Genomic DNA, 55,601 nt, shown 5'->3' with positions numbered 1-55,601 from the left:
CCCCCACCTGCATTCCTGGCAGAGCAAAGGCGGCCGACAACTACGGCTAACAGGCTATGGCTTGAATGTGCCCTTGCTCCGCGTAGTCGAGGAGAATTCGATCTCTTGTGACAAGCTGTAATCGCAGTGCTCGTGCAGTCGCAGCAATGATGCGGTCGGCGGGGTCGCGGGGTGGATCGCCAGGTAGGAAAGATGAGGCGATCAGGATTTTGGGGGGCAGTTCGGCGAGCGCCATGCCCGGCACCTGCATCAAAGACGCGAACCAGTCCTCCGGCGACATCGCCATGGCAAGCCGTCCGCGTGCATTGAGCAGCCCGATTTCCCAGGCCGTCATCGGCGAAACGTAAATGGGATCGCCGTCGCGCGCGGCTTTGTCGATGGCCTCTAGCGCTTCCGCCGCAATGGGCTCGTTCTGGCTGATCCAGATCGTGGCGCAGGTGTCGAGCAGTAGCGCTGTCATTCCGTGCCCCAATCCGGATCGGCCGGAGCCGTGAGGTCGAAATCGACCGCGACGCGGATCGTGCCTTTCAGAGCGCCAAGAACCGGGTGGTGCGCGGCATGAGGTGCCGAGAACGGGCGGGCGACATCCGACATTCCTGCTGCGCGAAAAGTTGCTTCAATAGGAGGGTTGGGTGGCAAAATTTTGCGAAAGAACACTGAGTGTTCTTCAATGTTCACATTCATGGTTTCGAACCCTGCCGCAAGCCAAGCCTTGGTCATGACATTATTATCGGGGTTATTTGACCACCAGGCGCGGTGCTGGTAGGCCGAGGGCGGCAATTTGAACCCTAGAGCGTCCTCTATTTCACTGAAAGAGCAGGAGAAAATTACGGAGCCTTGAGCCTTTAGGAATTCGGCGAGTGGGGCATATTTGGACATGGGGCGCGCTCCTTCCATTGACCTCGGAAAGAACATAAACACACAGTGTTTAATAGTGCAAGTTAAATCTACCAGATCGCTTTTCCGTCGCCGGGCAGGCCGAGGCGGGACCACATCTCATCCACCCGCTTCACGACCTCTTCATCCATCGCGATCTTGGTGCCCCATTCGCGCTTGGTCTCCGGCGGCCATTTGTTCGTCGCGTCGAGGCCGATCTTGGAGCCGAGGCCGCTGTCGGGGCTGGCGAAGTCGAGGTAGTCGATCGGGGTGTGTTCGATCAGCGTGATATCCCGCGCGGGGTCCATGCGGGTGGCGATCGCCCACATCACGTCTTTCCAATTACGCGCGTCGATGTCGTCGTCCACCACGATCACCCACTTGGTGTACATGAACTGGCGCAGATACGACCACACGCCCATCATCACGCGCTTGGCGTGGCCGGGATACGCCTTCTTCATCCGCACCACGGCGATGCGATAGGAGCAGCCTTCGGGCGGCAGCCAGAAATCGAGGATCTCGGGGAACTGCTGCCGCAGCAGCGGAATGAACACCTCGTTCAGCGCTTCGCCGAGCACCGACGGCTCATCGGGCGGGCGGCCGGTGAAGGTGGAGAGGTAAATCGGGTCCTTCCGCATCGTGATCGCGGTGACGGTGAAGACCGGGAACTGCTCGACTGAATTGTAGTAGCCGGTGTGGTCGCCATACGGGCCTTCGTCGCGATAGTCCTGCAGCGACACGGTGCCTTCCAACACGATCTCGGCTTCGGCGGGCACTTTCAGCGGTTGGGTCACGCAATCGGCGAGTTCGACGCGCGCGCCGCGCATCAGGCCGGCGAAGGCGTATTCCGACAGCGTGTCGGGCACCGGCGTCACCGCGGCGAGAATGGTCCCAGGATCGGCGCCAAGCACGATGGCGCAGGGCAGGGGCTCTTTATGCTCCTCGGCCCAGCGGGCGTGATGCTGCGCCCCGCCGCGATGCTTCAGCCAGCGCATGATGGTCTGGCGCTTGTTCAGCACCTGATTGCGATAGATGCCGAGATTGAAATCGTCTTCTCTGGCTTCGCCCGGTCCTTTGGTGACGACGAGAGGCCAGGTGATCAGCGGCGCCGGTTCGCCCGGCCAGCAGGTCTGGATCGGCAGCGCATTGAGGTCGATGTCGTCGCCTTGCAGCACAACCTCTTGGCAGGCAGGACGCGACACCGATTTCGGCCGCATCGCCAGCGCCGCTTTGGCCAGCGGCAGCATGTCCATGGCATCGCCGAAGGTCTTCGGCGGCATCGGCTGGCGCATCTCGGCCAACAGTTCGCCGACTTCACGCAACTCGCCTGCGGTGGTGCGCTCCTTGCCGTCGAGCGTCACGCCCATGGCGACGCGCTTCACGGTGCCGAACAGATTGACCAGCACCGGCATGTCGGATGGCTGATTGTCGGCTTTGATCGGGCGCTCGAACAGCACCGCGGGGCCGCCTTGGGCCAAGAGCCGCGTCTGGATTTCGGTCATTTCAAGAACGGTCGAGACGGGCGCGCGCACGCGCACCAGTTCTCCCGCGGCTTCAAGTTTGGCGATGAAGTCGCGAAGGGAGCGGTAGGACAAAGCAATTCCCCTTGGGGTCAATCCTCGTTGGTGACCTTCCACTTGGAAGGCGCGGCGTGCCAGACGCCGTAGACCAAATATATCGCAACGCCGATGGCGGTCCAAATCACCAGCCGCCAGCCGGTATCGGGCGAGGAGAAGAACAGGCTGACCATCATCCCGGCGCAGACGATCACGCCCGCGGGCGCGATCAGCCAGACCGCCGGAATGCGGAAGCGGCGCGTGGCGCGCGGCGCGGTGATGCGCAGGATCAGAACACCGACGCAGACCGCGATGAAGGCGAGGAGGGTGCCGACCGAGACCAGCTCCGCCAGGATGTCGAGCGGGAAGACCGCGGCGAGCAGGGCGGCGAAGGCGCTGGTGATGATGGTGCCGATATAGGGCGTGCGCGAGCGCGGATGCACCTTGGCGAAGGCGGGCGGCAAAAAGCCGTCGCGGGCCATCGAATAGAAAATGCGCGATTGGCCGTAGAGCGAAACGAAGGTCACCGAGGCGAGGCCGACGATGGCGCCGATGTCGATCGGCAGGGTCAGCCAGCCGAGGCCGGGGATCTTGCTCATCGCGAACGACACCGGATTGGCGACGTCGAGAGTGCGCCAGTCGGTGACGCCGGTCAGCACCAGCGCCATCAGCATATAGAGACCGGTGCAGATCGCGAGCGAGCCGAGAATGCCGATCGGCAGATCGCGACGCGGATTTCTCGCTTCCTGGGCGGCGACCGAGACGGATTCGAAGCCGACGAAGGAGAAGAAGATGATGCCCGAGGCGGCGAGCACGCCGGACACGCCGAAGTGGCCCCAATGGCCGGTGTTGGCGGGGATGAAGGGTGTCAGGTGTTCGAGCCGGACGTAGCCGAGGCCGAAGCCGATCACCAAGAGCACCACGCCGCATTTGATGAGAACCATCACGTCGTTGAACTTGGCGGTCTCGCGCACGCCGGCGAGGAGGAAGAAGGTCAGGATGAAGATCAACACCACGGCGGGCAGATTGAGCAGCGCGCCCGTGAGGTGCAGCGACTCCAATCCGGTGCCCGCCAGCGGCGCATTGGTCAGCGCCGGCGCGATGACGACGCCGAAATGCTGCAGGAAGCTGACGAAATAGCCCGACCAGCCGACCGCGACCGTCGATCCGGCGGCGAGGTATTCCAGCACCATGTTCCAGCCGATGAACCACGCCATGAAGCGGCCCATGGTGGCGTAGGCGTAAGTGTAGCTCGATCCCGATTCCGGGATCATCGACGCGAATTCGGCGTAGCAGAGGCCTGCGAACAAGCAGCCGAGCGCGGCGATCACGAACGACAACAGCACGGCCGGTCCGGCGTGAGTGGCGGCGGCGGTGCCGGCGACAACGAATATCCCGGCGCCCAGGACCGATCCGATGCCGATCATGATGAGGCTCACCGGACCCAGCGCCCGCTTCAGTTGATGTTCGCTCGCGACGACGGGTTCGGGCTGTGTCAGGTCGGAGTCGTCGATGTCTGCCATGGGGTTCACTCAGCCGCTTCGCGGATGTGCCAGCGCACCGGTACGGCATGCCGGATGCTGTAACCGAAATAGATGACGACGCCGATCGCCGTCCAGATGCCCAGCCGCGCCCAGGTGTCGGGCGGCAGCCAATACATCATCGCACCGCACACCACCATGCCTGCGGGCGCCACCAGCCACACGAACGGCGTGCGGAACGGGCGGATCGCGTTCGGCTTGGTGACGCGCAGGATCAGAACGCCGAGGCAGACGATGACGAATGCCAGCAGGGTGCCGATGGACACCAGTTCGCCGAGGACATCGAGCGGCAGCAGGCCGCTCATGATGCACGACACCACGCCGGTGACGATCGAGCCCTTCCACGGCGTCTTGAACTTGGGATGGATGGCGCTGAACAGCGGCGGGATCATGCCGTCTTTCGCCATGGCGTAGAAAATGCGCGACTGGCCGAGCAAGAGCACCAGCACCACCGACGACAGGCCGACGATCGCGGCGACGTTGATGTAGGGCGCCAGCCAGGCGGTGGCGGGCAAGGCCTCGGCGGCCATCGACACCGGATGCGGCACGTTGAGGGTTTTGTAGTTGGCCAATCCGGTCAGCACGTAGCTCATCAGCATATAGAGCGCGGTGCAGACGGCGAGCGAGCCGAGGATGCCGATCGGGACGTCGCGCTTGGGATTCTTGGCTTCCTGCGCCGCCACCGACACCGCATCGAAACCGAGATAGGCAAAGAAGATCACGCCCGAGGCCCTGAGAACGCCCCACCAGCCGAAGTTCCAGCCGCCGGTGTTGGCGGGGATGAAGGGCTCGTGATTGGCCGGCACCACATGCGGCAGGCCGAGGACGATGACCAAAAGAACGATGGTCAGCTTGATCACCACCATGGCGTTGTTGAACTTGGCCGAGGCGTGGATGCCGCCGACCAGAATGGCGGTGATGGCGATCACCAAGGCGATGGCCGGAAGATTCACCCACGCGCCGGTGGTGCCGATATGGGCCATGGCATCGAGCGCGGACGCGGAGGCGCTGTAGGTCGAGCAATGCGGATCGGTTGCCACGCACAGCGGGGCGCTGGTGAACGCGTGCGGCAAGGCAATGCCGAGGGAGCGCACGAAGTCGGTGAAGTAGCCCGACCAGCCCGATGCGACCGTGGCCGACGACGCGAGATATTCGAGCACCAGATTCCAGCCGATGAACCAGCCCATGAAGCGGCCCATGGTCGCGCGCGTGTAGGTATAGGCGCTGCCGGCAACCGGAATCATCGAGGCGAATTCGGCGTAGCACAGCCCGGCGAACAGGCAGCCGAGGCCGGCAATTGCAAACGAAATGACCACCGCCGGTCCGGCATAGGATGCAGCGGCGTGACCGGTGATGACGAAAATGCCGGCGCCGATGATGCCGCCGATACCGAGTGCGATGAGATGAAGACGGCCCAGCGTGGGCTTCAAATCGACTTCGTGTTGTTCATCGAGCGGTTGTTCGAGTGCGGCGGCCATGTCCGTTCCAGGCGTGCGACAGGAAATTTCAATGCAAAGGGAACGCCACGGCGACGCCCGGCGCACCGTAACGGCCCGCCGGACGGAGAGTCCAGACAATGTGACGCTTCCGCGACGCTATAGAGCAAAGAACGTTCCTCCCCCGCGGTTACTCAAGCCGTGCATACGCACGAACGTCGAGTGGCGGGGAAGGTGACGCCGAAGACGACGGATGGCTTACTCCGCGTCCTTGATGTGCCAGCGTTGCGCCCCGGCAACTTGGCGGATGCCGTACGCGAAGTAGATCACCACGCCGATGGCGGTCCAGACGATCAGCCGCTCCCAGGTCTCTTTCGGCAGGAACACCATCATCAGGGCGCACATGAAAATGCCGATGGGCGCGACGATCCAGAGATAGGGCGTGCGGAACGGGCGGATTGCTTTCGGCCGCTTGACGCGCAGGATCATGGTGCCGATGCAGACCACCACGAACGCGAGCAGCGTGCCGATGGAGACCAGCGGATTGAGGATGTCGATCGGCAACAGACCGGCGAGAAGAATCGCAAAGGCGCCGGTGATGAGCTGTCCCTTCCACGGCGTCTTGAAGCGCGGATGGACCTCGCCGAACACCTTGAAGAACAGGCCGTCTTTCGCCATGGCGTAGAAAATGCGCGACTGGCCGAGCAGGAACACCAGCACCACCGAGGCGAGACCGACGATGGCGCCGACGCTGACGAACGGCGCCAGCCACTTGAGCGAAGCGGATTGTTCCAGTGCCATCGACACCGGATGCGGCACGTTGAGATTGCGGTAGTCGGCGATGCCGGTCAGCACGTACGCCATCAGGATGTAGAGCACGGTGCAGATGGCGAGCGAGCCGAGGATGCCGAGCGGCACGTCGCGGCGGGGATTCTTGGCTTCCTGCGAGGCGACCGACACCGCGTCGAAGCCGATATAGGCGAAGAAGATGAGGCCGGTGGCGCGCAACACGCCCGACCAGCCGAACTGGCCGAAAACGCCGGTGGTGTTGGCCGGGATGAGCGGCACCACGGAATCGTGCTGGGCCGGAATGTGCAGCGCCGACACCACATGCGGCAGGCCGACGGCGATCACGATGATGACGATGGTGGTCTTGATCAGCACCATCGCGTTGTTGAAGTTCGCCGACATGTTGACGCCGACGATGAGAACGGCGGTGACGAGGCAGATCAGCGCCACGGCGGGAAGATTGAAATAGGCGCCGGTGACCACCAGATGCTGCTGCACGCCTTCGAGCGCGATCGGCGCCTGGGCGAACGCGGCGGGGATGTGAACCCCGATATAGGTCATGAAGTCGTTGAAATAGCCCGACCAGCCGACCGCGACGGTGGAGGAGGCGGCGAGGTATTCGAGCACCAAATTCCAGCCGATGAACCAGGCCATGAAACGGCCCATGGTGGCGTAGGTGTAGGTATAGGCGCTGCCCGCGACCGGGATCATCGAGGCGAATTCGGCGTAGCACAGACCGGTGAAGGCGCACCCGAAACCGGCAATGGCGAACGAGATGATGACGCCCGGACCGGCGTAGATCGCCGCCGCATGTCCGGTGATGACGAAGATGCCGGCGCCGATAATGCCGCCGATGCCAAGCGCAATAAGATGAAACGGCCCCAGCGTCGGCTTGAGATCGACCGGTTGTTGTTCGGTTACGCCCGCCATTACGTGCCCCCTTATTAATCTCGCACAAGAAGGGGGCACCCTAGCGGCACGTTATCGCTTGGTCCAGACGGCGAGCTCGTTTCCATTCGGATCGCGGAAGGTGAATCGTCGCCCTCCGGGGAACTTTTCGTGCGCGACGATCTCGCCGCCGGCCTCTTTGACCTTGGCTTCGGTGGCTTCGAGGTTGTTGGAGTAGAGCACCAGGAGTGGTCCGCCGTTCTGCACAACCTTGCGTTTGGCATTGAAGCCGCCATCGCGCCCCTGGGCTTCGAAGGCGACGTAGTCGGGGCCGTAATCCTTGAACGCACCCCAATCGAAAACTTTTTTGTAGAAGACCTGCAGCGACGCCAGGTCGGAGGCTGGCAGCTCGATATAGTCGATGGTTCCGTCGGTCGGCATGGCAATGTTCCTCTTTTGTTCTTTTCTACCGCCGCCGCCCGAGACGAGTCAAGCGGTGAGTCGGAACACGCCGGTTTCGCGCATATCGCGGTCTTCGAGGTCTCGCGACGTAGGCACGTTATAACTCGCAAGTTTCTCGACGCCGGTTTTGGGAAAATAGGTGCGGCCCGGATCGCCGACCAGCACGGTGGCTCCGGCGCGGGCGTGGTCGCGCAGCCACTGTGTCAGGCGTTCGGCGAGCGGGCGCTCGTAGCACATGTCGCCGACCAGGATGAGCGTCCAGGGATCGGTGCGCCCGATCACGTCGTCGGTGGTGACGTCGAGCACGACATCGTTGTCGATCGCGTTCTGGCGGATGGCGGCGGCGGAAAACGGATCGATGTCGGCCGCCAGCACCGAGGCTGCGCCTGCTTTCGCGGCGGCAATCGCGACCAAACCCGAGCCCGATCCGAAATCGAGCACGGTCTCGCCAAGAACGCCCCGATCGAGAACGTAGCGCGCCAGCGCCTGTCCGCCCGCCCAGGCGAACGCCCAGTACGGCGGCGGCACGCCTTCGCGGCCGAGTTCTTCTTCCGTCTTGGACCACAGCGGCAGCACTTCGCTGGCGAGATGCAAACGCACCTCGGGCACGAGCGGCGGGCTTTGCAGCACCGAATTGGCGCGGACGAAGGCGAGAGGATCGGTCATCTTGGGTGTGCCGTGTACGCCAAGATGCCTTAGGACGCCAGTTTCCGGCTCGGCAGGGCGGCGATTAACGGTTTGCCGCGCTTTGGTGTAAGCTCCACGCCGGGCAAGGGGTTGGGGGACTATCATGCCGAGGCGCTTTACCGGCATCAGGCTGCTGCTCGTTTTCGTGGGCATCAACCTTCTGATGTTCTTGATGCTTGTCACTTCGATGACCGGCGCTCATCCCTGGATCGCCCATATCCTGCCCGGCCATTTCGAGAGCGGCACGGATTCCTCCGGCTACTGGGTGTTCTTCGCGCTGGTGCTCTTGGTCGACGCGGTGACGGTGTTCATTGCGGGATTGGCAGTGATGCTGCCCGCGATGATCGACGGCGCGCCGCTGGCCGAACGCCGCCTGACGCGCCTGTTTGTCGACCGCGCCGGCATGAGCGAAGAGGCCAAGGAAGCGATCTTCGTCGGCTTGCGCGAAGACGCGGTGAACGCGCACGTGCAACTGATCGTCGGCCGTTCGATCTTGCTGGCGGGCGCGATTTTCCTGGCGGCGGCGTTTTTCGCGGTGGTCTTCACCTTCACGCGCGCGGCGCCATCGGGAGAATTATTCGCCCAGCCGGGCCTCATCGCCTCCCACGAGGAACGCTCCCTCGGCCTCGGTCTGATCCCGGTCGAGAACAAGTCCGTCCGTACCCGCCAGATCGTCGAATACACTGCCGATCAGGTGCTGGCGGCAGCGGCTCTGAATGCGCCGGCCATCTATGGCGTGCAGTTCGCGCCGGTGGTGCACAATCCGCGCGTGCCACTTTTCACCCACTTTGTTTTCGCATTTCGGACTATTCTCGGGTTCACGCTGGTGTTGCTGGTCATCAGTTTCCTGCGCCGCCCGCAACGTCCGGTGCGGCAGAAGAAAACCATCGCCAGCGTCGAAGCCAAGCTGGAAGACGCGAAGAAATAGCTACTCCGCCGCCTCCGGCAGGGCGCCGAAACGGCGTTCGCGGGTGTGGAAGGTGCGGACGGCTTCGGCGAGATCGTCGGGGCCGAAATCGGGCCACAGCTTTTCGCTGAACAGGAATTCGGCGTAGGCGCATTCCCACAACAGGAAATCCGACAGCCTTTGTTCGCCGCTGGTGCGGATGAGAAGATCGACGTCGGGGCCGGGCACCGTATTGGCCTTCACCGCTTCGACGATCGCCGCACGGGCGGAGTAATCGAGCCCGACGCGCAAGTTGAGGGCATCGCCCCATTCGGTGGCGGCTTCGGCGCGCTCCATTTCCGCAACCAGATCGGGCGGCAGGCGGTCGCGGCGGCCGATGAAATTGAGCTTCACCCCGTCGATCACCAGCGTCTCGGTCTCGCTGTCGAGATATTGCCGGAACAGCATCAACAGGTCCGCCACTTCCTCGGCCGGGCGCTTCCAGTTGTCGGCGGAGAAGGCGTGCACCGTCAGCGTGCCGATGCCGAGATCCGGCGCGGCTTTGACGATGTTGCGCAGAGACTCGATGCCGGCGCGGTGGCCTTCACGGCGGGGAAGTCCGCGTGCCTGCGCCCAGCGGCCGTTGCCGTCCATGATGGCGCCAACATGAATCTTGTCTTTGCGTAAGCAATTACTTGGCATTGCAAAGAATCCTCTTAAAAAAGGGCCGTTCAGGTCGGCAGGATTTTCAACCGGGCATTACCGAAATCCTCGCCGGCGGTCTTGGCGGCGTCGCGCACCACCTGTTCGAGCAAAGCGAGATATTCGAGGAACCGCTTGCGGCCGTTGCGGGTCAGCTTGACGGTGGTCTGCGGCCGGTTGTTCTCGAAGCTCTTGGTGATTTCGATGAGGCCGGCTTCCTGCAAGGTCTGCAGGTGGCGCGAGAGATTGCCGTCGGTCAGGCCGCACAGCGTCTTCAGGTCGCCGAACGCGAGACCCTTGGGGTGGGCGATCAGCGACGACAGCACGCCGAGGCGCGCTTTTTCGTGCATCACGCGGTCGAGGCCGTCGAACGCGAAGGGGGCTTCAGTCTTCGCCATCACACTCTCCGGCGGCGAAATAGAGAATGACGGCCATCAGCGTCTGGCCGATCAGGAACGGAACGCCCATCAGCCACGGCGACAAGACGTGCGTCTGGCTGGCGTAGAGCAGGGTGGCGAATCCGGACACGAGATAGAACGCGCCGGCATAGAACATGCTGCGCGGCAGGTTATGCAGCGAGGCGTAAATGCCGAGGCTGACGAACAACTGCCACAGGCCGGGCATCATCCAGGCGCCCTCGGGCGCGAATTGCAGCAGCAACAGCGGCATGAAGGCGCTGGCGGCGGTGGCCGGCAGGAACTGCTCGATCGCCTGATGGATCATGACGTCGGCGAGGCCGGAATGGAGCCGCTTGGAACGGCCCTGCATCTCGATCCGCACCACGGCGCCGCACACCGCGGCGGTCACCATCCACTCGGAGATGTAGAGCAGCGGCGTGCCGGCGACCGGCAGCAGGCTCTGCGCCGCCGCGGTCATCAGAGCGAGCAGGCCGGTGATGGAAATCGCCAGCGGGCCGTAGCCGCGGAACGCCGTATGCGAGGCGATCTGGCTGCGGATCTCGCCGATCTCCGCCAAGGCCCTGTCGATGTCGCGCACCTTACCCCGCACCTGAGTAACTTTGCACCGCAAAGTATAAAGCGCCGATAGGGAAATGCAAGGGGCGGGGAACGTGATAATGTTGTGCCATTGGGGGGAGGGACATGCGCAAAACCTTAATGGTGATCGCGGCCGTTGTGACGGTTGCTCCAGCTTCGGCCGACGACGGGGCGGCGGCGTTGGCTGCAGGCGGGATCGTCTTCACCCACGGAACGCCGGTGCAGATGCGGTCCGAGGAGCTTTACGTCAGTCCGCAGAAGGTGCGGGTGCGGTTTGAATTCTTCAATCCCACCAAGCACGACATCACGACTTTGGTGGCGTTTCCGCTGCCGGATCTCGAATGGGACCCGGCCGTCGGCTATGGTCCGATGACCAGGGATCCCGTGAACTTTGTCGGTTTTACTGTCACGGTCGATGGCAGGTGGATAAAGTTTCAAGCTGAACAGCGTGCAATACTGAAGGGCCGCGACGTCACTAAGCTGGTGAATGATGGCGGGCTGCCGGTGAACGCCGTCAGTGCCGGCAGGCGCGCTTTGTCCGAGAAGAGCAAGCCGATTGCGCGGAACAAGAAGGCAGAAATGGTCAAGCTCGGCATTCTGGAAGATGATACCGAGTATCCCAACTGGACCACGAGGACGCGGTTCTACTGGACGCAAGTCTTTGCGGCCGGAAAGACGACGGTGATCGAACACGAATACCAGCCGGTCTCGGGAAACTGGAACACGAGCCGCAATCTGTTCGATGATCCTAAGCTCGCCAGGCAGTACTGCGCCAAACCCGAAATCGCGCGCGCGGCAGCGCTTACGGGTCCGGCATACCAGACTCAATACGTCCTCAGCACCGCCAAGACCTGGAGCGGTCCGATCCGGCAGTTTCACTTGACACTCGATAAGCTGAAACCCGGAAACGTGCTGTCGCTGTGCTGGGACGGCGTTCTGAAAAGGACCGGCCCGACGACTTTTACTTTCGATGCGAATGATTATGTGCCGACGCGAGACATCGACATGGTCGTGCTGGAATAGCGTCTACCGGCTCGCGACGGCGTGGGCGGCGGCGAGGATGGTGTCGATGCGGTGTTCCCAGCGGTCCTGGTGCAGCGCCTTTTGCTGGCCGGCCTTGGCCATCGCGAACAGGGCGTCGCCGTCGGCGAGCAGGTCCTTGACCTTGGCGAGGTCTTCTTCGAGGTGCTGCCAGCGGAACAGGGCGATCTCGCGGCCGGGTTCGTAATGCTCGACATAATACTTGCTGGTGTCGGTCGCTACCGCCGCGCCCGCCAGCATGCCCGACGGCACGCGGTCGTGCAGGCCTTCGCCGAAATTGGAATTGTGATTGATGACCAGGCGCGCCTGGCGCATCCGCTCCGGCGTACCCGCGGTGTCGCCGAGACCCTGGTAGCTGATGTTCTTGTAGCGCTCCAGCACGTCGGCATAGCCGTCGCCGTAGCAGGTCAGCGGCAGTCCGACCTTGGCGGCGGCCTCGAAGAACTTCGCCCGGCGCGTGCCGCGCACCCATTCGTTGATGACGACCGACTGCGCCCGGACGACATCGAGTTCCTTCTTGACGGACGGATGGTTGAAATCGATGCCGCGCACGATGAACCAGCGGTCCAGCGCATCCTGCGCCGACATCCATTCCTGGCTCAGCGCCAGCTCGGCGGCTTCGGCGAACACGCTTTTGGACGGTTCGGGGAAATCGTGCCACGGCGGCAGGCCGGGCGCGAAATAGCTCATGGCGCACAGGACATCGACCGGACGCGAAGCGAGATAGGCCTCGGCGGTCTCCGGCAACGCTACCGGTTCGCCCATCGCCGCCACCGGGCAGAAGCCGACATAGGCATAGCGATTGGGACCGAAATAGCTGTTGATGATCCGCACGTGACTGGCGTCGATGGTCAGGATGGCGGCCTTGGGCGACAGATGTTCGAGCCGCGCCGTGTGGCAGAACGGGAAATCGACGAATAGAACGACGTGCGGCGCGCCGACGATGTCGCCGATCCAGCGGCCGCGCTCGTCGGCATATTCGCCGAGAATGGAGAACGAGAACACCAGGTCGGCGGGGCGTTCGCTTTCGAGGATGCGGGGAAAGTTCTGCATCACCTCCGGCAGCTTCATGTCGATGATCGACACCGTGTCGCCGCGGCTTTCGAACGTCCTGGCGAGTTCGTCGACGTAGCAGCGCAGCGCGTCGTATTTCGACTGGCCCTTCAGCAATATGACTTTCATCGGATCCTCGCGGCGGCCGCGCGCAATCGCCGGCCAGCAGGCCACGGTAGGAAGAACAGGGTAAAGGGATGGTTAATTATAATCCCTCTCCTACAAGGGGAGAGGGATATCTTAGTAATAAAGGTCCCGTTTGCCGGCTTCGATTTCCTTGAGGCGGTCCTCGGTCACCTTGCGCAGCTTGTCGTTGTGAATCTGGGCGAGGTGTTCGGCGATGACCTTTTCGCCCAGCTCTTTGGTTTGCGGCGAGGCGAAGTCGGTCAGGTATTCCTTCAAGGTGAGCAGCGCGTTGGGCTGGCAGAGGTCCTGGATCTTGCCGCTCTTGGCGTATTCCATGAAGCGGTCGCCGGTACGGCCGTTGCGGTAGCAGGCGGTGCAGAACGAGGGCAGGTGGCCGGCTTCGGCGATGTCGTACATCACCTGATCGAGCGGCCGCTCGTCGTTGACCTTGAACTGGGTCGGCTGGCGCACGCCTTTGGCGTTCTCTTCGCAATAGCCGCCGACGCCGGTGCACGAACCGCCGGAAAGCTGCGAGATGCCGAGTTCGAGGCATTCGTTGCGCAGATGGGCGTCTTCGCGGGTCGAGATGATCATGCCGGTGTAGGGCACGGCCATGCGGATGATGGCGATCAGTTTCTTGAACTCGTCATCGGAGACGATGTGCGGGAAGCTTTCGAGATTGATGCCGCCCGCCGGACGGATGCGCGGCACCGAAATGGTGTGCGGGCCGCAGTTGAACTCGGCTTCCAGATGCTCGGCATGCTGCATCAGCGCCAGCACTTCGAACTTGTGGTCGTAGAGCCCGAACAGGACGCCGGCGCCGTTGTCGTCGATCTCGGCGGCATTGGAGCGGTCGAAGGCGGTGGTGTGCCAGTCGTAATCGCTCTTGGGACCGCGCGGGTGCATCTTGGCGTAGGTTTCGCGGTGATAGGTTTCCTGGAACAGGATGTAGGTGCCGATCTCGGCCGCCTTCAGCTTCTTGAAGTTCTCGACCGTGGTCGCCGCGATGTTCACGTTGATGCGGCGGATGTTGGCGTTCTTGGTCTCGACCGAATAGACCGCCTCGATGGCGTCGAGTACATAATCGATCGGGCAGTTCTCGGGGTCTTCGCCCGCTTCCATGGCGAGGCGCTTGTGGCCCATGTTGAGCAGCACCAGCGTCTCGTTCTTGATTTCCTGCATCGTCAGCTTGCGGCGGGGGAACTTGTGGCCCTGGCCGTAGCCGCAATAGACGCAGTTGTTGATGCAGTAGTCGGACACGTAGAGCGGCGCGAACAGCACCAGGCGGCGGCCGTAGATGCGCTGCTTGATGCCACGGGCGCACTTGTAGATTTCTTCGACCAGTTCCGGATCGTGCACGTTGAGCAGGATCGCCACTTCCGGAAGCGTCAGGCCGTGCGCTGCGCTCGCCTTCTTGATGATCGTTTCGACGGCATCGCGGCTGACCGCACGCTTGCCTTCTTCGAGCGCGGCATAGATGGCGGCTTCATCGATGAATGTGGCTTTGTCGAACACTGCGAACTCCCTCGCCGGCCGGTCCGGTCCTGCTTCTTCCTTGGTCGCGGCGAAAATTACGGCGCGACCGACGTGAAGTAACCCGTTTAGTGTAGTTCAACGCAGCAAAATGGTCGCATGCGGAAAATCGCGTATTCCCGTACGGAAATTGCGTCTATTCCTCATAGATCATCTTGACCGTCATGCCGCCGTCGATGGTGATGTTCTGGCCGGTCATAAAGTCAGCGTTTTCCGCAAGAAACTGAACCGCCTTGGCGATGTCCACCGGTGTACCGACGCGCCCGACAGGATGTTGCTCGCGATCGATCCGCGAATGATGCGGCTTCACGGATTGCGACGCTTTCTTCCAATCGCCGACTTCGATCCAGCCGGGGCTGATCGCGTTCACGCGGATGCGATAGCGCGCCAGACTGATCGCCAGCGCATGGGTGAGGGCGACGATGCCGCCCTTGGATGCGGAATAACCCTCGGTGTCGGGCTCCGACATGAAGGCGCGGGTCGAGGCGATATTGACGATCGCGCCGCCCTTGCCGCGTTTGGCCATCGCCTTCGCCGCCGCTTGCGAGGCGAGGAAGGCGCCGCCGAGATTGGTCGCGATCACCTTGTCGAACTCGGCCGGCTTCAGCTTGAGGACGTCCTTGCGGATCATGATGCCGGCGTTGTTGACCAGCACGTCCGGCACGCCGAGTTCTTTGACGGTCTTCGTCATCCAACCGGCCACGTCGGCGGGTTTGGCGACATCGCCTTTGACGAACAGTCCCATCGCCTTGCGCGCGCCGATGGCCTCGAGCGCTTCACGCCCGGCCGCTGCATCCGTATCGGTGATCGACACGGCGTAACCGAGGTCGGCGAAGTGATACGCGATCGCGCGCCCAATCCCCTGCGCGCCGCCGGTGATGGCAATGACGGTCATGGCGAATCCAAATTCAAAACACGTAGCTAGAATGTCATCCCGGACGGGCGGTGCAAATGATCCCGCACTGCGTCAGCTAAACAAATCTGTCATCCCCGGCCGAGGGAAGCGAACGGCAGTGAGCAGAACGAGGGGAAGGGGACCCAGGTGCAAACAGAATGACGATGCCGACGAAAAAACAAAGTCGCTGAGCGCTGCTTCCGCCGGTGATCATAGGCCGAGACCTGGGTCCCCTTCCCCTCACTGCGCTATGCTGGCTCGGCCGGGGATGACATGAGGTGCAAGCTTACCCCGTCTTCTCCTCGAACGCCTTCATCAACGCCGCCCCGTCGGGGCTGCCGAGGCCGGTGCAGGCGTCCCAACCGGGGCCGGCGCTGTAGCCGTAGCCGTTCTCCACATTGTCGCCGTCCGTCACGTCGCGGAACGCGGCGGGATGGGCATAAAGGGTGGCATGCGGGGCGCCGATCGGCTTCGACCGGGTTTCGTTGAGTAGCGCAAACAGCCCCGCCCAAAGCGGTGCGGCGGCGCTGGTGCCGCCGATGGTTTCGACCGAACCTGCGACCACGATGCGATAGCCGGTGTTGGGATCGGCGTCGGCGGCAACGTCGGGTACGCCGCGTCCGGACGCGGGCAGAGAGACGCCGCTTTGATAGTCGGGAGCGGAGAACCGCGTGCTGACGCCGCCGCCGGTACCGGCGCCGTTGCTGTTCCACACCAGCTCGTCCGCGATCCTGCCGGCGCCCGCCGACAGACGCGTGCCGCCGCAGCCGACCACGCCGGGGCTCGAGGCGGGAAAATCGACGTGCGGCTTGCCGTCGTTGACGCCGTCGCTCGCCAGCCGGTCGCCCGACGCCGCAAACACGCTGACGCCGAACCCGGCGGCATCGGCAAAGGCTCCGTTCATCGCCGCGATGGCCTGATCGGTCCAATCGCTTTCCGGCGCGCCCCAACTGATCGAGATCACCGACGGCTTGTTCTTGGTGTCGTGCACGGCCTTGGTGATGGCATCGACAAAGCCCTGGTCGGTGTTGGGTGCGAAATAGACCGCGATCTTGGCGTGCGGTGCGGCGGCACCTGAAACCTGGATGTCGAGCGCAACTTCGCCGTCGGCGCCCTGATCTTCGCCGGGCGTGTTGGTGCCGCCCGATACGCCTACCGCAACGACATGCGGCGGCGGTAGGTTCATGACATGAAAGGCCGTGTTGGTGTCCGCTTTCTTGAAACCGCCGCCGAGTTCGATCAGCGCGATGCATTGGCCTTTGCCCAAGCCCGGCGTGGCGGGAAAGCCGTAGAGCTTGGCAACCGCGTTGGGAAAGTACCCCGCCGCCGCCGCATTGCGCGAAAACACGACTTTCGGAGTCGCAGCGGGGCGGTTGTCGAGACCGAGCACGGCTTCGATCTTATCGGCGAGCGTGGCGGGCAAAGAGAGATGCCCGGTGCGGCCGCGGAATTGGCGGCCCTGATGCTCATAACATTTGAGTTCGGTGCCGAACGCCTTTTGCAGATCGGCGACGGTGCCCGACAGTTTCACCAGCCGCCGGCCGGGGTCTTGTTCCTTGATCGTCAGATTGTGCGCTTTGGCGAAATCGGCGAGTTCTTGCATCGCCGGTTGCAGGCGCTGCGCCCGTGCGTCGCGGCAAGCGGCACGGTCGGCACCCGCTTCGGCGGGTGAATCCTTAAGATAAATGCTGACGTCAATCTGCTCATTCGGGTCGGCGGGACCGATGGTCCGGCCGGCGGGAGAGCGTCGTTCGCTGCCCGAAAGATTATGTCGCGCGCTCGGCATGGGAGGTCTCCAGATGGCGCAACTTCCCGAATTGCGCGGTTTTTCTAGGATTTCCGCCGAGCCCGCCGCGATCCTAGCCGCGGCAGCGAAGGCCGGTCCAGAGCGGATCGCTTGTGCCAGATCGGGACGCCGTAAGCGGCGCTAACTTTCCGCTAGCCATTTTGCCTGCATTTCGGAAGTTAACGGCGAGGAGCGAGCATTTTTTTAAAGCCTCGCCCTTAGTCTCCGGCTTCCTGATACGGGCGCGCAGCGGGGGTGCGGCGCGGCTGCGGATCAACCGCGTCAGGGGAGCGGTAGTGACGGATTCTGGTCAGAATACGGGCGGCAAGCGCATCGATCTTGAAAGCGGCCATCGTCGCGGCGGGATCGAGAACATGTGCGCCATCGTTCGCGACGTGATCGGGGGCGACGTCGTTTCCGTCAATCTGATCGAAAGCGGCGATCTGCTGACGATTTGTGCCGGTCACGACGGCGTGGTGCGGACGCAGTTGAAAGGCACGCTGACCGAAGCTGCGCTGACGGCCGGTGCGCTGGTGGAATATTCCGATCTCGACGACGGTCCGTTGCTGCCGGAGGCGGGCGGGTTCATGTCGGCGGCCGGCGTCCCGCTCAAGGCGCGCGATGGCTCGGGTCTCGGCGCGCTCTGCATTTATGGACGGCTGCCGCGCACGCTCGACGACACCGCCCGGCGGCGGCTGGCGAATTTCGCACGAGCCATCGAGGACCACGTCGCCGCTTTTGCTTCGGCCGACAAATTGCGCGAACGCGAGACGGCGCTGCGGCTTGCCCGCGACCAAGCCGATGCGGCCAATCAGGCCAAGTCGATGTTCCTGGCGTCGATGAGCCACGAAATCCGTACGCCGATGAACGGCATCATCGGCATGAATGCGCTTTTGCTGCGCACCAAGCTGGCGCCGGAACAACGCCAGTATGCCGAGGCCATGCGCCTGTCGGCCGATTGCCTGTTGTCGATCATCAACGACATTCTCGACATCTCCAAGCTCGAAGCCGGCAAGGTGGAGCTCGAAGAGGCCGAGTTCGTGCCGCACAGCGTGGTCGAAGACGTTATCGAACTACTTTCGGCGCGCGCCGCGGAGAAGAACATCGAACTGGTCGGCTATGCCGATGCCGGTGCCCATGCCCTGGTGATGGGCGACGCCGCGCGTCTGAGGCAGGTCTTCCTCAATCTTTTGACCAACGCCATCAAGTTCACCGAGAAGGGCCACGTCGCGCTTCTGCTGCATACCGAAACCGGAGCGACGGGACGGACCAAGCTCAAGGTCCGGGTCGAAGACACCGGCATCGGAATTTCCGACGATGCCAAGGGCCGCCTGTTCCACAATTTCCAGCAGGCCGACGCCTCGATATCGCGCCGTTACGGCGGCACCGGGCTCGGGTTGTCGATCTGTCACCAGCTTGTTCAGCTCATGCACGGCGAGATCGGCGTGACCGATCGCGAGGGCGGCGGCAGTGTGTTCTGGTTCGAGGTCGAGCTGTCCAACGCCGGCGCCGCCGCGCCTGCGGACAATTGCCTCGATGGACGGCGTATCCTGGTGGTCGACGATCTCGCCATCAACCGTAAGATTTTCCGCAATCTGCTCGAGGCGCGCGGCGCGTTCGTTGCCGAGGCGTCCGACGGACCTTCGGCGCTCGGCGCGCTGGTGATGGCGGAAGCCGGCGGCACGCCGTACACCGCCGTGCTGCTCGATCAATCCATGCCGGGGTTGTCGGGCGAGACGGTCGCAGCCAAGATTCGCGGGAATGCCTCGCTAATCCGTACGCGGATCGTGTTGGCGTCTTCGATCGGTACGGTGCTGCAGTCCGAGGTCAAGGCGGGCATCGACGCGGTGCTGACCAAGCCGATACGCGAGACGACCCTGATACAGCATCTCGAGCCGGTCGTCCGCGACGACACGGTCGTTCCGTCCGTGCCTGCGCCGGAGCCGGCTGCGGTCGAGCCGGTACCGGCTGCGGCCAGCGATGATGCGTCGGCTTCGGGCGCCGTTCGCGGCCGCGTGCTCCTGGCCGAGGACAACGAGATCAACGTGATGGTGGCGCGTACGCTGCTCGAATCCGCAGGCTATGCGGTCGAGTGCGTCGGCGACGGCGTTGCCGCGGTGGAAGCGGCCAAGACCGGCCGGTTCGACATCATCCTGATGGACATGCAGATGCCGCGCATGGGCGGTATCGAAGCGGCCAAGATCATCAAGGCGTTGCCGCCGCCGGTCGGTCACACGCCGATCGTGGCGATGACCGCCAACGCCATGCGCGAAGACAAGGAAGCCTGCACCGAAGCCGGCATGGTCGAGTTCGTCACCAAGCCGATCAATCCGGACACCTTCCTCGCCGTGATCGCACGGTTCTCCTCGGCCGAACTTTGGTTGGAGGACGACGGCGGCGAAGCCGAGCCCGCGCCCGAGCAGATCGCCGAACTCGACGAGGAAAAGCTCGACGCGCTCGCCAAGGTGCTGCCGCCGGACCGCTATAACGCCATGCTGCTGGCGTTCCTGTCGAACACGCGCGGCACCTTGCAGCGCATCGAAGCGGCGGCCGAGAAGCTCGATTTCACGACCATCCGTCGCGAAGTGCACGATCTCAAGTCGAATTCCGGCACCTTCGGCGCCATGCGGGTGTTCACGCTGTCGGAACAGCTCGAACGCGCCTGCCAGGCCAGCGACGACGCCGAAGTCCCGCGTCTGGTCGAGGGCCTGCACAAGGCCTCGCAATCGGCCTGGCTGGCGATCGGCCAGCGCGTGCACAAGACGGCGGCGGCGTAACTCTCTGCCCCCGCGCTTTCTGCCCCCACGCGCATGAGGATTCTCCCACCGGCACTAGGAGCGTGGGGGAAGCGGCGCGAAGCGCCGAAGGGGGCTTACGTGCGAAAATGCTGGAGCCCCCTTTCCGCTAACGCGGACTTCCCCCACGGTCTTGATTGCACGCTGAGAGAGCTGTGCGCCCGCGGGGGCAGAAAGCGACACCTAGTTCTTCGGGATATTCCCGTCGTCGTCGGCCTGGGGTGACGGCATGGCGCCGAGGTTCACGCTCAACGTATGGACGCCGCGGATTTTGCCGTCGATGAAGCGGAAGGTGTGGGAATCCGGCATGCCGCTCTTGCTGTCGCCGAAGCGGCAATAGACGTTGATCACGCCCGTCTCGCTGTCGATCAGGACATCGCGGTTGACGATGTAGATGATGCCCGGCGGCAAGCCGACCTCGCACGACGCGTGCGGATCGTTCTTGATGTTGGTATAGGCGCCGCCCTCGAGCCGGGCGCACGGCGTGCCCCACGGGATATCGCCGAACTTGTCGGAGAAGGCGTCGAGATAGGCATTGGCGCCGCGGATCATCTCGGCCGCGGGCGTCTTCTGGTACTTGTAGAGTTCCGACCAGTCTTCGCGCTGATTGTATTTGAGATAGGCGTTGGCATTGAACAGCCAGTCGCCCTTGTCGGTGATCAGGCTGTCGACGCGAATGATCTTGCCGGCGTGCAGATAGAGCCGCGTGCCGATCACGTAGGGATGGCCGCCTTGGGTGACGACGAGTTCGGTGAAGGTCTTGCAGCGCTTGTCGTCATGAAAGCTCATGGCGTGGGCGACGGGCAGGGCGGTGTGCCAAAGCCCCGCTTTGGGATCGACCGTTGCCATGTTCTCGAGATAATGGAACTTGGCGTCGAGCGGCAAAGCCGAGATGTCGCCGCGGGTCTGCGCCTTCACATAAGCGTCGGTGGCCGCCTTGAGTTCGGCGCGGGTGCAGCTTGGCGCGTCGGGCAGCGGCGCATAGGGGCTCGGTGCCCCGTTCATCTGCGCCAGCGCAGGCGTGGCGGCAAACAGCAGGGCAATCCCTGCGAACTTCAGGTTCATGGCATGTCCCCCTTGGTTCTCGCCGGAGCGGCGGTCAGCCGATCCAGGTCGAGATGATCATCGCTGCCGCGATCAGCGCGCCGGTTTCGCGGTTGGCGCGGAACAGCTTCAGGCATTTGGCGGAGTTGTCGATCTCGAGTTCGCGCACCTGCCACATCATATGGCCGCCTGCCACGAGCAGCAGGAACACGAACGGCCAGCCGGTGTGTTCGGTGAACCCGGCGGCGAGAATGAGCGTGAACGCCACGGCATAGAAGCCGAGAATCCATTGCCGCGTCTTGTCGCCGAGGAGGCGCGCGGTGGATTTAACGCCGATCAGCGCGTCGTCGTCCTTGTCCTGATGGGCGTAGATGGTGTCGTAGCCGAGGGTCCAGAAGAACAGTCCGGCATAGAGATAGAGATCGCCGATATCGACCGTTCCGGTCACCGCGGCGAAGCCGAGTACCGCGCCCCAGTTGAAGGTCAGTCCCAGCCATGCCTGCGGCCACCAGGTGATCCGCTTCATGAAGGGGTAGGCCGCCACCAGCGCCAGTGAGGCAACGCCAAGCAGGATCGCCATCCGGTTCAGGCAGAGCAGCACGCCCAATCCGACGAGGCACTGGCCGATGGTGAACAGCCACGCATCGCGCACGCTGACCCGGCCTGACGGGATCGGCCGGCCTTTGGTCCGCGCCACGGCGCCGTCGAAATCGCGGTCGACAATGTCGTTATAGGTGCAGCCTGCGCCGCGCATCACGATGGCTCCGATGCCGAGCAGGACGACGTAGAAGATGTCGCGCCAGGTCCCGAACGGGCGGCTTTCGGCGGCGGCGCCCAGCACCAGCCCGAACACGCACGGCCAGTACAAAAGCCACGTGCCGATCGGCCGGTCGAGCCGCATCAACTGCACATAGGGCATGAGTTTTGGCGGCACGCGGTCCAACAGGGCCGCGGCAATGGCATCGGCAGGCTTGACGCGTGGGGCGGCGTTATCTGTCATACTGGCCTTCGGAAGACGCGGGAGTCGTTATGCCACAAATCCGGCAGGCAATGCGATTAAGTTTGGTGCTAGTGCTGGCCGCGGCCGGTTGCGGCCGCAGTGCGCACCAGGAGATCGAACTTGCCGCCGCTCCGGTGCGGACGGTCGCCGCCAGCCTCGCCAAGAACCCGGAGTGGAAGCCCGGCAAATGCCTGTGCGTCGGCCATTACCGCGAGGACTCGGTGGAGGATTTTCCGGCCGGGCTGCTCGACGCCGAATTCGCCAAGCACCGGTTCCTGCGCAAATGGTCGGCGTGCGAGCCCTATTACGGCCGCGCGGCGAAGTTCAAAGGCTGCGAAGGCGGCATGACCGATTTTATCTGCTCGGTCTCCGAGCTTACCGATCTGCCGAAGGGCACTGCGCGCGTGCTGTGCCACGTCAACGGCCAGAGCGAAGCCTTGCAGAAGGCGGGCTATCTGCAGGACGAATACGACGTGAAGGAAGAGGACGGCCGCCTTGCGGTGCACCCCGTCAGCCTGAAAGGAACCGGGAAAATTCATGAGTGACGATCTCACCTATCCCGGCGGGAAATTGCGCTTGTTCGTCGAGGCGCCGCTGGGCGCGAACGGACGCGTCGTGATCGAGGAAGGGCAGGCGCATTACCTTTTGCATGTGATGCGCGCCAAGCCGGGCGACCGCATCAGCCTGTTCAACGGCCGCGATGGCGAATGGCTGGCCGAGGTTAAGGAAACCGCCAAGCGCACCTGCACGGTCGAATGCACCGTCCGGATCGAACCGCAGTCCGAAGTGCCGGATCTGTGGCTGGTGTTCGCGCCGGTCAAGAAAACCCCGGCCGATTACCTGACTCAGAAGGCGACCGAACTCGGCGTGCGCGTGCTGCAGCCGGTCCTCACCCGCCGTACCATCGTGACCCGCGTCAATACCGAGCGGATGTGCGCCAACGCGGTGGAAGCCGCCGAGCAGTCGGGCCGGGTCACTGTCCCCGAAATCCGCGAGCCGCTGAGTTTCGACAAACTGCTGGCGGCGTGGCCGGCGGAGCGGCGCATCCTGTTCTGCGACGAGGGTGGCGACTGCCTCCCGATCGCCGAGGCTTTGCGGCAGGCGCCGGCGGCGCCCTGGGCCGTCTTCACCGGTCCCGAGGGCGGCTTCGATCCGGCCGAGCGCGCCGCCTTGCGGGCGCTGCCGCATGTCACGCCGGTGTCGCTGGGCGGGCGCATTCTCCGGGCCGATACCGCCGCCTTGGCGGCGCTCGCGGTCTGGCAATCGGTTTGTGGGGACTGGCACTGACGGGGTACAGTGAGGCGGTTGGGCGCAGCGCCTTGCCGGTTCGCGGTCCCGTTCCTACATAAGCCACGCGTATCCGCGCCAATTCCACACCCGCAACGCGGGCTTAGCCTGAAAGAGGTTCTCGATGTCCATTCCGCAATCGGCTGGCGGTCCCATCGAATCGCGCGACGATCTCGTGCGGTACATCGCCGACGGCTGCAAGCCGCGCGAAGACTGGCGCATCGGCACCGAGCACGAAAAATTCGTCTATTGCCTGAAGACGCATAACCCGCTGCGTTACGAAGGCGTGCCCGGCATCAAGGTGCTGCTCGAAGGCATGCAGAAATTCGGCTGGCAGCCGGTGATGGAGGGCGAGAACATCATCGGCCTCACCCAGAACGGCGCCTCCATCAGCCTGGAGCCGGGCGGGCAGTTCGAGCTTTCCGGCGCGCCGCTGTGCTGCGTGCACGAGACCTGTGCCGAGGTGAATCTGCACCAGCAGCAGGTCCGCCAGGTCGCCGCCGAAATCGGCGCCGGCGCCATCGGCCTCGGCTATGCCCCGACGTGGCCGATCCGCGAAGTCTATCCGATGCCGAAGGGCCGCTACGAGATCATGAAGCGGTACATGCCCAAGGTCGGCGGCTACGGCGAAGAGATGATGTTCCGGACCTGCACCGTGCAGGTGAATCTGGATTTCGCGTCCGAAGCCGACATGGTCAAGAAGTTCCGCGTCGCGCTTGCGCTGCAGCCGGTGGCGACGGCGCTGTTCGCCAATTCGCCGTTCCGCGAGGGCAAGTACAACGGCTTCCTCAGCTATCGCGCCCATGTCTGGACCGACGTCGACAACGACCGCGCCGGCATGCTGCCGTGGGTGTTCGAGAAGGGCATGGGTTTCGAGCGCTATGTCGATTACGTGCTCGATGTGCCGATGTACTTCGTCTATCGCGACGGCAAATACATCGACGTCGCCGGCAAGAGCTTCCGCGATTTCCTCGACCACAAGATTCCCGAAGTCGCGCATATCGATCCGCAGATGTCGGACTGGGCCGATCACCTCACCACTATTTTCCCGGAAGTGCGGCTCAAGAAGTTCCTCGAAATGCGCGGCGCCGACGGCGGCACGTGGCGGCGCATCTGCGGCCTGCCGGCGCTCTGGGTCGGCATTCTCTACGACGATGTGGCGCTCGACGCCGCCTGGGACCTGGTCAAGGACTGGACCGCGGAAGAACGCCAGGCGATGCGCGATGGCGTGCCGCGGCTTGCGTTCAAGACCCCGTTCCGTTCGACCACGGTGTGGGAACTGGCGCAGCGTATGCTCGACATTTCCGCCGAGGGCCTCAAGCGTCGTGCCGCGCTGGATTCCGTCGGCATGACGGAAGAGGGCTTCCTGGTGCCGCTGCGCGAGCTGGTCAACCGCGGCTACACCCGCGCCGAAGAGTTGCTGCAAGCCTATCGCACCGACTGGGGCCGCGATCTCAAGCGGATTTTCACGGAATACAACTTCTTGTGATATTCGCCGTGTTGTGATCTTCGCCCCGCGGCAGGCGCCTTACAGTGCGGCGTCTGTCCGGGGGCGTGGCGATGGTTTTGCGGGTATCGGTATTGCTGTTCGGGGCGCTGTTGTCGCTCGCCGCAGCGTTTGCAGACGACGCGCCGTCCGCCACCGCCCGCACCACCACGCTTCTCATCTGGGGTGGGATCGGGCCGGGCTCGGAAGACGCCCCGAAGACCGAGAACTTCCAGGTCTACAGCAAGAACGGCGACCGCCGGTTCTGGAATATCTCGCGCCCGATCCTGACCGCCTATTATGCGGCCAAGCCGAACGGAACGGCGGTTCTGATCCTGCCCGGCGGCGGCTATCGCGTCGTCTATTCCGATTCCGGAGCGCCGGTGGCGCGCTGGCTCAACAGTCTCGGCATCGATGCCTTTGTCCTGACTTACCGGTTGCCGGATGAAGGCCACAAGGCGGGCGACAGCGTGGCGCTCCAGGATGCGCAGCGCAGCCTGCGGCTGATCCGGTCCGGCCTATTCTCGAACGGCCATACGATCGATCCGGGCCGCGTCGGTGTGATCGGATTTTCGGCGGGCGGCAATCTCGCGGCGGTGCTCGGCATCCATCACAACGCCAAGGTCTACGATCCCAAGGACCGGGTCGATCAACTGAGCGCGCGCCCCGATTTCATGATTATGGCGTATCCCTACCTGCCGACACCGGGCGAGGTTTCCGACGATCCGCGGCAGCCCAATCTGATCCGCCTTTATCGCCGCTTTCCGGTCGGCGATTGCGACGGCGCTCCGCCCGCGTTCCTGGTGCACGGTGCCGACGACAGGGACGTGCCCGTCCGACATTCCGAACGCTTCGCACGCGCCTTGCAGCGCTGCGACGTGCCGGTCGAGCTGCACGTCTTTGCCGGGGTGGGGCATTCCTTCAAGATGGACGCGCCCGGCGAAGCGCGCGTCTGGCCGGATCTCTTGGCCAAATGGCTGAAGGCGCGCGGATTGGTTCCCTAGCTATTGCAGCGCGTCGATGCGGGCCTTGCAGTAAGGCAGGGCGTTCGCAGGCGTCGCCGGCTTGGAGCCCTTGTCGCGGCCGTACATGATCGAGATCATCTTGGTGTTCTTGTCGGCGCAGATGAGGGCGATGTCGGTGGTGGCGCGCGGCGCCTTCGGATCGGGCACGGCGCACACCATGTTGCCGTCGTAGTAGGACTGCACCAGCTTCTGGGTCTGATAGGAGCGGTCGCCGTTGCCGACGTGGAAAAAGCCCGGACCGTTGACGGTCTGGGTGTATTGCGCGTCCTCGCCAAAGCAGATCGAAATCCAGGTCGCTTCCGTCTTCGCGGGAGCCGCAGGCTTCTGCGGCGGCTTCGCCAGACCCGTGCCGGTCATTGCCGCCAGCGCCGCCACCAAAACCAAAGCCCGCATGTTCGTCTCCGTCGAATAGGACCGGATCATTGGCCTAACCTCGCGCGCGAGGCAACCCTCGGCCTAGTTAACGCTCACCACCGCCTGGCAGAGCACCGTCGCCTTGTCCGGCTTCACGCCTTTCTTGAGGTCGGCGCCGCGCAGGATGCGGATGGTCTGGTGCTGCTGATCGGCGCAGACCGTCGCGGTTTCGTCGTCGCCGACTTTGGCCGGAACGGTGCCGCAGATCATCTGCGGACTGATGAAGCTCTGCTTCAGCTTCACGGTCGTGAAAGTCCCGTCGCCGCGGTCGGCATGGAGGTAGCCTTCGCCGCCGGTGATCTGCTGATACTGGATTTGCCGGTCCTGGCAGGCCGAGGTCCACAGCCCGGCTTGGGCCGGGGCCGCCGCCAGTAAAACCGCCACAAGCAATCCGCGCATGATCGCCTCCGATTTTGGGGAAAAATCCTACCCTTTGTTTGTGTTCGGATTGCGCCGCGGGTCGTTCTGGCGCTCGACCATCCAGGCGGGATATTCGGGCTTGAGGGCCGACAGCGCGTCCAGCCGCGCGATTTCCGCGTCCGACAGTTTCAGGTCCGCCGCCGCGAGATTGTCGTCGAGCTGCTCCAGGGTTTTGACCCCGGTAATGACGCTGGTGACGAACGGGCGCGACAGCACCCAGGCCAGCGCCACGCGGGCCGGGCTGGCACCATGAGCGGCGCCGATCTCGCGCATCGCATCGACGAGCTTGAACGCCAATTCCTTGTCGACCGGCGGGAAGTCCACTTGCGCGCGGCGGGTGCCGGCGGGGCCTTCGCCGTCGCGGCCGAACTTGCCGGACAGAACGCCGCCCGCCAGCGGGCTCCACACCATCAGGCCCATCTTCTGATCGGCCAGCATCGGCACGACGTCGCGTTCGATGTCGCGCCCGGCGATGGAGTAGTAGGCCTGCAAGGTCTCGAACCGCGCGAGCCCGCGCTTGTCGGCGATGCCTTGCGCCTTCATGATCCGCCACGCCTGCCAGTTCGACACGCCGGCGTAGCGCACCAGCCCTTGCCGCACGAGGTCGTTCAGCGCTTCCATCACCGTCTCGACCGGGGTGTCGCGATCCTGCGCATGGACCTGATAGAGATCGACATGGTCCAGTTGCAGCCGTTCGAGGCTGGCCGCGATCGAATCCATGATGTGCCCGCGCGACAGGCCGGCGTCGTTGGGCGAGGCGCTCATGCGGCCATAGACTTTGGTGGCGATCACCACGTCGGAGCGCTTGACGCCGATATCTTTCAGCGCGTTGCCGAGCAAGGTTTCCGACAGGCCTTCGGAATAGACGTCGGCGGTGTCGATGAAATTCACTCCGGATTCGAGCGCGCGAGCCACCAGGCGGGTCGCAGTCTTCTGATCGACCTTGCCGACTGCCTCGTAATAGTTGCCCTTGCCGCCGAACGTCATGGTGCCGAGGCAGATTTCCGAAACGTAGAAGCCGGTGTTGCCGAGCATCCGGTAGCGCATGGCTATTTCCCCATTTCCGGCGGCAGCACGAAGACGCCATCGGCGCCCCGGATCAGCGGCTTGACCCAGACGACATTGGCCATCGGCAGCGGTCCATAAAGATGCGGAAACAGACCGTGATCGCCGGAGCGCTCCCAGATCAGCGCGGCGCCGAGCTTGGAATCGTCCACCGCCGCCAGAACCAGATTGTCGGCATCGGCGTAGAACCGCGCCAGCGTTCCGGGCACCTGCGCCGCGTTCGAGAAGTGGATGAAGCCGTCCTTGGCGTCATTGGCCGAGCCGGGATAGATGCCGGTCATGGCCGCCGCTTCCCATTCGTCCTTGTCGCAAATCTTATAGATCATCCGCAAAGCTCCCGTAGCCGCACGGCGAGCGAAAGCACAATGCGGGCGGGCGCGCAACCTCGAGCGACGTGTCGCGGCTGTTCCCGGCGGCCGAGGTGGTTATACTGGCGCTATCAAATCCGGAGTCCCGATGCGAAACCTGCTGCAAAAACTGCCGTTCCCGGTGGAATTCGCAGTGGTCGTGGCGGGTGCCTACGGCTACTCCATCATCACCTCCGTGCTGGCGTTGGCGCATATCCATGTCGGGATGGCGGGGCCGAGCGAGTTCGGCGTGTGGCGGGTGGTGGCGTTCCAGGCGATCACGACTGCCGTGCTGGGCCTCTTCCTGTGGGCCCGCGGCTGGAAGGCGGAGCGTTTCGGCCTCGACACCCACTGGCGCGACGGCCCTTGGGGTTTGGTGCTGGCAGCGGGGGCCTACCTGGGGATATTGGCCGTTTCGATCCTGGTGAGCGCTTTTTTGCCCAGCGTCGTGCCGCAACAGAGCGGGGCCGTGGTCCCGACCTTGTCGCCCTATGCCGTCGCGGCGCTGGTGCTGGTCAACGGCTTCTACGAAGAATTCTTTGCCGCCGGTTATCTCATCACCGCGTTGAAGGAGAAGGGACACCCGGATCTCGGGATCAATATCGGCGTCGCGCTGCGTGTCGGCCTTCACATTTCTCAGGGCGTGTCGAGTGTCGTCTTGATCCCGATCGGGCTCATTTTCGGCACCTGGTACGCGCGCAGCGGCCGGCTATGGCCGCTGATCCTGGCGCACGTTCTGCTCAATGCCTGGAGCTATTCGCATTACATCAAGTGGTGAACGTCACCCGCCGGTTTTCGCGACCCGATAGAGTTGCGCGAAACCGGTGTCGTTCACGAGGTGCAATCCGGGCGGCGGGGTGAACGGGCCGTCGCGGTCGGGAATGTCGGCGTTCAGCACCAGCACGTAATCGAAATTCTGCCGCCAGTTGCGGATGAACTGCGTGCGCGGGTCGAGCATCTCGAAATGGTCGAGCGCATGCACCGAGTAGAGCACGCCACCGGTCGGATTGGCGATCGCGACGTAAGCCGGCCGGAGCAGGATCGGCTTTTCGCGGTATTGCGCGAACATCATCGGCGTAAAGGCGTGCCGCCACGGGATCATCATTGCCGGATAGTGCCGGAAGGTCTCGTCGAAATTCGGCGTCGTGCGTCCCAAAAGATGGAACAGCCCGAAGCGGCTGGTGTTGTCGTGCTGCATCGGCAGGACGCGGGCGCCAGCCGGGACATCGGCAAGGGCGGTGCGCATCGACTCCACCAGCGGCGTAAAGGCGGCCCAGTTGAGACTGATCCACGCCGTTCGCAGCGCGACCAGAACCACCGCGCCGGCCAGCACCCAGTTCTGGCGCTTGAGGTCGACGGTGAGCCGCGTGGCGGAAAGGGCGGTCAACAGCGCCAACAGCGGGAAGCGTTTGTCGATCCAGCCGGTGCGGCCGAAAGTGTGCGGCATGAGCAGCGCTACGGCGGCGAGCCCGGCGGCGGCGAGGATGAGGCCCTTGTGCGCCTGGAATTTATGGTTCGCCAAAGCCCAGATCGCCAGTCCCGCCAGCGGCAGCACGCAGAGGAAATCGATGACGATGTCATAGCTCGTGAACGGCGACGCCATCGCGCGGACGGTGCCCATCCAGTCGTTGAAGAGTGCGGTCGCGCCGGCGCGGTCTTCGCTGCCCGGAATGCCTTGCACATAGAAAAGATAGATCGCCGGCGGCATCAGCGCGACTGTTGCGGTCGCTCCCGCCCAGCTGAGGCGGCTGGGAACGTCGCGCCACGCGGGCCAGTCGCCGCCGAACGTGATCGCGGCCTGCAGGATGGCGAAGAAGAACAGCGCGAACGGATGGATGATGAAAAGCACTGCCCCCGATGCGATCCGCCAGCCGTAAAGCGCCCACGGTCCGGCGCGCGCCGCCTTGGGATCGGCAGCGACCGCGAGCAACGCAAGTCCGAGTCCGATCTGGAAATTGAGGAAGCCCCCTACCAGCGTCTGGGTGCACCAGAAGGCGAGGAAGTAGGGCTGCCACGCATGGACACCGCCGAACATCCGCGCGTTCAGCGAGATCGCGCCCAGCGGCGGCGCCAGGATCGCCAGGATCAGCAGCACCAGACCGATGCCGGACGGCGGCAGGATGGGGCTCAGCAGCTTCGCCATCGCATCGATGCCGATGCCGGCGCCGACGCCGCGCCAGTCCTCGAAATAGATGCCGTCCAGCGGCGGTACGTGCACGCCGCCGGCGATCAGCCAGATCCGCGCCAGATGGTTGGGGTAATCGATCAGCGGCGGCAGGGGAAACAAAAGCGCGGGGACCAGAACCATCGCGGCAAGCACCGCAATGCACAACACGACAGGCCTATCCGTCACGCACACCACCCTCTAGCTGAAGTCAGATGGTGTCCGGATGATGAAAATACGTCAATGTAATAATTGTATTTGGAACATACGGATGACGTGGCGGCGCTTATTCGCTTCCGTCGCGCCAACGCCAACCGCCTTCGGTGCGCGCCTTCGCGATCAGTATGAACGCGATCGTCAGTACGGCCACATACGCGAACCACACCGCCATGGCGGCCCAATGGGGCAGATATCGAAGTGCCGGCACGACGCCCAGCGGAACCGCAATCAGGTAGACCGCCAACACCAGCCAGCCTTCCCAGCTGCAGGGCAATCCGCTGCCGTATCCGTAACGCTTCGGTGAAAACCAGGCTTTGGCCATTCGAGCCCCCTATACCCCGACGAACACCATGTCGACTGCCGCCAGGATGCGATAGCGCTCGGATTCAAGATTGGCGACGCGCTTCTTCAGTACGCGTTCGGGAACGGCGCCGATGTTGGTGGGATCGATGACGAAATGATCGCCGTTCACGTCCAGGCCGGGCGTCAGACGTTCAAAGAACGGAATGGATTTTGGCGAGACCAACGGCGCCACCACGCGCGTGTTCAATCTGCTCAGTTGATCGGATTGAAGCACGATCAGATAGGGATGTGTTTTGACCGAAGCGGGATCGGGATTGGCGAAAACGTCGAATTGCTTGGTGCTCATGACGTTCACCACTGGCGATATTTTTCGCTCCAGATGCCGTTCTCTTCAATGAACCGGTTATGCGCTTCGATCGCTTCGCGAGATTCCTCCTTGAAGCGGCGGACTTTCTCGTCGTGCACCTTGCGGCGCAGTTCGTCTTCCAGCGTCTGGGACAGATTGAGCCCGAGCGCTTTGGCTTCCGCCAGCAGCGCCGCATCGACCGACACGTTCACGGCCTTCTTGGGCCCGCGCTTTTGCGCTTGCCGCCAGGGTCGTTGGTCTTCGGAGAAACCGGATGTCATGCGCATATTTTATGCGCATGATCCATGTGCATCAAGCGCGGTTTACGCCGCCGTACCGCCGACCGCCCGCGGCCGTCAGGCCGCCGTTCCTCCGACGGTCAGTCCGTCCAGGCGCAGCGTCGGCTGGCCGACGCCGACCGGCACGCTCTGGCCGTTCTTGCCGCAAGTGCCGACGCCGGGGTCGAGCTTCAGATCGTTGCCGATCATCGTCACGCGGGTCAGGCAGTCGGGGCCGTTGCCGATCAGGGTAGCGCCTTTGATCGGGGCGCCGAGTTTGCCGTTCTCGATCAGATAGGCCTCGGTGCAGGAGAACACGAACTTGCCGTTGGTGATGTCGACCTGACCGCCGCCGAAATTCACCGCGTAGATGCCTTTGTTGACGCTCGCCAGAATTTCTTCCGGGCTCTTGTCGCCCGCCAGCATGTAGGTGTTGGTCATGCGCGGCATGACCGGCGAGGAATAGCTTTCGCGGCGGCCGTTGCCGGTCGGCTTCATGCCCATCAGACGCGCGTTCTGGCGGTCCTGCATGTAGCCTTTGAGGATGCCGTCTTCGATCAGCACGGTGCGGGAGGAGGGCGTGCCTTCGTCGTCGATGGTGAGCGAGCCGCGCCGTCCGCCGATGGTGCCGTCGTCGACCACGGTGACGCCGGGCGCCGCCACGCGCTGGCCGAGCAGGCCGGAAAACGCGCTGGTCTGCTTGCGATTGAAGTCGCCTTCGAGGCCGTGGCCGATGGCTTCGTGGAGCAGGATACCGGGCCAGCCGGGTCCGAGCACGACGGTCATTTCGCCGGCTGGAGCGGGAATGGATTCGAGATTCACCAGCGCTTGGCGCAGCGCTTCGTCGATCGCCGCCTGCCAGTATTCCGGCTTGAGATAGGTTTCGTAACCGCCGCGGCCGCCGCCGCCGTGACTGCCGGATTCCTGGCGGCCGTTCTCTTCCACCACCACGCCGACATACAGCCGGACCAGCGGGCGCACGTCGCGATAGGTTTCGCCGCCGGCGCGGATGATCTCGACGGTCTGCCATTCGCCGGCCAGCGAGCACGACACCTGCCGCACCCGCGAATCCTTGGCGCGGGCATAGGCGTTCATCTCTTCCAGCAGCTTCACCTTGGCTTCGAAGGCCGCGGTCTCGAGCGGATCGACATCGGCGTAGAGTTTGACATTGGTGCGGGCAGGGGCTGCCGCAGCGACACCCGAATGCCCCTTGGCGACTGCCTGGACCGTCTTAGCGGCGCGGGCGATGGCGGCCTCGGACAGCTCGTTGGCATGGGCAAAGCCGGTGGCCTCGCCGCAGACGCTGCGCAGGCCGAAGCCCTGGGTGGTGTCGAAATTGGCCGCCTTGAGTCGGTTGTCGTCGAAGGCGAACGACTCGCTCTGGCAGAATTCGAGGTACAACTCGCCGTCGTCGGCGCCCTTGAGGGCCTCGTCGACCTGGGCCTGGACGCGGGCGCGGTTCATTCCCGTGCGTTCGAAAAACAGGTCCTTAGCCATGGAAAATCCTCGTTAATGGGGGAGCCGGTATGCCAACATAGGGAGGTGGGGTATGATCCACCTTGGCGAAATTTGCGGCATCCTGTCGCACCTGTGTGCCGTCGAAATCGCCGATAGAGTTTTGAATTGGAATTATTAAAGTAATCTCCCTCCGACGGAATTCAACGCCAAGTCTTCCGCACATCCACGAGGCGCAGACATGTCGCTCAGACTCGTCCTTTCGGCCCTGGGCCTGTCCCTGATGTCAGGTCCGGCGCAGGCCGCCCGCGATTGGCAGGTCCGCGACTGGCAAGTCGGATTGCAGGCACCGGTCACACCGGTGATGGAGCGGCTGTCCCATTTCCATACCGAGCTGGTGTGGATTGTGACGGCGATCTGCGTGCTGGTGGCGGGGCTTCTGGTTACGGTGATGGTGCGTTTCAACAGCCGCACCCATCAGGTTCCGTCCAAGACCCATCACAATACGGCGCTGGAGATGATGTGGACGCTGGCGCCGGTCATCATCCTCGTCATCATCGCGATCCCGTCGTTCAAGCTGCTCTATTACGAAGCGGATATTCCCAAGCCGGACGTCACCATCCAGGCGGTGGGGCACCAATGGTACTGGACCTACGTCTATCCCAAGGACGGCGGGTTCCAATTCGACTCCAACATGCTGCCGGAGACCGCCGCCAAACAGGCCGGCAAGCCGCGGCTGCTGGGGACCGACAATCCGGTGGTGGTGCCGGTGAACAAGAACGTCGAAGTCATCACCACCGGCGCCGACGTCATCCATTCCTGGGCGGTCCCGGCCTTCGGCGTGAAGATGGACGCCATTCCCGGCCGCCTCAACCACACCTGGTTCCGCGCCACCCGCGAGGGAACCTATTACGGCCAGTGCTCGGAACTGTGTGGGGCCAATCACGCGTTCATGCCTATCGAGGTGAAGGTGGTGTCCGAGCCCGCCTACCGGGCATGGCTTGCCATGGCCAAGAAAAAGTACGCGGCAGACGATACCGCGCGCGTAGCTTCCAACTGACGGGAAACGAGAATGGCTGAATTGGCTTACACGCAGCTGGACCAGCATCCCGCCCACGAGGATCATCCGCACGGCTGGCGGCGCTACGTCTATTCCACCAACCACAAAGACATCGGCATGATGTATTTGTGGTTCGCGGTGGTCGCCGGCATCGTCGGCGGGCTGCTGTCGATGATGATGCGGCTCGAGTTGATGGAACCGGGGCTGCAGTATTTCCACAACGCCCACGCCTTCAACGTGTTCGTCACCGGCCACGGCCTCATCATGATCTTCTTCATGATCATGCCGGCGATGATCGGCGGTTTCGGCAACTGGCTGGTGCCGCTGATGATCGGCGCGCCCGACATGGCGTTCCCGCGGCTCAACAACATCTCGTTCTGGCTGCTGCCGTTCTCGTTCGCGCTTTTGATCCTGTCGATGTTCGTCGAAGGCGACAGCGGCGGGGCAGGGGCGGGCTCGGGCTGGACGGCCTATGCGCCGCTGACCACCACCGGCTCGCCCGGTCCGGCGATGGACCTCGTGATCTTCGCGCTGCACATCGCGGGCGCCTCATCGATCCTCGGCGCCATCAATTTCATCACCACCATCCTCAATATGCGCGCGCCCGGCATGACGCTGCACAAGATGCCGCTGTTCGTGTGGAGCGTCTTGGTGACCGCCTTCCTGCTGCTGCTGTCGCTGCCGGTTCTGGCGGGCGCCATCACCATGCTCCTGGCCGACCGCCATTTCGGCACCAGCTTCTTCAATCCCGCCGGCGGCGGCGATCCGATCCTCTACCAGCATCTGTTCTGGTTCTTCGGCCATCCCGAGGTCTACATCCTGATCCTGCCGGGCTTCGGCATGATCAGCCATATCGTGGCGACGTTCTCGAAGAAGCCGGTGTTCGGCTATCTCGGCATGGCCTACGCCATGGTGTCGATCGGCTTCATCGGCTTTTTGGTGTGGGCGCACCATATGTACACGGTGGGCCTCAGCGTCGACACCAAGGCCTATTTCGTGTTCGCGACCATGGTCATCGCGGTGCCGACCGGCATCAAGGTGTTCTCCTGGATCGCCACCATGTGGGGCGGCTCGATCGAGTTCAAGGTGCCGATGCTGTTCGCCATCGCCTTCATCTTCCTCTTCACCGTGGGCGGGGTGACGGGCGTGGTGCTGGCCAATGCGGGCGTCGACGTGGTGCTGCAGGATACCTATTACGTCGTGGCGCACTTCCACTACGTCCTGAGCCTGGGCGCCGTGTTCGCGATTTTCGCCGGCTGGTACTTCTGGTTTCCCAAGTTCTTCGGCATCATGTACAATGAGACATTGGCGAAGATTCATTTTTGGATAACCTTCGTCGGTGTTAATTTTGCGTTCTTCCCCATGCATTTTCTGGGGCTCTCCGGCATGCCGCGCCGCATCGCCGACTACAACGAAGCTTTTGCCGGATGGAATTTCGTCTCGTCGCTCGGCGCCTTTACGGCGGGGCTCGGCGTTGTGGTTTTCCTAATCGTGCTCGTGGAAGCCTTTGCCAAGAAGCGCAAAGCAGGAGACAATCCCTGGGGCGTCGGGGCGACGACTCTGGAATGGACCCTGTCATCGCCGCCGCCGTTCCATACGTATAACGAGCTACCCAAAATCACGTGAGAACCATGAAAATCTCCACAGAAAAGAAATCAGGTTCGAAGACCCGCAAACAGCTTCCCGGCAAAGTCGGATCGCGGTCCGGCAAACCGGCATTCAAGGCCCGTTCGTCCCGCGCCGTCCGCCACCTGTCCAAGCAGGCACTCGGCGGTGTCGCGACCGAGGACGAGCGCGCCGAGGCCAAATTGGCCGATCAGATCTATAAGGTCGGTCATCCCGAACCGCTGGTCGAAGCCATGGTGCTCGGCAGCGGCAAGCCGGGGAAGAAAAAGCCGTCCGCCGCGGTGGCGAAGAAACGTGCCGCCGAAGCCTTGCTCAAGGAACTCGACGAAGCCGCCCGCCACAAATCGCAACGCCGCGCCAAACGCCGCGCGACGGCCAAGGCGCTGAAAAAGGCGCGCACAAGCTGAACGAGAAAGGATGAACTGAGCGTGAGCCTCCCTCTTTCCTCCCCCGCGGAGTCGAATTCTCCGCCTCCACACTCTCGCGAAATAGCGGGGGAGGTGGCTTGCCGTACAACGGCAAGACGGAGGGGGGCTTGCTCGATCAAAGCAGAGATCACGACAGTCCCCCCTCCGCCTCGCAAGGGCTCGGCACCTCCCCCGCTATCCAAACGCCGTGCGGCTCTCCGGTTTGAGAACCGCAGGGGAGGAAAGAGACCGTCATGACCGTCGCCGAGCTTTCCCGTCCGATTGCGACGGTCGAGGATTACTTTTCGCTGCTGAAGCCGCGGGTGATGTCGCTCGTGATCTTCACCGGGCTCGCCGGGCTGGTGGTGGCGCCGGGACCCATCCATCCGCTGACGGCATTTTCGGCGCTGCTGTGTATCGCGGTCGGGGCGGGTGCCTCGGGCGCGCTCAACATGGCCTATGAAGCCGACATCGACCGGTTGATGAAGCGCACCGCGTCGCGTCCCATTCCGTCGGGCGTGATCAGCCGCGGCGAGGCGCTCGGTTTCGGCTGGAGCCTGTCGGTCGCGTCGGTGGCGTTGATGCTGCTGTTCGTGAACGCGCTTGCCGCCGCGCTTCTGGCGTTCACGATCTTCTGGTACGTCGGCGTCTACACCCTGGCGCTCAAGCGGCGCACGCCGCAGAACATCGTCATCGGCGGGTTGTCGGGTGCGATGCCGCCCGCCATCGGCTGGGCCGCCGTGACCGGAACGCTGGCGTGGCAGCCGCTGCTGCTGGTCGCCATCATTTTCATGTGGACACCGCCGCACTTCTGGTCGCTGGCGCTGTTCTCGAATGCCGATTACGCCCGCGCCGGCGTACCGATGCTGCCGGTCGTGTCCGGCAAGCGGTCGACCCGTCTGCACATCGTCGCCTATTCGCTGCTGCTGGTACCGCTCGGGCTGCTGCCTTACGTGCTCGGCATGGCGGGGCCGCTTTATCTTGCCGCTTCGGCAGTTCTCGGCGGCCTGCTGCTGTGGCGCGCGGTGCAGGTCACGGTCGAGCGCGACGAAACCAAAGAACCCGCAGCACGGCGCCTGTTCGCGGTGACGCTCCTTTATCTCTTCGCGCTGTTCGCCGCCCTGATCGTGGAACGCGTGGTCCATGCCGCAGTATGACGGACTCGATGTTGACCCGAAGAAAACCGCCCGCGAACGGAAGCGGCGGAATGTGGCGATTGCGCTGGTACTGGCCGGACTGGTCGTGCTTTTCTATGTAATGACGATGGTTCGGATACATCCGTAGGACCCCGCAATGGCGCACGGCAACGTCAAACACGATTACCATCTGGTCGAGCCGAGCCCGTGGCCGGTGGTCGGATCGCTCGGCGCCTTCATCATGATGGTCGGCGCCGTGTTCTGGATGAACAAGAGCTACGCCGGTTTCGGCGTGATGGCCGGCGTGCCGTGGATCTTCGCGATCGGGCTCGCGCTGGTGCTCTACACCATGGCGGGCTGGTGGCGCGATGTCGTGACCGAGTCCGTGGTCGAGGGCCAGCACACGCCGGTGGTCAAGCTCGGCCTTCGCTATGGCATGCTGCTGTTCATCGCTTCGGAAGTGATGTTCTTCGTGGCGTGGTTCTGGGCCTATTTCAATTTCAGCCTGTTCCCGCACGACGCGTCGCTGTCGGGCTGGCCGCCGCAAGGCATCGTCACCCTCGATCCGTGGCATTTCCCGCTGCTCAACACCGTGATCCTGCTCACGTCGGGCACGACGGTCACCTGGGCCCATCACGCCATTCAGACCGGCGACAAAAAGGGTGCGGTTCAGGGTCTGGTGCTGACGGTGATCCTCGGCATCAGCTTCACCTGCATCCAGGCCTACGAATACGCCCACGCGCCTTTCACCTTCGGCCTCAACGGCGCGGCGCTCGCGCCCTTCACCGATCCGGCGCACGCGACGTTGGTGGCGGGGCAGGGCAATCTCGGCGCGATCTACGGTTCGACCTTCTTCATGGCGACCGGCTTCCACGGCTTCCACGTCATCGTCGGCACCGTGTTCCTCACCGTCTGCCTGGCACGCGCCATCCTCGGCCACTTCACCCCGACCCGCCATTTCGGCTTCGAAGCCGCGGCGTGGTACTGGCATTTCGTCGACGTGATCTGGCTGTTCCTGTTCACCAGCATCTACGTCTTCGGCCAAGGCCTGACGACCGGCGGGTAATCAAACCCGCTTCGGCTGGAACCATTCCTTGGCGTTGCCGGTGAAGGCGAAGAACAGGGCCGCGGCCTTCATCAGAGTGGTGATCACGGCGGTTCCGATCTGGAACGAGCTCATCGTCATCAGCTTCGGGAACGACATCGCCAGCGAGGCCAGCTCGACCAGGAAGAAGATGAGAATGACCCAGCGGGCCCAGTTCTGACGGCCCCAGCCGGCGGCGGCGATGAGGGCGAACGATATCGCGAACACGACGACGTCGGCGATCATGATGACCGTGGCCGCGTTGGGCATCGGCACCATGGCGACGGCTTCGTCGAAACCGATCACGGCCGCGACGATGCTGATCGCCAGCGCCAGAAGGGCGAGACCGAGAAAACTGCGTACGTTCGACGGCATGTTGTCCCCCAATCGATTATGCCAACGGATGCAACAATAGCAGGCGGTCATTTTGGCAACAATCGCCTGATCGTTACGAGACGCCGGCCGGCTCCGGATGGGCTATAGTTCGGCCGCGATCCCGGATACCCGCCATGCGCTTTTTCTTCCGCCCCCTGCCGGCTTTCACCGTCGCCACGCTCGTTTTGCTGGCGGCGCTGATCGCGTTGGGGACGTGGCAGGTGCAGCGGCTGCACTGGAAGCTGGGACTGATCGCGGCCGTGAACCGCAATCTCACGCTGCCGCCGGTGTCGCTCGATACCGCACTCGCGCTCGGCAAGAATGCCGAATACCGCCGCGTCGCGCTCACCGGCCGCTTCGATCACGGCAAGGAGGCCTACGTCTACGGCGTGGTGGAAGGCGGGCCGGCCTATCACGTCGTGACGCCACTGACGCTCGAAGACGGCCGCACGCTGTTGGTCGATCGCGGCATCGTGCCGGAGAAACTGCTCGATCCGTCGCGCCGCCGCGCCGGTCAGGTGCAAGGCACGGTGCACGTCGTCGGCGTCTGGCGCAGCGGATCGGTGCCGGGACTGTTCACGCCAATTCCGCAACCGGCCCGCCGACTGTGGTTCGTCCGCGATGTTGCCGCCATCGCCGCCGCCGATCAAATCCGGATCGCGGCGCCGGTGTTGGTCGAAGCCGACGCCACGCCTAATCCCGGCGGCTGGCCGCAAGGCGGGCATACGGTCGTCAGCTTCCGCAACGAACATCTGCAATACGCCGTCACGTGGTATCTGCTCGCGGTCGCGCTGATCGGCGTTTACGTGGCATTCCACGTTCAGAAGGGGCGATTGGGCACGCGGAGCCGCGGAGACGCGGTGAAACCGCTGTGACTGGCGATCGCGTTACCTGGGTTGGCACGAAATCTCCGCGCCTCCGCGTGGAAAATTTCTCGTGATTTGACCCGCGCCTGCGCGATCACTATTTCCCTCCTCGAAATGGAGGACGTGTCGTGAGAATTTGTGTTTATGCCGGTTCCAGCATGGGGGCGCGGCCCGAGTATCGCGCCGCTGCGGCGGAGCTTGGCGCGCTGTTGGCGGAAGAGGGCATCGGCCTGGTCTATGGCGGCGGCAATATCGGTTTGATGGGCGTGGCGGCGGATGCGGCGCTGGCCAAGGGCGGCGAGGTGATCGGCGTCATTACCGAACAACTGCACGGTCATAAGCTGTCGCACACGGGGCTGACGCGGCTCGAAGTCGTCCCCACCATGCACGACCGCAAGGCGATGATGGCCGAGCTGTCGGACGGGTTCGTCGCGCTGCCGGGCGGCATTGGCACCTTCGAGGAATTGTTCGAGGCCTGGACCTGGGCGCAGCTCGGCATCCATCCCAAGCCGGTGGCGCTGCTGAACGCGGCCGGGTTCTACGACAAGCTGGCGGAGTTTCTCGATCAGGTCGTCGCCGAGCGCTTCCTGAAGTCCATCCATCGCAGCACGCTGGTGATCGACGCCAATCCGCGGGCGCTGCTCAAGGCCCTGCGCGACAACCCGGTGCCGTATGCGCCGAAGTGGCTGGACAAGGTCGCCGACGAAGCGGCCGTGGAAGCGGCGGTCGAGGTGCCGGGGAAATAGAGCGGGCCATGAACGCCTTCGTCTACGTTCTCGGCAGCGAAGTGCGGGGGCTGAAGCGGACCTATGTCGGCTGGACGACCGATCTCGACCAGCGCGTGGCCCGTCACAACGCCGGGACCGGCGCCAAATCCACGCGCGGGCGGGTGTGGTTCCTGCTCTACGCCGAACGCTATCAAACCCGCCACGAAGCCATGAGCCGGGAATGGCACCTGAAGCGCGACCGCGCCTTTCGCAAGGCGCTGGTGGGCCGGGAATGACACCGAAGCCAAAACGTGCTTTTAGTGCGCCCGTCTTGATCACTCGAACAACATTGTTGCCGATCCCATGCGCTATCTCTCGACCCGCGGGCAATCGCCCCTGATTTCGTTTGCCGACATGCTGCTGGCGGGCCTCGCGCCCGATGGCGGGCTGTATCTGCCGGAGGCTTGGCCGCGCTTCACGCCGGACGAGGTCGCCGCCTTCAAGGGCAAGCCGTATCAGGACGTCGCCGAGGCGGTGATGGGACGGCTGATCGGCGACAGCTTCTCAGCCGACGAACTCAAGGCCGACATCGCCTCGGCCTACGCCAGCTTCACCGACCCGCGCATTGCACCGCTCGTCGCCATCGGCCCCGACCTTTATCTGATGGAGCTGTTCCACGGCCCGACGCTGGCGTTCAAGGACGTCGCGCTCCAGATCCTCGGCCGATTGTTTGCCCGCGCCCTCAAGCGGCAGGGCGGGCGGGCCACGGTGCTGGCGGCGACCTCGGGCGATACCGGCTCGGCGGCCATCGCCGCGCTGGGCGGGCTCGAGAACATCGAGGTCTTCGTCCTCCACCCCAAGGGGCGGGTCAGCGAGGTCCAGCGCCGCCAGATGACCACGGCGCCTTACGCCAACGTCCACAACATCGCCATCGAGGGGACCTTCGACGACGCCCAGGGAATCGTGAAGGCGCTGTTCGCCGAGACCGACTTCGCCAAGGCCGTCAGCCTGACGGCGGTCAACTCGATCAACTTCGCCCGCATCGCCGCCCAGGCGGTCTACTACTTCACCGCCGCCGCCGAGCTGGGGACGGCCCCCCTGTTCGTCGTGCCGACCGGCAATTTCGGCGACGTCTTCGCCGGCGAGGCCGCGTGGCGGATGGGTGCCCCTGTGGATAAATTGTGGGTAGCCACCAATTCGAACGACATCATGGCCCGCGCTCTCAACGAGGGCGTCTACGAAGCGGGGCGGGCGCAGCCGACCCTGAGCCCGTCGATGGACATCCAGGTCGCTTCCAATTTCGAGCGCGCGCTGTTCGAAGCGAGCGGCAGAGACGCCGCCTGGACGCGCGAGCAGATGGCGACCTTCGCCGCCGACAAGTCGCTGACGCTGTCGCCGCCGATCCTCGCCGACTTGCGCTCGCGCTACGCCGCGATGCGGGCCGACGATGCCGAAACCCTGGCCGCCATCGCTCAGGTGGAGCGCGAAACCGGACGCCTGATCGACCCCCACACCGGTGTCGCCGTGGCCGCCGCCTTCAATCTGAAGTTGTCGAAAAAGGTACCGGTTGTTGTCCTATCGACAGCCCATCCGGCCAAGTTCCCGGACGCCGTTAACCAGGCAACGAGTCGGATTCCGGAGGTGCCTCCGAGGCTTAAGGCAGCTCTCGAAGGTGAAGAAAACTGTCATGTCACTGCGGCCGAAAAGGGCTTGGTGAGGGGGCTGATCGAGGCTATTGTCCTCCGGCCATGAACGCCAAAATCTCTCGACTTTCCAACGGGTTGGTAGTCGTTACTGATCCGATGATGCAACTTGAATCCGCCGCCGTTGGTGTGTGGGTCAATGCCGGTGCGCGCAACGAGTCTCGCAATGTGATGGGCATCTCGCACATGCTCGAACACATGGCCTTCAAAGGCACGACGACTCGCACCGCACGCGACATCGCCGAGCAAATGGAATCGGTCGGCGGATTCCTCAACGCCTATACGAGTCGCGAGCAGACCGCGTTCCACGCGCGCGTGCTCAAGGCCGACATCCCGCTGGCGATCGATATTCTCGCCGACATCCTCACGGCACCCACGTTTGAATCCAATGAGTTGGAGCGCGAACGTCAAGTAGTGCTGCAAGAGATCGGGCAGGCCAAGGACACGCCTGACGACATCATCTTCGATTACCTGCAAGAGGTCTCATATCCGGATCAGCCGATGGGTTGGCCGATTCTCGGTGACGAATCGACGGTGTCGGGATTCGGCCGCGAAGATCTCAATGCCTACATGCGCGAGAACTATCGCGCTGGTAGCATGATCCTGATCGCGTCGGGGGCCGTGCGCCACGACCACATGGTGCGGCTGGCCGAGGAGAAGTTCGGCGGTCTTGCGCTGGGTGCTCCACAGGCTCCCGAGCCCGCCCGCTACATCGGCGGCGAGATGCACATCGGCGGCGACCTCGAACAGGCCCATGTCGCCTATGCTTTCCCCGCCGTGTCGAACCTCGACCCCGACTGGCACGTGGCGCAGGTCTACGTCACCGCGCTAGGCGGCGGCATGTCCTCCCGCCTGTTCCAGGAGGCGCGCGAGAAGCGGGGCCTCTGCTACTCGATCTATGCCTTCGCCCAGTCCTCCAAGGACGACGGCGTGGTGGGGGTCTACACCGGCACCGGCGAATCGGAAGTGGCCGAGATCGGTGCGCTGGTGGCAGGCGAGATGGCCTCGCTGGCCGAGACTGCGACCGAGGAAGAGGTGGCCCGCGCCAAGGCCCAGCTCAAGTCGTCCTTCCTCATGGGACTGGAGCGGCCGAGCGCTCGGGCGGAGATGATCGCCGGCCATATTCTCAATTTCGACCGGGTCTTGTCGGTTCAGGAGATGACCGAGAAGCTGGAAGCGGTGGACGCCGCGGCGGTACGCCGGTTCGGCGAAAAGGTGATGCAGACTGCCGCTCCTTCGGTCGCGACTGTCGGTCCCGCTGGCAAGCTGGAGCGCTATGGCATATTTGCTGGGCGGTTCGGATTGGCAACGGCGCGCGCGGCGGAATGAAACCAGGGGCAATGGCGTTTATGCGAGGGCTTACGTTCCCCGGCGGTCAGCAGCCGGTGATACGGGGGCTCGAGGTTTATCTGCGCTATCCGCGCATGCCGGACTTTAAGCCCTGGGCCAAGCTCCGGGCCGAAAGCCGCGAATTCCTGACACCGTGGGAACCGGTCTGGGCGCGCGACGAGCTGACCAAAGGCGCCTTCCGCCGCCGCATCCGGCGCTATCAGAAAGAGACTCGGCAGGACACGGCCTACGCCTTCTTCGTGTATCGCAAGGAAGACGATCAGCTCCTTGGCGGCTGCACGCTGTCGAATGTGCGGCGGGGTGTCACGCAAGCCTGTTCGCTGGGGTATTGGATCGGCCAGCGTTTCGCCCGCCAGGGCTTTATGTACGACGCCGTGCGGGCGTTGATACCGTTCGTTTTTTCGACTCTCGGCCTGCACCGGATCGAAGCCGCCTGTCTGCCCTCCAACGAGGCCTCTCAAAATCTCTTGACCAAGGCAGGGTTCCGTCAGGAGGGTCTTGCGCGTAAGTATTTGCAGATCAATGGCGAATGGCGGGATCATGTCCTGTTCGCGCTGCTCGAAGACGAGGCGCCGACAGGCTGACCTGCACGTAACAAGAATATCTACGGGGACCTGAACGCCTGTGATGAAACGGCTTGCCTTTGCGTTTGCGTGTGTCGTCCTGATGTGGACGTGCGCCCTGGCGGCCCAAACGGCCCCCAAAGACCTCGACCTCGGCAGCACCGCCGGATTGATCGAGCTGAAGGCGTATCTGAAGCCGTTCGCCGCACCGGCCGGCAATAAGGATCCGGGCACCTGGTTCTCGTTCGCCGCCGCCAATTACGGCACCCGGCCCGCGATCCGCGTGCTGCAGGCGGGCGAGGCGCCGTCGAGCGGGCTGACCATTATCCCGCGGGCCCAGCGTCCGACCATCTTGCAGGTCGCGACCACGACACCCGGCGTGCTGATCGAGAAATCCAACGCCTATGGCCGCAAGGGCTTCCGGCTGACGATCCCGGCGTCGGGCAAGGCCGAGATCGCCGTCCGCATGGTGGGCGTCGACGGCAGTCCTTCGCTGCTCGCCTGGACCGAGCCGGAGCTGGCCGCGCACAACAAGAATATCGCCATCTTCGTCGCCGCCGTGGCCGGTCTGATCGCGGCCGCTGCCGCGATTGCAGGCGGCGTCGGCGTGATGACCCATCATTGGGCGCCGCGCTGGGCGGCCCTGGCGCTGATCGCGCTGCTGCTCGCCCGTCTCGCCGCATTGCGTGTGTTCGATGGCTCGATCGTCACCAGTGTCGGCGGACCGTACGGCCTGACCGCGCTGTTCGGCGGTCTCGCGCTGGCGGCCGGGGTTCGCTTCGTCGACCTGATCGAGCCGATGTCCGAGATGTGGCCGGCCGTGGCGCGCTGGCTCAACAAAGTGATCCTGGGCTTCCTCATCGTTTCGGGGCTCGCCTATATCGGCTTCCCCGGCATGACGCTGTTGACCGATCTCGCGATCCTGATCGTGCCGCCGGCCCTGTTCGCCTATCTGGTCCTGCGCCAGCGCACCGGCTCGCGCACCTCGCAGGTGCTGCAACCGGCCGTCGGCCTGTTCGCCATGGCCTCGCTCACGTCGGCGTTTGCGGCGCTCGGCGGCTTCGGTTCGGCGTCGATCGTGCCCGATCTCGCCGGCGGGTTTGCTGCGGCGGGCGCCATCATGCTGGCGCTGGCCGTGACCGCAGGCGAGGGCATCACCGTGATCCCGTGGCGCCACCATGCGCCCCCGGCCCCGCGCCCGGCCGCTCCGGCGCCGGTGAAGGTAGTGGTCAAGGAAGTCGTCAAAGAGGTGGTGAAGGAGCCCGAAGTTCCCCACGCCGCACTCGAAGCCATCGACGCTTCGCGGCAGGGCGTATTCGAACTCGATCTCGTCAACGACTTCGCGGTCCTGTCGGCCGAGGCCGGCGCGCTGATCGGCGTAGGCGAAGGGCGGCTGTCGCATTACCGCTGGATCGAGCGCATCCATCCCGACGACCGCGCCGTCTACGAGCAGGCGGTGGGCGAATTCCGCAAGCAGTCGGGTCTCGCCTTCCGGATCGAGTTCCGGGTGCTGGACGAGGAGGGCCGTTATCCCTGGCTCGAACTGCGCGCCACCATGAAGGGCCCCGACGGCGAAGCGGCGGAACGTTGCGTCGGCCTGTTGGCCGATGTGACCACCCGCAAGGAAGCCGAAGTCGAGATGATGGACCGCTCGCTGCGCGATCCGCTCACCGGCCTCGGCAATCGCGTGTCGCTGATCGAAGAACTGGAAGGCCTCGGCGAGCGCCTGCGCGACGTGGTGTTCGCGGTGCTCGATGTCGACCGCTTCAAGGCCATTCACGCCAGTCTCGGCGATGCCGGCGGCGACGAAGTGCTGCTCAAGATCGCCCAGCGCCTCGACCAGCGCTATTCCGGCTTCGGCCAGATTTTCCGCACCGGCGGCGACGGCTTTGCCGTGCTGCTGCCCAATCCGACCGACAAGCCCGAAGCGATCGGCGCCGGTCTGGTGCAGCTTTGCTCGGCGGCGCACGGCTTCGAGGGCCGCAACGTGTTTGCGCCGGTCAGTGTCGGCGTGGCGCTCGGCCGCGAGGCGCGCAATTCCATCGACCTGATGAAGAACGCCGAACTGGCGCTCAATCAGGCCAAACGCGACGGCGGCGACTGTTCGCGCATCTTCACCCTCGACATGGAGGCGAACGCCCCGGCCGATCCGGTGGTGCTCGAAGCCGATCTGCATCAGGCAATCGACCGCGGCGAGATCGAGGTTTTCTATCAGCCGATCATCCGGCTGGCCGACCGCACCGTGGCGGGTTTCGAAGCCTTGCTGCGCTGGCGCCATCCCCAGAAGGGGCTGGTGGAGCCGGCCGATTTCATCGCCCATTCGGAAGAGACCGGCATCATCGTCGCCCTCGGGCGTCTCGCGCTCGACCGTGCGGCCAGCGATCTCGCCGAATGGCAGCGTTATTTCCCGCTGCCCGAGCCGCTGTTCGTCAGCGTCAACCTCTCGCGCCGGCAGCTTCGCGACGCCGATCTGTTGCAGCGGCTCGCCGATGTGCTGCGGAACGGCGGATTGGCGCCGGGCTCGTTCAAGCTCGAAATGACCGAGAGCACCATCGCCACCGACGCCGATGCGCGGGCGCTGGCCGGTCAGATCCGTCAGCTCGGGGCCGGGCTCGCGATCGACGATTTCGGCACCGGCATGTCGAGCCTCTCGCAATTCGCCGATCTGCCGTTCGACACCGTGAAGATCGACAAGAGCTTCCTCAACGGCACGCCGCAGTCGAATGGCGGCGTGGTGCTGGCGTCGATCGTGTCGCTGGCGCACGAACTCAATCGTGCGGTGATCGTCGAAGGCGTCGAGAGCGAAGAGGATGCCGCGCGCGTAGCCGAACTCGGCTGCGAATTCGCCCAGGGCTTCCTGTTCTCCGAAGCCGTCGGCGCCCGCGAGGCCATGACCTTCATCGCCAAGAGCTTCCGGGAATAGCGGAAAACTAAGCCCGTCCGGCGTCCGCCGACAGTCCTGCGATCTGGGCGCCTAGCTTGCCGATGGCGGTTTCCCATTTGGCGTCGTAGTCGGTGTCGAAGATCAGCTTCGGATCGGGGTCGCAGTGGATCCAGCCGTTGGCGAGGATCTCGCTTTCGATCTGGCCGTCGCCCCAGCCGGCATAACCGAGCGCCAGGATCGACTTGGCCGGTCCGCGACCTTTGCTGATCGCCTCCAGGATGTCGGTGGTGGCGGTGAGCGAGATCTCCGACGTGATCGTCAGGGTGGCGTCGGGGGTGCCGTAATCGGAGGAGTGCAGGACGAAGCCGCGTCCCATGTTGACCGGCCCGCCGAACAGGATCGGGGGCTCGGGGACAAGGCCGGTCACTTCGATGTTGAACTTGCTCATCAGGTCGTTGAACGACAGGCCTTCGATCGGCTTGTTGATGATGAGCCCCATCGCTCCGCTGGCCGAGTGGGCGCACATGAAGATGACGCTCTTCTCGAACCGCGGATCGGGCATCCCAGGCATCGCGATCAGCAGTTTTCCTTCCAGGAAATTGTCGCGTGGCTCGGGATCGAGAGAAATATGCTTGGACATGGCTGAAACGATACCACAGCGGCTTCCCGGACGCATGTCATTAGGTTAAAACCATTCCAAACTTACACCGTTAAGGAGAAGCCCATGGCGATCAAAATCGGCGACCGGATTCCGTCGACAACACTCACTGAGATGCGTGACGGCGCCCCCCGCGCGGTCAAAACCGACGAGTTGTTCGCCGGCAAGCGCGCAGTGCTTTTCGCGGTTCCGGGCGCGTTCACGCCGACCTGCAGCGCCAAGCACCTGCCGGGCTTCATCCAGTATGCCGGGGAATTCGCCGCCAAAGGGATCGATCTCATCGCCTGCGTGTCGGTCAACGATGCCTTCGTGATGGGCGCCTGGGGCCATGCGCAGGGCGCCGGCGACAAGGTCATCATGCTGGCCGACGGCAATGCCGAGTTCACCAAGGCCTTGGGCCTTGAGATGGACGCCACCAAATTCGGCATGGGCACCCGCAGCCAGCGCTACGCCATGCTGATCGAGGACGGCGCGGTCAAGCAGCTCTGGGTCGAAGAACCCGGCGCCTATTCGGTATCGAGCGCCGAGCACATGCTGAAGGAAGTGTGAGATTTCTTTCTGCCCTCGCACTCGCGGGGGCAGAAGTTCTCTACGGTATCGCTCCGCGCGCCAGCGCATCGACGCGTTCGTTCTCGATGTGGCCGGCGTGGCCTTTGACCCAGCGCCAGGTCACTTTGTGCGGCGTCACGGCGGCTTCGAGGGCGCGCCAGAGTTCTTCGTTCTTGACCGGCTTCTTGTCGGCGGTGCGCCAGCCGTTGCGCTTCCAGTTCGCCATCCACTTGGTGACGCCGTCCATCACATAGCGGGAATCCGTGTAGATCGTGACTTCGCTCGGCGATTTCAGCGCCTCGAAGGCCTTGATCGCGGCGGTCAGTTCCATGCGGTTGTTGGTGGTGGCGCGCTCGCCGCCGAACAGCTCTTTCTCGTGCGCCCCGGCACGCAGGATCGCCGCCCAACCGCCAGGGCCGGGATTGCCTGTGCAGGCCCCGTCGGTGAAAATCTCAATCGAACTCACAAACCGTACTCCCCGACGCCGCGCACTTTGCGATGGAAGCGGAGCCGGCGCGAGTAATCGCGCGGGTCCTTGGGGCGGACGAGGGCGTGCGGGTCGTGATTCAGCCAGTCGTACAGCCGGGTAAGCAGGAAGCGCAGCGCCGAGCCGCGCGCCAGGGTCGGGATCGCCTCGCGCTCCGCCGCCGTCAGCGGACGCTGCTTGGCATATGCTGCGATCAGGCTTTTCGACTTGGTGACATTGAAGGCGACGTCGGGCTCGAAGCACCAGGCGTTCAGCATCACCGCGAGGTCGTAGGCGAAGGCGTCGTTGCAGGCGAAATAGAAATCGATCAGCCCCGACACTTCGGCGCCCATGAACAGCACATTGTCGGGGAAGAGGTCGGCATGGATCACGCCGGACGGCAGTCCGCTCGGCCAGTTGGCGGTGATCTCGCGATGGGCGGTGGCGATCAGGTCCGCGAGGCCCGGCTCGACCTCGTCGGCGCGCGGCAGGCAGGCTTGTACCAATTCGTCCCAGCCGTCGTGGCCGAGCGCATTCTTGCGGGTGAGGGCAAAGCCCTTGCCGGCGGCGTGCATCTTGGCGAGCGCGGCGCCCGCGGCGGCGCAATGTCCCGCTTCCGGCCGGCGCAGCGACACGCCATTGAGGAAGGTGAACAGCGCCGCGGTCCGGCCGCCCAGAATGACCGACTGGGCCCCGGCGAGATTGCGCACCGGCAGCGGGCAATGGATGCCGCGGGCCGCCAGATGCTCCAAAAGGCCGAGGAAAAACGGCAGATCCTCCGTCCGTACCCGCTTTTCGTAGAGGGTCAGGATGAAGGCGCCCTTGGTAGTCTGCAGATAATAATTCGAGTTCTCGACGCCCTCGGCAATGCCCTTGAACGTCAGCGGCGCGCCGATGTTGTAGCCGGCGAGGAAGCTCTCGAGTTCTTCGAAGGAAACGTCGGTGTAGACAGCCATCGACTCAAGATTGCCAGTGCGGGGCGCCGGTTGAAAGAGGGTTCTTCGCCGCCCGGAATATTACGCCCCCGTTATCCGGCGCCGGTATGCGGCTTTTGGGGCGCCGGAGTGCGCTTCCCATGGCGGGGCCGCTTGGCTACAGTCCGGCCACTTCCAGCCGTCAACTGCAGGCTGCAACAAGTCCGTTGTGACGCGCGGGGCTGCCGTGTGGTATGCCCGGTTCCGGATCCCGTATTTCCCGGAAGGCAGGCGCCTTCCGCCCCATTGAAGGCTCGTCATCAGACCATGAGACGCACAAAGCTCGCCCTGAATTTGGCTGCATTGATGGTGGCCGCGATTTCGTTGTCCGGCTGCGATACGTGGCGGTCGGCGATCAATTACGTCCGCTCCGACAACGCCAACGTCTGTCCGGATGCGAACATCCTGGCGAACACCTCGGTTCTTCCGGCGTTCGATCCGGCGCAGGGCGCCGACCCGTCGAACGTGGTCTACACCGCGAAGTTCACGGATCTGAAGACGCGCTGCGACTACAGCAAGCGCATCAACGCGATCGACGCCAATGTCACCATGACCATCAAGGCGACGCGCGCACCCGGCGGTGAAGCGGCCCATTACAAGCTGCCGTATTACGTCGCCGTGACCGCCGGCGGACAGATCGTCGACAAGCAGACCCGCTGGCTGGAATTCGATTTCCCCAAGGCTTCGGCCGAGGTGCAGAAGGAAGAACTGGTCGACGGCATCGAGATCGCGGTAGCGCGGGACAAGAAGTCCTACGAATACCACCTCTTGGTCGGCTTCCAGCTCACCCAGGCGCAGATCGACTACAACAAGAAGATGGGGCAGTACCTGCCATGACGGCGCTGACCCGCGAACTGACCGCGATCGTCTCCGACGCTTTCGCGGCCGAGGGACTGTCTGCCGAATTCGGCACGGTGAAGCGGTCCGACCGGCCCGATCTCGCCCAGTTCCAGTGCAACGGCGCGCTTCCCGCGGCCAAGCAGGCGAAAACCAATCCGCGTGCGCTGGCGACCAAGGTTGCCGACCGGCTGAAGCAGAATCCGATCTTCGCCAAGGTCGAGATCGCGGGGCCCGGCTTCATCAATCTCGATCTCACCGACGAGGCGCTGGCGGCGCGGGTCGCGGCGGTCTCCAAGGACGACCGTCTCGGCGCTCCCGAAACCGGCACCGGCAAAACGATGGTGATCGACTACGGCGGGCCGAATGTCGCCAAGCCGATGCATGTCGGTCATCTGCGCTCGGCGATCATTGGCGACAGCCTGAAGCGGCTGTTCCGCGCCAACGGCTGGAAGGTGATCGGCGACGTTCATCTCGGCGACTGGGGTTTGCAGATGGGCCAGCTCATTTCCGAAGTGGAATTGCGCGGGATGGCGCCGATTTATTTCGACGCGAATTTCACTGGTCCGTACCCGGATGAATCGCCGGTGACGATGGACGACCTCGAGGTGCTCTATCCGGCGGCGTCGGCCGCCTGCAAGGCCGATCCGGCGCGGCTCGAACTGGCGCGCAAGGCGACCGCCGAACTGCAGGCCGGACGTCCCGGTTATATGGCGTTGTGGAAACACTTCTTCGCGGTGTCGGAGAAAGGCCTGAAGCGCGAATACGGCAGTCTCGGTATCGAATTCGATCTGTGGAACGGCGAAGCTTCGGTCGATCCCTTGATCCCGCCGATGATCGACGACCTCAAGGCCCGCGGCATCGCCGAGGAAAGCGAAGGTGCGCTGGTCATTCAGATTTCGGAGCCCGACGACAAGAAGGAAATGCCGCCGCTGATTCTTCTGAAGTCCGATGGCGCGGCGCTCTACGGCACCACCGATCTCGCCACCATCGTCGATCGCGTGAAATCGTTCGATCCCGATTTCATCCTTTACGTCGTTGACCAGCGCCAGCACGGCCATTTCGAGCAGGTGTTCCGCGGCGCCAGGAAATCCGGGCTCGCGGGCAAGGCGGAGCTGGAGCACGCCGGCTTCGGTACCATGAACGGGCCCGACGGCAAGCCGTTCAAGACCCGCGCCGGCGGCGTGATGAAACTGTTCGATCTCATCGCCATGACGACCGACGCCGCCAAGGCGCGCATCGCCGAAGCCGGTCTCGGTGCCGATTATCCGGTCGAAGAACAGGAAGACATCGCGCAGAAGGTCGGCATCGCGGCATTGAAATTCGCCGATCTGTCCAACTGGCGCCTGACCGACTACATCTTCGATCTCGACCGCTTCACCAAATTCGAAGGCAAAACCGGCCCTTATCTGCAGTACGCGGCCGTACGCATCCGCTCCATCCTGCGCAAAGCGGAAGAGCAGGGCTTCGTCACCGCGCCGCCGGTCGTGCGTTCGGCGGTGGAACGCGCGCTGGTGTTGAAAATTCTGGCGCTACCCGAAGCGATGGAATCGGCCGAGGAAAAGCGCGCTCCGAATTTCCTGTGCGAGTACGTCTTTGAATTGGCGCAGGAATTTTCGCGGTTTTACGCCGAGCATCATATTCTGTCGGAGCCCGATGCCGATTTGCGTGCGGCTCGTCTCGGCCTTTGCGCCCTGACCCTGGCCGTTCTGACCAAGGCGTTGGATTTGCTGGGTATCGAAGTGCCGACACGGATGTAGCATCCGCAATAGTACGTACTCGAAACGCTTTCGAAACGCTGACTGCGATTTTCGCTTCGGCTTGCGTGCGCAGTATGAGATAAAGCATGTCCGAGCTGGGTCGTAATTCGGAGTTGTGTCCCGAGAGGTGACGCAGATGCGATTCGACGCCCTACATCCCGAGACTATGCCGCTCGATTTTCTCGAGTTCGCCAATCATTGCGAGCTTTTGAGTGAGGGGCGCGTCTTGCCGCGCCAGCAGGATTTCAGTCTGGCAGACGTATCCTGGCTGATTGGCCGCCTGTACGAACTCGACGTTCATCACGCCGTGCCCGATTTTTACTTCCGTACGTTCGGGATTTTCTGGCAGGCCCTCTACGGCGAGGACTTCACCGGTCGCTGGTTGAGCGAGTACGAGCTGCGCACCGACAAACTCGATGCGTTGCGGGCGCAATATGATCGCGTCGTTACCACGCGGGCGCCAGTGATGTGCCGCTCGCGGCTGATTTGGCCGGGTGATGTCGAAATTTCGTTCGATCGTCTCCTGATACCGTTCTCGCTCGACGGCGAGACGGTGTCGCAGATCGTGGTGGCGGCCCATTACGATGCCGATGTCGAGGATCTGGTGTATTTCCGAGGCGAAGGCCTGCCGCGCGTCACCATCGATGACGACCAGGAACCGATGAGGTTGCCGCTGGCGTCGTAAAAGCGGGAAGGAATCACAACGTCCTGCCATCGCCGCTGCGGTGCGGCGGATGCGCCATGGCTTGGGCCGAAAATCCCCGGAAAGCGGGGATAAGTCGGGTGCGGCGGGATACGGTTCCGGGGTCGCGTTGACTCTCAAACTCCTGCACCTAGAATGGCTTTTGACGTCCGGGCCCGCCGTGAGGCGCGTCCGTGCGGACAGCACACGATCCCCCGCGGGAGACGTGAGTTTTTGGCGAAGGCCGACGTGTCGGGCCGTAGTCGAAGACGAAGGCCGAAGGAGCAACCGCCCCGGAAACTCTCAGGCAAAAGGACCGCGACGGGTGATGAACTTCTGGAAAGAGGGTTCGCGAAAGCGGCCCCCACCGAAGGGGTAACCTCTCCACCGCCGTTGTGCAGGAGGGGGAAATCTCTCAGGTCCGATGACAGAGGGGGCGCGGGTCTCGCGGAAGCGGGCGCGCCATCTCGAAGGATTCGGACTATGGAAACGACCGCCGAAAAACTCCAGCGCACGCCGCTCTACGACCTGCATGTCGAGCTGGGCGCCAAAATCGTACCGTTCGCCGGCTACGAAATGCCGGTGCAATATCCCACCGGGATCATCAAAGAACATCTGCATACCCGCGAGAAAGCCGGCTTGTTCGACGTCTCGCACATGGGACAAGCCTTCCTGCGCGGTCCCGATCCGGCGCGTGCGATGGAAAAAGTCTGCCCGTCCGATTTCGTCGGCCTGAAGGAGGGCATGCAGCGCTACGGCCTGCTGCTCAACGACCAGGGCGGCGTCAAAGACGATTTCATGCTGACCAAGCTGGCGGATGAGGCCGATCTCTATCTCGTCGTCAACGCATCGATGAAAGAGAGCGACTTCGCCTACATCGCCAAGAAGCTGGACGGCGAGTTGACGCTGATCCCGCGTCCCGATCGTGCGCTGTTGGCGCTGCAAGGTCCGCTCGCGGGCAAGGTGCTCGACAAGCTGTCGCCCGGCATCGATTTCCTCAACTTCATGCGCGTGACCCGCGCCACCGTGGCGGGCGTCGAGGCCATTGTCGGCCGCACCGGCTACACCGGCGAAGACGGGTTCGAGATTTCGGTTTCTGCGGCCGACGCCGAGAAACTGGCGCGCGCGATCCTCGCCGATCCCGACGTGCTGCCGATCGGGCTTGGCGCCCGCGACAGTCTGCGGCTCGAAGCCGGGCTTTGCCTCTATGGCCATGACATCGACGAGACCACCGATCCGGCGGAAGCCGATCTGGTCTGGGCCATCGGCAAGCGGCGCAAGACCGAGCTCGGCTTCCCGGCGGCGGAAAAGATCATGGCGCGCGTGCTCAATGGCACCGAAAAGAAGCGCGTCGGCGTTCGTCCCGACGGCCGCGCCCCCGCGCGCGACGGCACCGAGATTGCTGCCAAGGACGGCCGCGTCATCGGCAAGATCACCAGCGGCGGCTTCGGCCCGTCGCTCAATGCGCCCATCGCCATGGGCTATGTCGAAACCCCATTCGCCGCCGACGGTACCGAGGTCGACCTTCTGGTCCGCGGCAAGGCGCTTCCGGCGCGCATCGCCCCGATGCCGTTCGTCCCCCACCGCTACAAACGAGGAGCAGGCAAATGACGACCTATTACACGGACCAGCACGAATGGATCCGCGTCGAGGGTGACGAAGGCACCGTCGGCATCACCGGCCACGCCACCGAGCAGCTCGGCGACGTCGTGTTCGTCGAGACCCCGTCGGCCGGCAAGGTCCTGAAGAAGGGCGACGAAGCGGCGGTGGTCGAAAGCGTCAAGGCGGCGAGCGAAGTCTACGCCCCGGTCGGCGGCACCGTCACGGCGGCCAACGAAGACCTGTCCGGCGATCCGGCCAAGGTGAACGCGGCGCCGGAAGGCGACGGCTGGTTCTTCAAGATCAAGATCGCCGACAAGGCCGAGCTTTCGCAGCTCATGACCGAAGACAAGTACAAGGAATTCGTGGCGGGTCTCTAAGACCGGTCCGCCACGTCCATACGGCCTGAATGGCCCGCGCCGGCGGGCCATGACAATTGGGTGAAACGATGCGCTACCTACCTCTGACCGCGGACGATCGTGCCGCCATGCTCGCCAAGATCGGCGTCAAGGACGTCGATGCCTTGTTCCGCGATGTGCCGAAATCGGCGCAGGCGCCGCGCGAGGCGTTCGATCTTCCCGACGCCAAGGGCGAAATCGAGGTCGAGCGCATCCTTTCCCGCTTCGCCGCCCGCAACGTCGCCGCCTCCGACGTCCCGTTCTTCTGCGGTGCGGGAGCCTACAAGCACCACGTTCCGGCGACGGTGGATCATCTGATCCAGCGTTCCGAATTCCTCACCTCCTACACGCCGTACCAGCCGGAAATTTCCCAAGGCACGCTGCAGGCGCTGTTCGAATTCCAGACCCAGGTCGCGGCGCTGACCGGCATGGAAGTCGCCAACGCGTCGCTTTACGACGGCTCGACCGCCACCGCCGAGGCGGTGCTGATGGCGATGCGCGTCACCAAGCGGCCGAAGGCGATCCTGTCCGGCGGCCTGCACAAGCAGTACATCGAGACCGTCGAGACCGTCGCCAACCTGCACGGCGTCATCAAGCGCGCGATGGCCTCGCCGGGACGCGCCGAAGACCTGCTGCCGCTGATCGACGATCAGACCGCCTGCGTCGTGGTGCAGAGCCCCGACGTGTTCGGCCTCATCCGCGATCTGAAGCCGCTCGCCGATGCCGCGCACGCCAAGGGCGCGCTGCTGGTCGTCGTGGTGACGGAAGTGGTTTCGCTCGGCCTCATCACGCCGCCGGGCGAGCAGGGCGCCGACATCGTCGTCGCCGAAGGCCAGTCGCTCGGCAACGGGCTCAATTTCGGCGGGCCGTATGTCGGCCTGTTTGCGGTGCGCGAGAAGTTCATCCGCCAGATGCCCGGCCGTCTCGCCGGACAGACGGTCGATGCCGACGGCCGCCGCGGCTTCGTGCTGACGCTTTCCACCCGCGAGCAGCACATCCGCCGCGACAAGGCGACCA

General features: G+C 63.9%; 57 protein-coding genes and 1 riboswitch (1 of these 58 cut by a window edge). Of the genes, 27 read left to right on the top strand and 30 right to left on the bottom strand.

From position 1 onward, the window contains the following. Window positions 1-46: 46 nt before the first annotated feature. From FHS84_RS05430 to FHS84_RS05395, 8 genes are all read right to left on the bottom strand, one after another. On the bottom strand, window positions 47-460 hold the full coding sequence (locus FHS84_RS05430; protein ID WP_166931415.1) for a type II toxin-antitoxin system VapC family toxin: 414 nt from the start codon (window positions 458-460) through the stop codon (window positions 47-49). Then, window positions 457-879, bottom strand: coding sequence for a DUF7662 domain-containing protein (locus FHS84_RS05425; protein ID WP_166931409.1), 423 nt, complete (start codon window positions 877-879; stop codon window positions 457-459). The genes FHS84_RS05430 and FHS84_RS05425 overlap by 4 nt, the downstream gene beginning before the upstream one ends. Before the next feature lie 68 nt (window positions 880-947). Beyond that, window positions 948-2,471, bottom strand: a complete 1,524-nt coding sequence (locus FHS84_RS05420) for a UbiD family decarboxylase (protein WP_166931403.1) — start codon at window positions 2,469-2,471, stop codon at window positions 948-950. Between the two features lie 17 nt (window positions 2,472-2,488). After that, window positions 2,489-3,955, bottom strand: coding sequence for an amino acid permease (locus FHS84_RS05415; RefSeq protein WP_166931397.1), 1,467 nt, complete (start codon window positions 3,953-3,955; stop codon window positions 2,489-2,491). 5 nt (window positions 3,956-3,960) lie between these two features. After that, window positions 3,961-5,451, bottom strand: coding sequence for an amino acid permease (locus tag FHS84_RS05410; protein ID WP_166931392.1), 1,491 nt, complete (start codon window positions 5,449-5,451; stop codon window positions 3,961-3,963). Between the two features lie 216 nt (window positions 5,452-5,667). Further along, window positions 5,668-7,128, bottom strand: coding sequence for an amino acid permease (locus FHS84_RS05405; protein WP_166931388.1), 1,461 nt, complete (start codon window positions 7,126-7,128; stop codon window positions 5,668-5,670). A gap of 51 nt (window positions 7,129-7,179) precedes the next feature. Further along, window positions 7,180-7,527, bottom strand: coding sequence for a VOC family protein (locus FHS84_RS05400; protein WP_166931385.1), 348 nt, complete (start codon window positions 7,525-7,527; stop codon window positions 7,180-7,182). Between the two features lie 48 nt (window positions 7,528-7,575). Continuing rightward, window positions 7,576-8,214, bottom strand: coding sequence for a class I SAM-dependent methyltransferase (locus FHS84_RS05395; protein WP_166931382.1), 639 nt, complete (start codon window positions 8,212-8,214; stop codon window positions 7,576-7,578). A gap of 124 nt (window positions 8,215-8,338) precedes the next feature. Here FHS84_RS05395 and FHS84_RS05390 point away from each other — a divergent pair, with 124 nt between their 5' ends. Further along, window positions 8,339-9,163: a hypothetical protein gene (locus FHS84_RS05390; RefSeq protein ID WP_166931377.1), complete on the top strand. Its 825-nt coding sequence runs from the start codon at window positions 8,339-8,341 to the stop codon at window positions 9,161-9,163. Here the strand turns inward: FHS84_RS05390 and uppS are convergent, their stop codons facing one another. Genes uppS through FHS84_RS05375 form a run of 3 tightly spaced genes read right to left on the bottom strand, consistent with a single transcriptional unit; the run spans window position 9,164 to window position 10,819 of the window. After that, window positions 9,164-9,823: a polyprenyl diphosphate synthase gene (gene uppS / locus FHS84_RS05385; protein ID WP_166931374.1), complete on the bottom strand. Its 660-nt coding sequence runs from the start codon at window positions 9,821-9,823 to the stop codon at window positions 9,164-9,166. A 29-nt stretch (window positions 9,824-9,852) separates the two neighbouring features. After that, on the bottom strand, window positions 9,853-10,221 hold the full coding sequence (locus tag FHS84_RS05380) for a transcriptional regulator (RefSeq protein ID WP_166931371.1): 369 nt from the start codon (window positions 10,219-10,221) through the stop codon (window positions 9,853-9,855). Continuing rightward, window positions 10,208-10,819, bottom strand: a complete 612-nt coding sequence (locus tag FHS84_RS05375) for a hypothetical protein (RefSeq protein WP_166931368.1) — start codon at window positions 10,817-10,819, stop codon at window positions 10,208-10,210. Before FHS84_RS05375 ends, FHS84_RS05380 begins: the two co-directional genes overlap by 14 nt. 119 nt (window positions 10,820-10,938) lie before the next feature. Between FHS84_RS05375 and FHS84_RS05370 the strand changes: the two genes are divergently transcribed. Continuing rightward, window positions 10,939-11,841, top strand: a complete 903-nt coding sequence (locus FHS84_RS05370; RefSeq protein WP_166931365.1) for a DUF4424 family protein — start codon at window positions 10,939-10,941, stop codon at window positions 11,839-11,841. A 3-nt stretch (window positions 11,842-11,844) separates the two neighbouring features. Here FHS84_RS05370 and FHS84_RS05365 read toward each other — a convergent pair whose 3' ends face one another. The 4 genes from FHS84_RS05365 to FHS84_RS05350 all read right to left on the bottom strand — a co-directional run bounded on the left by FHS84_RS05365 (window position 11,845) and on the right by FHS84_RS05350 (window position 17,252). Then, window positions 11,845-13,041: a glycosyltransferase family protein gene (locus tag FHS84_RS05365; protein WP_166931360.1), complete on the bottom strand. Its 1,197-nt coding sequence runs from the start codon at window positions 13,039-13,041 to the stop codon at window positions 11,845-11,847. 111 nt (window positions 13,042-13,152) lie between these two features. After that, window positions 13,153-14,553, bottom strand: a complete 1,401-nt coding sequence (gene hydG, locus FHS84_RS05360; protein WP_166931354.1) for a [FeFe] hydrogenase H-cluster radical SAM maturase HydG — start codon at window positions 14,551-14,553, stop codon at window positions 13,153-13,155. A 154-nt stretch (window positions 14,554-14,707) separates the two neighbouring features. Next, window positions 14,708-15,466 (bottom strand): SDR family oxidoreductase, encoded by a 759-nt coding sequence (locus tag FHS84_RS05355; RefSeq protein ID WP_166931349.1) that lies wholly within the window; start codon window positions 15,464-15,466, stop codon window positions 14,708-14,710. A gap of 286 nt (window positions 15,467-15,752) precedes the next feature. After that, window positions 15,753-17,252 (bottom strand): S53 family peptidase, encoded by a 1,500-nt coding sequence (locus tag FHS84_RS05350; protein WP_166931344.1) that lies wholly within the window; start codon window positions 17,250-17,252, stop codon window positions 15,753-15,755. A gap of 296 nt (window positions 17,253-17,548) precedes the next feature. Between FHS84_RS05350 and FHS84_RS05345 the strand changes: the two genes are divergently transcribed. After that, window positions 17,549-20,029 (top strand): response regulator, encoded by a 2,481-nt coding sequence (locus FHS84_RS05345; RefSeq protein WP_166931339.1) that lies wholly within the window; start codon window positions 17,549-17,551, stop codon window positions 20,027-20,029. A gap of 201 nt (window positions 20,030-20,230) precedes the next feature. Here the strand turns inward: FHS84_RS05345 and FHS84_RS05340 are convergent, their stop codons facing one another. Further along, entirely contained in the window at window positions 20,231-21,112 is an 882-nt protein-coding gene (locus FHS84_RS05340) for a DUF8021 domain-containing protein (RefSeq protein ID WP_166931333.1), read from the bottom strand. Between the two features lie 34 nt (window positions 21,113-21,146). Continuing rightward, a complete protein-coding gene (ubiA, locus tag FHS84_RS05335; RefSeq protein ID WP_166931329.1) occupies window positions 21,147-22,091 on the bottom strand; it encodes a 4-hydroxybenzoate octaprenyltransferase in 945 nt (314 codons plus the stop codon). Between the two features lie 50 nt (window positions 22,092-22,141). On the opposite strand from ubiA, the gene FHS84_RS05330 reads away from it, so the two are divergent. The 4 genes from FHS84_RS05330 to FHS84_RS05315 all read left to right on the top strand — a co-directional run bounded on the left by FHS84_RS05330 (window position 22,142) and on the right by FHS84_RS05315 (window position 25,868). Next, a complete protein-coding gene (locus tag FHS84_RS05330) occupies window positions 22,142-22,636 on the top strand; it encodes a hypothetical protein (protein WP_166931326.1) in 495 nt (164 codons plus the stop codon). Continuing rightward, the gene (locus FHS84_RS05325) at window positions 22,629-23,378 is read left to right on the top strand and encodes a 16S rRNA (uracil(1498)-N(3))-methyltransferase (protein WP_166931323.1); all 750 of its coding nucleotides are present in this window, start codon (window positions 22,629-22,631) and stop codon (window positions 23,376-23,378) included. The genes FHS84_RS05330 and FHS84_RS05325 overlap by 8 nt, the downstream gene beginning before the upstream one ends. A gap of 124 nt (window positions 23,379-23,502) precedes the next feature. After that, a complete protein-coding gene (locus FHS84_RS05320; RefSeq protein ID WP_166931320.1) occupies window positions 23,503-24,867 on the top strand; it encodes a glutamate--cysteine ligase in 1,365 nt (454 codons plus the stop codon). A 71-nt stretch (window positions 24,868-24,938) separates the two neighbouring features. Continuing rightward, entirely contained in the window at window positions 24,939-25,868 is a 930-nt protein-coding gene (locus FHS84_RS05315) for an alpha/beta hydrolase (RefSeq protein WP_166931315.1), read from the top strand. On the opposite strand, the gene FHS84_RS05310 is transcribed toward FHS84_RS05315, so the two are convergent. The 4 genes from FHS84_RS05310 to FHS84_RS05295 form a co-directional block, all read right to left on the bottom strand. Next, window positions 25,869-26,282 (bottom strand): hypothetical protein, encoded by a 414-nt coding sequence (locus FHS84_RS05310; protein ID WP_166931310.1) that lies wholly within the window; start codon window positions 26,280-26,282, stop codon window positions 25,869-25,871. A 63-nt stretch (window positions 26,283-26,345) separates the two neighbouring features. Then, window positions 26,346-26,702: a hypothetical protein gene (locus tag FHS84_RS05305; RefSeq protein WP_166931304.1), complete on the bottom strand. Its 357-nt coding sequence runs from the start codon at window positions 26,700-26,702 to the stop codon at window positions 26,346-26,348. Window positions 26,703-26,729: 27 nt separating this feature from the next. Beyond that, the gene (locus tag FHS84_RS05300; RefSeq protein WP_166931297.1) at window positions 26,730-27,770 is read right to left on the bottom strand and encodes an aldo/keto reductase; all 1,041 of its coding nucleotides are present in this window, start codon (window positions 27,768-27,770) and stop codon (window positions 26,730-26,732) included. A gap of 2 nt (window positions 27,771-27,772) precedes the next feature. Continuing rightward, window positions 27,773-28,114 (bottom strand): DUF952 domain-containing protein, encoded by a 342-nt coding sequence (locus FHS84_RS05295; protein ID WP_208393705.1) that lies wholly within the window; start codon window positions 28,112-28,114, stop codon window positions 27,773-27,775. 130 nt (window positions 28,115-28,244) lie between these two features. Here FHS84_RS05295 and FHS84_RS05290 point away from each other — a divergent pair, with 130 nt between their 5' ends. Then, window positions 28,245-28,913: a CPBP family intramembrane glutamic endopeptidase gene (locus FHS84_RS05290; RefSeq protein WP_166931287.1), complete on the top strand. Its 669-nt coding sequence runs from the start codon at window positions 28,245-28,247 to the stop codon at window positions 28,911-28,913. A gap of 3 nt (window positions 28,914-28,916) precedes the next feature. Here FHS84_RS05290 and FHS84_RS05285 read toward each other — a convergent pair whose 3' ends face one another. From FHS84_RS05285 to tldD, 5 genes are all read right to left on the bottom strand, one after another. Continuing rightward, window positions 28,917-30,488 carry a hypothetical protein gene (locus FHS84_RS05285; protein WP_166931284.1) on the bottom strand — a complete coding sequence of 524 codons (1,572 nt, stop codon included), beginning with the start codon at window positions 30,486-30,488 and terminating at the stop codon, window positions 28,917-28,919. 97 nt (window positions 30,489-30,585) lie between these two features. After that, on the bottom strand, window positions 30,586-30,840 hold the full coding sequence (locus tag FHS84_RS05280) for a hypothetical protein (protein ID WP_166931278.1): 255 nt from the start codon (window positions 30,838-30,840) through the stop codon (window positions 30,586-30,588). Window positions 30,841-30,849: 9 nt separating this feature from the next. Beyond that, window positions 30,850-31,167, bottom strand: coding sequence for a CcdB family protein (locus FHS84_RS05275; protein WP_166931272.1), 318 nt, complete (start codon window positions 31,165-31,167; stop codon window positions 30,850-30,852). A gap of 5 nt (window positions 31,168-31,172) precedes the next feature. Next, window positions 31,173-31,448 carry a type II toxin-antitoxin system CcdA family antitoxin gene (locus FHS84_RS05270; RefSeq protein ID WP_166931268.1) on the bottom strand — a complete coding sequence of 92 codons (276 nt, stop codon included), beginning with the start codon at window positions 31,446-31,448 and terminating at the stop codon, window positions 31,173-31,175. Window positions 31,449-31,523: 75 nt separating this feature from the next. Continuing rightward, window positions 31,524-32,942 carry a metalloprotease TldD gene (gene tldD, locus FHS84_RS05265; protein ID WP_166931265.1) on the bottom strand — a complete coding sequence of 473 codons (1,419 nt, stop codon included), beginning with the start codon at window positions 32,940-32,942 and terminating at the stop codon, window positions 31,524-31,526. Window positions 32,943-33,141: 199 nt separating this feature from the next. On the opposite strand from tldD, the gene coxB reads away from it, so the two are divergent. From coxB to FHS84_RS05240, 5 genes are all read left to right on the top strand, one after another. Further along, the gene (gene coxB, locus FHS84_RS05260) at window positions 33,142-33,960 is read left to right on the top strand and encodes a cytochrome c oxidase subunit II (protein ID WP_166931262.1); all 819 of its coding nucleotides are present in this window, start codon (window positions 33,142-33,144) and stop codon (window positions 33,958-33,960) included. Window positions 33,961-33,972: 12 nt separating this feature from the next. Further along, window positions 33,973-35,586: a cytochrome c oxidase subunit I gene (gene ctaD, locus FHS84_RS05255; protein ID WP_166931259.1), complete on the top strand. Its 1,614-nt coding sequence runs from the start codon at window positions 33,973-33,975 to the stop codon at window positions 35,584-35,586. Between the two features lie 5 nt (window positions 35,587-35,591). Beyond that, a complete protein-coding gene (locus FHS84_RS05250; RefSeq protein ID WP_166931256.1) occupies window positions 35,592-35,993 on the top strand; it encodes a hypothetical protein in 402 nt (133 codons plus the stop codon). Window positions 35,994-36,247: 254 nt separating this feature from the next. Then, window positions 36,248-37,150, top strand: a complete 903-nt coding sequence (locus FHS84_RS05245) for a heme o synthase (protein ID WP_166931253.1) — start codon at window positions 36,248-36,250, stop codon at window positions 37,148-37,150. A gap of 136 nt (window positions 37,151-37,286) precedes the next feature. After that, the gene (locus FHS84_RS05240; protein WP_166931250.1) at window positions 37,287-38,195 is read left to right on the top strand and encodes a cytochrome c oxidase subunit 3; all 909 of its coding nucleotides are present in this window, start codon (window positions 37,287-37,289) and stop codon (window positions 38,193-38,195) included. Here the strand turns inward: FHS84_RS05240 and FHS84_RS05235 are convergent, their stop codons facing one another. Beyond that, window positions 38,196-38,588 carry a hypothetical protein gene (locus FHS84_RS05235; protein ID WP_166931247.1) on the bottom strand — a complete coding sequence of 131 codons (393 nt, stop codon included), beginning with the start codon at window positions 38,586-38,588 and terminating at the stop codon, window positions 38,196-38,198. A gap of 134 nt (window positions 38,589-38,722) precedes the next feature. Between FHS84_RS05235 and FHS84_RS05230 the strand changes: the two genes are divergently transcribed. The 7 genes from FHS84_RS05230 (at window position 38,723) to FHS84_RS05200 (ending at window position 46,700) form a co-directional block, all read left to right on the top strand. Then, a complete protein-coding gene (locus FHS84_RS05230; protein WP_166931244.1) occupies window positions 38,723-39,463 on the top strand; it encodes an SURF1 family protein in 741 nt (246 codons plus the stop codon). Window positions 39,464-39,582: 119 nt separating this feature from the next. Next, window positions 39,583-40,200: a TIGR00730 family Rossman fold protein gene (locus FHS84_RS05225; RefSeq protein ID WP_208393704.1), complete on the top strand. Its 618-nt coding sequence runs from the start codon at window positions 39,583-39,585 to the stop codon at window positions 40,198-40,200. Between the two features lie 8 nt (window positions 40,201-40,208). Continuing rightward, window positions 40,209-40,457 carry a GIY-YIG nuclease family protein gene (locus FHS84_RS05220; RefSeq protein WP_166931241.1) on the top strand — a complete coding sequence of 83 codons (249 nt, stop codon included), beginning with the start codon at window positions 40,209-40,211 and terminating at the stop codon, window positions 40,455-40,457. Between the two features lie 67 nt (window positions 40,458-40,524). Then, on the top strand, window positions 40,525-41,913 hold the full coding sequence (gene thrC, locus FHS84_RS05215) for a threonine synthase (protein WP_166931238.1): 1,389 nt from the start codon (window positions 40,525-40,527) through the stop codon (window positions 41,911-41,913). A 53-nt stretch (window positions 41,914-41,966) separates the two neighbouring features. After that, window positions 41,967-43,193: a M16 family metallopeptidase gene (locus tag FHS84_RS05210; RefSeq protein WP_208393703.1), complete on the top strand. Its 1,227-nt coding sequence runs from the start codon at window positions 41,967-41,969 to the stop codon at window positions 43,191-43,193. Window positions 43,194-43,204: 11 nt separating this feature from the next. Further along, entirely contained in the window at window positions 43,205-43,798 is a 594-nt protein-coding gene (locus FHS84_RS05205) for a GNAT family N-acetyltransferase (RefSeq protein WP_166931232.1), read from the top strand. A 43-nt stretch (window positions 43,799-43,841) separates the two neighbouring features. After that, window positions 43,842-46,700 (top strand): putative bifunctional diguanylate cyclase/phosphodiesterase, encoded by a 2,859-nt coding sequence (locus tag FHS84_RS05200; protein ID WP_166931229.1) that lies wholly within the window; start codon window positions 43,842-43,844, stop codon window positions 46,698-46,700. Between the two features lie 7 nt (window positions 46,701-46,707). Here the strand turns inward: FHS84_RS05200 and FHS84_RS05195 are convergent, their stop codons facing one another. Beyond that, the gene (locus FHS84_RS05195; RefSeq protein WP_166931226.1) at window positions 46,708-47,301 is read right to left on the bottom strand and encodes a YqgE/AlgH family protein; all 594 of its coding nucleotides are present in this window, start codon (window positions 47,299-47,301) and stop codon (window positions 46,708-46,710) included. An 84-nt stretch (window positions 47,302-47,385) separates the two neighbouring features. Here FHS84_RS05195 and FHS84_RS05190 point away from each other — a divergent pair, with 84 nt between their 5' ends. Continuing rightward, on the top strand, window positions 47,386-47,868 hold the full coding sequence (locus tag FHS84_RS05190) for a peroxiredoxin (protein ID WP_166931223.1): 483 nt from the start codon (window positions 47,386-47,388) through the stop codon (window positions 47,866-47,868). Window positions 47,869-47,908: 40 nt separating this feature from the next. Here FHS84_RS05190 and rnhA read toward each other — a convergent pair whose 3' ends face one another. Continuing rightward, window positions 47,909-48,334, bottom strand: a complete 426-nt coding sequence (gene rnhA, locus FHS84_RS05185) for a ribonuclease HI (protein WP_166931220.1) — start codon at window positions 48,332-48,334, stop codon at window positions 47,909-47,911. Beyond that, window positions 48,331-49,290, bottom strand: a complete 960-nt coding sequence (gene thrB / locus FHS84_RS05180) for a homoserine kinase (RefSeq protein ID WP_166931217.1) — start codon at window positions 49,288-49,290, stop codon at window positions 48,331-48,333. Before thrB ends, rnhA begins: the two co-directional genes overlap by 4 nt. A gap of 285 nt (window positions 49,291-49,575) precedes the next feature. On the opposite strand from thrB, the gene FHS84_RS05175 reads away from it, so the two are divergent. The 6 genes from FHS84_RS05175 to gcvPA form a co-directional block, all read left to right on the top strand. Continuing rightward, entirely contained in the window at window positions 49,576-50,145 is a 570-nt protein-coding gene (locus FHS84_RS05175) for a hypothetical protein (protein WP_166931214.1), read from the top strand. Continuing rightward, window positions 50,142-51,905: an arginine--tRNA ligase gene (gene argS, locus FHS84_RS05170; RefSeq protein ID WP_166931211.1), complete on the top strand. Its 1,764-nt coding sequence runs from the start codon at window positions 50,142-50,144 to the stop codon at window positions 51,903-51,905. The genes FHS84_RS05175 and argS overlap by 4 nt, the downstream gene beginning before the upstream one ends. Window positions 51,906-52,041: 136 nt before the next feature. Then, window positions 52,042-52,590 carry a PAS domain-containing protein gene (locus tag FHS84_RS05165; protein ID WP_166931208.1) on the top strand — a complete coding sequence of 183 codons (549 nt, stop codon included), beginning with the start codon at window positions 52,042-52,044 and terminating at the stop codon, window positions 52,588-52,590. A gap of 323 nt (window positions 52,591-52,913) precedes the next feature. Then, window positions 52,914-53,028, top strand: a riboswitch (glycine riboswitch). A gap of 42 nt (window positions 53,029-53,070) precedes the next feature. Next, window positions 53,071-54,198 (top strand): glycine cleavage system aminomethyltransferase GcvT, encoded by a 1,128-nt coding sequence (gene gcvT, locus FHS84_RS05160; protein ID WP_166931205.1) that lies wholly within the window; start codon window positions 53,071-53,073, stop codon window positions 54,196-54,198. Then, a complete protein-coding gene (gcvH, locus tag FHS84_RS05155) occupies window positions 54,195-54,566 on the top strand; it encodes a glycine cleavage system protein GcvH (RefSeq protein ID WP_166931202.1) in 372 nt (123 codons plus the stop codon). Before gcvT ends, gcvH begins: the two co-directional genes overlap by 4 nt. Window positions 54,567-54,634: 68 nt before the next feature. Further along, window positions 54,635-55,601, top strand: partial view of an aminomethyl-transferring glycine dehydrogenase subunit GcvPA gene (gene gcvPA, locus FHS84_RS05150; RefSeq protein ID WP_166931199.1) — the 5' portion only. Its footprint extends 365 nt past the window's final position; only the first 967 of its 1,332 coding nucleotides appear in the window; the start codon lies at window positions 54,635-54,637; the stop codon falls past the right edge of the window.

It is taken from the genome of Rhizomicrobium electricum, assembly GCF_011762045.1.
GTDB lineage: Bacteria > Pseudomonadota > Alphaproteobacteria > Micropepsales > Micropepsaceae > Rhizomicrobium > Rhizomicrobium electricum.
Note: the sequence above shows the minus strand (reverse complement) of the source record. Positions and strands in the feature narration are given on the sequence as shown.

Excerpts from the sequence above, each read along its gene's own strand:
- gcvT (WP_166931205.1), top strand. The coding sequence starts at position 53,071 with ATGGAAACGACCGCCGAAAAACTCCAGCGCACGCCGCTCTACGACCTG.
- FHS84_RS05205 (WP_166931232.1), top strand. The coding sequence starts at position 43,205 with ATGGCGTTTATGCGAGGGCTTACGTTCCCCGGCGGTCAGCAGCCGGTG.
- FHS84_RS05245 (WP_166931253.1), top strand. The coding sequence starts at position 36,248 with ATGACCGTCGCCGAGCTTTCCCGTCCGATTGCGACGGTCGAGGATTAC.
- FHS84_RS05425 (WP_166931409.1), bottom strand. The coding sequence starts at position 879 with ATGTCCAAATATGCCCCACTCGCCGAATTCCTAAAGGCTCAAGGCTCC.
- FHS84_RS05290 (WP_166931287.1), top strand. The coding sequence starts at position 28,245 with ATGCGAAACCTGCTGCAAAAACTGCCGTTCCCGGTGGAATTCGCAGTG.
- coxB (WP_166931262.1), top strand. The coding sequence starts at position 33,142 with ATGTCGCTCAGACTCGTCCTTTCGGCCCTGGGCCTGTCCCTGATGTCA.
- FHS84_RS05305 (WP_166931304.1), bottom strand. The coding sequence starts at position 26,702 with ATGCGCGGATTGCTTGTGGCGGTTTTACTGGCGGCGGCCCCGGCCCAA.
- thrB (WP_166931217.1), bottom strand. The coding sequence starts at position 49,290 with ATGGCTGTCTACACCGACGTTTCCTTCGAAGAACTCGAGAGCTTCCTC.
- FHS84_RS05430 (WP_166931415.1), bottom strand. The coding sequence starts at position 460 with ATGACAGCGCTACTGCTCGACACCTGCGCCACGATCTGGATCAGCCAG.
- FHS84_RS05300 (WP_166931297.1), bottom strand. The coding sequence starts at position 27,770 with ATGCGCTACCGGATGCTCGGCAACACCGGCTTCTACGTTTCGGAAATC.
- FHS84_RS05380 (WP_166931371.1), bottom strand. The coding sequence starts at position 10,221 with ATGGCGAAGACTGAAGCCCCCTTCGCGTTCGACGGCCTCGACCGCGTG.
- FHS84_RS05410 (WP_166931392.1), bottom strand. The coding sequence starts at position 5,451 with ATGGCCGCCGCACTCGAACAACCGCTCGATGAACAACACGAAGTCGAT.
- FHS84_RS05200 (WP_166931229.1), top strand. The coding sequence starts at position 43,842 with ATGAAACGGCTTGCCTTTGCGTTTGCGTGTGTCGTCCTGATGTGGACG.
- FHS84_RS05250 (WP_166931256.1), top strand. The coding sequence starts at position 35,592 with ATGAAAATCTCCACAGAAAAGAAATCAGGTTCGAAGACCCGCAAACAG.
- FHS84_RS05240 (WP_166931250.1), top strand. The coding sequence starts at position 37,287 with ATGGCGCACGGCAACGTCAAACACGATTACCATCTGGTCGAGCCGAGC.
- ctaD (WP_166931259.1), top strand. The coding sequence starts at position 33,973 with ATGGCTGAATTGGCTTACACGCAGCTGGACCAGCATCCCGCCCACGAG.
- thrC (WP_166931238.1), top strand. The coding sequence starts at position 40,525 with ATGCGCTATCTCTCGACCCGCGGGCAATCGCCCCTGATTTCGTTTGCC.
- FHS84_RS05190 (WP_166931223.1), top strand. The coding sequence starts at position 47,386 with ATGGCGATCAAAATCGGCGACCGGATTCCGTCGACAACACTCACTGAG.
- FHS84_RS05350 (WP_166931344.1), bottom strand. The coding sequence starts at position 17,252 with ATGCCGAGCGCGCGACATAATCTTTCGGGCAGCGAACGACGCTCTCCC.
- FHS84_RS05340 (WP_166931333.1), bottom strand. The coding sequence starts at position 21,112 with ATGAACCTGAAGTTCGCAGGGATTGCCCTGCTGTTTGCCGCCACGCCT.
- FHS84_RS05280 (WP_166931278.1), bottom strand. The coding sequence starts at position 30,840 with ATGGCCAAAGCCTGGTTTTCACCGAAGCGTTACGGATACGGCAGCGGA.
- FHS84_RS05235 (WP_166931247.1), bottom strand. The coding sequence starts at position 38,588 with ATGCCGTCGAACGTACGCAGTTTTCTCGGTCTCGCCCTTCTGGCGCTG.
- FHS84_RS05330 (WP_166931326.1), top strand. The coding sequence starts at position 22,142 with ATGCGATTAAGTTTGGTGCTAGTGCTGGCCGCGGCCGGTTGCGGCCGC.
- FHS84_RS05355 (WP_166931349.1), bottom strand. The coding sequence starts at position 15,466 with ATGACCGTCATTGCCATCACCGGCGGCGCGCAGGGGATTGGGCGCGCG.
- FHS84_RS05165 (WP_166931208.1), top strand. The coding sequence starts at position 52,042 with ATGCGATTCGACGCCCTACATCCCGAGACTATGCCGCTCGATTTTCTC.
- FHS84_RS05405 (WP_166931388.1), bottom strand. The coding sequence starts at position 7,128 with ATGGCGGGCGTAACCGAACAACAACCGGTCGATCTCAAGCCGACGCTG.
- gcvH (WP_166931202.1), top strand. The coding sequence starts at position 54,195 with ATGACGACCTATTACACGGACCAGCACGAATGGATCCGCGTCGAGGGT.
- FHS84_RS05395 (WP_166931382.1), bottom strand. The coding sequence starts at position 8,214 with ATGACCGATCCTCTCGCCTTCGTCCGCGCCAATTCGGTGCTGCAAAGC.
- FHS84_RS05365 (WP_166931360.1), bottom strand. The coding sequence starts at position 13,041 with ATGAAAGTCATATTGCTGAAGGGCCAGTCGAAATACGACGCGCTGCGC.
- FHS84_RS05275 (WP_166931272.1), bottom strand. The coding sequence starts at position 31,167 with ATGAGCACCAAGCAATTCGACGTTTTCGCCAATCCCGATCCCGCTTCG.
- FHS84_RS05370 (WP_166931365.1), top strand. The coding sequence starts at position 10,939 with ATGGTGATCGCGGCCGTTGTGACGGTTGCTCCAGCTTCGGCCGACGAC.
- FHS84_RS05415 (WP_166931397.1), bottom strand. The coding sequence starts at position 3,955 with ATGGCAGACATCGACGACTCCGACCTGACACAGCCCGAACCCGTCGTC.
- FHS84_RS05230 (WP_166931244.1), top strand. The coding sequence starts at position 38,723 with ATGCGCTTTTTCTTCCGCCCCCTGCCGGCTTTCACCGTCGCCACGCTC.
- FHS84_RS05295 (WP_208393705.1), bottom strand. The coding sequence starts at position 28,114 with ATGATCTATAAGATTTGCGACAAGGACGAATGGGAAGCGGCGGCCATG.
- FHS84_RS05320 (WP_166931320.1), top strand. The coding sequence starts at position 23,503 with ATGTCCATTCCGCAATCGGCTGGCGGTCCCATCGAATCGCGCGACGAT.
- FHS84_RS05390 (WP_166931377.1), top strand. The coding sequence starts at position 8,339 with ATGCCGAGGCGCTTTACCGGCATCAGGCTGCTGCTCGTTTTCGTGGGC.
- FHS84_RS05310 (WP_166931310.1), bottom strand. The coding sequence starts at position 26,282 with ATGCGGGCTTTGGTTTTGGTGGCGGCGCTGGCGGCAATGACCGGCACG.
- FHS84_RS05175 (WP_166931214.1), top strand. The coding sequence starts at position 49,576 with ATGAGACGCACAAAGCTCGCCCTGAATTTGGCTGCATTGATGGTGGCC.
- FHS84_RS05210 (WP_208393703.1), top strand. The coding sequence starts at position 41,967 with ATGCAACTTGAATCCGCCGCCGTTGGTGTGTGGGTCAATGCCGGTGCG.
- FHS84_RS05400 (WP_166931385.1), bottom strand. The coding sequence starts at position 7,527 with ATGCCGACCGACGGAACCATCGACTATATCGAGCTGCCAGCCTCCGAC.
- argS (WP_166931211.1), top strand. The coding sequence starts at position 50,142 with ATGACGGCGCTGACCCGCGAACTGACCGCGATCGTCTCCGACGCTTTC.
- tldD (WP_166931265.1), bottom strand. The coding sequence starts at position 32,942 with ATGGCTAAGGACCTGTTTTTCGAACGCACGGGAATGAACCGCGCCCGC.
- ubiA (WP_166931329.1), bottom strand. The coding sequence starts at position 22,091 with ATGACAGATAACGCCGCCCCACGCGTCAAGCCTGCCGATGCCATTGCC.
- FHS84_RS05195 (WP_166931226.1), bottom strand. The coding sequence starts at position 47,301 with ATGTCCAAGCATATTTCTCTCGATCCCGAGCCACGCGACAATTTCCTG.
- uppS (WP_166931374.1), bottom strand. The coding sequence starts at position 9,823 with ATGCCAAGTAATTGCTTACGCAAAGACAAGATTCATGTTGGCGCCATC.
- FHS84_RS05220 (WP_166931241.1), top strand. The coding sequence starts at position 40,209 with ATGAACGCCTTCGTCTACGTTCTCGGCAGCGAAGTGCGGGGGCTGAAG.
- FHS84_RS05315 (WP_166931315.1), top strand. The coding sequence starts at position 24,939 with ATGGTTTTGCGGGTATCGGTATTGCTGTTCGGGGCGCTGTTGTCGCTC.
- FHS84_RS05325 (WP_166931323.1), top strand. The coding sequence starts at position 22,629 with ATGAGTGACGATCTCACCTATCCCGGCGGGAAATTGCGCTTGTTCGTC.
- FHS84_RS05270 (WP_166931268.1), bottom strand. The coding sequence starts at position 31,448 with ATGACATCCGGTTTCTCCGAAGACCAACGACCCTGGCGGCAAGCGCAA.